This is a genomic window from Actinoplanes teichomyceticus ATCC 31121, from assembly GCF_003711105.1.
In the GTDB taxonomy this organism is placed as follows: domain Bacteria; phylum Actinomycetota; class Actinomycetes; order Mycobacteriales; family Micromonosporaceae; genus Actinoplanes; species Actinoplanes teichomyceticus.
The window spans coordinates 3596022-3653692 of sequence record NZ_CP023865.1; the positions used below are offsets into that span (position 1 = coordinate 3596022).

The 57671-nt window shown below is 73.6% G+C and carries 47 protein-coding genes (2 of these 47 cut by a window edge); 27 read left to right on the plus strand and 20 right to left on the minus strand.

Annotated elements, in window-relative coordinates:
* Together ACTEI_RS15860 and ACTEI_RS15865 are read right to left on the minus strand one after the other, a co-directional pair.
* Positions 1-740, minus strand: partial view of an ATP-binding protein gene (locus ACTEI_RS15860; RefSeq protein ID WP_122978375.1) — the start only. The gene continues 2953 nt to the left of window position 1, outside the view; only the first 740 of its 3693 coding nucleotides appear in the window; it begins with the start codon at positions 738-740; its stop codon lies beyond the left edge, outside the window.
* 158 nt (positions 741-898) lie between these two features.
* Complete coding sequence (locus ACTEI_RS15865) at positions 899-3013, minus strand: sensor histidine kinase (RefSeq protein WP_122978376.1); 2115 nt, start codon at positions 3011-3013, stop codon at positions 899-901.
* A gap of 926 nt (positions 3014-3939) precedes the next feature.
* Between ACTEI_RS15865 and ACTEI_RS15875 the strand changes: the two genes are divergently transcribed.
* The 5 genes from ACTEI_RS15875 to ACTEI_RS15895 all read left to right on the plus strand — a co-directional run bounded on the left by ACTEI_RS15875 (position 3940) and on the right by ACTEI_RS15895 (position 7616).
* Positions 3940-4521 (plus strand): SRPBCC family protein, encoded by a 582-nt coding sequence (locus ACTEI_RS15875; protein WP_239082746.1) that lies wholly within the window; start codon positions 3940-3942, stop codon positions 4519-4521.
* 406 nt (positions 4522-4927) lie between these two features.
* Positions 4928-5692 (plus strand): glycosyltransferase family 2 protein, encoded by a 765-nt coding sequence (locus ACTEI_RS15880; protein ID WP_164465977.1) that lies wholly within the window; start codon positions 4928-4930, stop codon positions 5690-5692.
* A gap of 111 nt (positions 5693-5803) precedes the next feature.
* Entirely contained in the window at positions 5804-6580 is a 777-nt protein-coding gene (locus ACTEI_RS15885) for a hypothetical protein (RefSeq protein WP_122978380.1), read from the plus strand.
* Positions 6577-6993 carry a phage holin family protein gene (locus ACTEI_RS15890; RefSeq protein WP_122978381.1) on the plus strand — a complete coding sequence of 139 codons (417 nt, stop codon included), beginning with the start codon at positions 6577-6579 and terminating at the stop codon, positions 6991-6993. Before ACTEI_RS15885 ends, ACTEI_RS15890 begins: the two co-directional genes overlap by 4 nt.
* Positions 6969-7616, plus strand: a complete 648-nt coding sequence (locus ACTEI_RS15895) for a DUF3618 domain-containing protein (protein WP_122978382.1) — start codon at positions 6969-6971, stop codon at positions 7614-7616. The genes ACTEI_RS15890 and ACTEI_RS15895 overlap by 25 nt, the downstream gene beginning before the upstream one ends.
* 53 nt (positions 7617-7669) lie before the next feature.
* Here ACTEI_RS15895 and ACTEI_RS15900 read toward each other — a convergent pair whose 3' ends face one another.
* Positions 7670-8659 (minus strand): sensor histidine kinase, encoded by a 990-nt coding sequence (locus ACTEI_RS15900; RefSeq protein ID WP_164465978.1) that lies wholly within the window; start codon positions 8657-8659, stop codon positions 7670-7672.
* 650 nt (positions 8660-9309) lie between these two features.
* Here ACTEI_RS15900 and ACTEI_RS15905 point away from each other — a divergent pair.
* The gene (locus ACTEI_RS15905) at positions 9310-10902 is read left to right on the plus strand and encodes a sensor histidine kinase (RefSeq protein ID WP_164465979.1); all 1593 of its coding nucleotides are present in this window, start codon (positions 9310-9312) and stop codon (positions 10900-10902) included.
* A 65-nt stretch (positions 10903-10967) separates the two neighbouring features.
* Positions 10968-11633 carry a VOC family protein gene (locus ACTEI_RS15910; protein WP_122978385.1) on the plus strand — a complete coding sequence of 222 codons (666 nt, stop codon included), beginning with the start codon at positions 10968-10970 and terminating at the stop codon, positions 11631-11633.
* Positions 11634-11702: 69 nt separating this feature from the next.
* Here ACTEI_RS15910 and ACTEI_RS15915 read toward each other — a convergent pair whose 3' ends face one another.
* A complete protein-coding gene (locus ACTEI_RS15915) occupies positions 11703-12326 on the minus strand; it encodes a hypothetical protein (RefSeq protein WP_122978386.1) in 624 nt (207 codons plus the stop codon).
* 146 nt (positions 12327-12472) lie between these two features.
* Here ACTEI_RS15915 and ACTEI_RS15920 point away from each other — a divergent pair, with 146 nt between their 5' ends.
* From ACTEI_RS15920 to ACTEI_RS15930, 3 genes are all read left to right on the plus strand, one after another.
* Positions 12473-13621, plus strand: a complete 1149-nt coding sequence (locus ACTEI_RS15920) for a zinc-dependent alcohol dehydrogenase (protein ID WP_122978387.1) — start codon at positions 12473-12475, stop codon at positions 13619-13621.
* Positions 13622-13632: 11 nt separating this feature from the next.
* On the plus strand, positions 13633-14208 hold the full coding sequence (locus ACTEI_RS15925) for a hypothetical protein (protein WP_122978388.1): 576 nt from the start codon (positions 13633-13635) through the stop codon (positions 14206-14208).
* Positions 14209-14432: 224 nt separating this feature from the next.
* A complete protein-coding gene (locus tag ACTEI_RS15930) occupies positions 14433-15989 on the plus strand; it encodes a ricin-type beta-trefoil lectin domain protein (protein WP_239082736.1) in 1557 nt (518 codons plus the stop codon).
* A 69-nt stretch (positions 15990-16058) separates the two neighbouring features.
* Here the strand turns inward: ACTEI_RS15930 and ACTEI_RS15935 are convergent, their stop codons facing one another.
* The 4 genes from ACTEI_RS15935 to ACTEI_RS15950 form a co-directional block, all read right to left on the minus strand.
* Positions 16059-18140: a M14 family zinc carboxypeptidase gene (locus ACTEI_RS15935; protein ID WP_122978389.1), complete on the minus strand. Its 2082-nt coding sequence runs from the start codon at positions 18138-18140 to the stop codon at positions 16059-16061.
* A gap of 108 nt (positions 18141-18248) precedes the next feature.
* Complete coding sequence (locus ACTEI_RS15940) at positions 18249-19076, minus strand: carbohydrate ABC transporter permease (RefSeq protein WP_203723852.1); 828 nt, start codon at positions 19074-19076, stop codon at positions 18249-18251.
* Positions 19073-19951 carry a carbohydrate ABC transporter permease gene (locus ACTEI_RS15945; protein WP_122978390.1) on the minus strand — a complete coding sequence of 293 codons (879 nt, stop codon included), beginning with the start codon at positions 19949-19951 and terminating at the stop codon, positions 19073-19075. The genes ACTEI_RS15940 and ACTEI_RS15945 overlap by 4 nt, the downstream gene beginning before the upstream one ends.
* Positions 19948-21222, minus strand: a complete 1275-nt coding sequence (locus tag ACTEI_RS15950; RefSeq protein WP_122978391.1) for an extracellular solute-binding protein — start codon at positions 21220-21222, stop codon at positions 19948-19950. The genes ACTEI_RS15945 and ACTEI_RS15950 overlap by 4 nt, the downstream gene beginning before the upstream one ends.
* Positions 21223-21583: 361 nt before the next feature.
* Here ACTEI_RS15950 and ACTEI_RS15955 point away from each other — a divergent pair, with 361 nt between their 5' ends.
* The 4 genes from ACTEI_RS15955 to ACTEI_RS37780 all read left to right on the plus strand — a co-directional run bounded on the left by ACTEI_RS15955 (position 21584) and on the right by ACTEI_RS37780 (position 27013).
* Positions 21584-22741 (plus strand): acyl-CoA dehydrogenase family protein, encoded by a 1158-nt coding sequence (locus tag ACTEI_RS15955; protein ID WP_122978392.1) that lies wholly within the window; start codon positions 21584-21586, stop codon positions 22739-22741.
* Positions 22742-22939: 198 nt separating this feature from the next.
* The gene (locus ACTEI_RS15960) at positions 22940-24388 is read left to right on the plus strand and encodes a nitronate monooxygenase (RefSeq protein WP_122978393.1); all 1449 of its coding nucleotides are present in this window, start codon (positions 22940-22942) and stop codon (positions 24386-24388) included.
* 310 nt (positions 24389-24698) lie between these two features.
* Positions 24699-26165 (plus strand): cryptochrome/photolyase family protein, encoded by a 1467-nt coding sequence (locus tag ACTEI_RS15965; protein ID WP_307837899.1) that lies wholly within the window; start codon positions 24699-24701, stop codon positions 26163-26165.
* A 176-nt stretch (positions 26166-26341) separates the two neighbouring features.
* Entirely contained in the window at positions 26342-27013 is a 672-nt protein-coding gene (locus tag ACTEI_RS37780; RefSeq protein ID WP_187645999.1) for a hypothetical protein, read from the plus strand.
* A 118-nt stretch (positions 27014-27131) separates the two neighbouring features.
* Here the strand turns inward: ACTEI_RS37780 and ACTEI_RS15975 are convergent, their stop codons facing one another.
* On the minus strand, positions 27132-28709 hold the full coding sequence (locus ACTEI_RS15975; protein WP_239082737.1) for an FG-GAP repeat domain-containing protein: 1578 nt from the start codon (positions 28707-28709) through the stop codon (positions 27132-27134).
* A gap of 525 nt (positions 28710-29234) precedes the next feature.
* On the opposite strand from ACTEI_RS15975, the gene ACTEI_RS15980 reads away from it, so the two are divergent.
* Positions 29235-30215, plus strand: coding sequence for a polysaccharide deacetylase family protein (locus ACTEI_RS15980; RefSeq protein ID WP_122978396.1), 981 nt, complete (start codon positions 29235-29237; stop codon positions 30213-30215).
* 44 nt (positions 30216-30259) lie between these two features.
* On the opposite strand, the gene ACTEI_RS15985 is transcribed toward ACTEI_RS15980, so the two are convergent.
* Complete coding sequence (locus ACTEI_RS15985; protein WP_122982180.1) at positions 30260-30910, minus strand: response regulator; 651 nt, start codon at positions 30908-30910, stop codon at positions 30260-30262.
* Entirely contained in the window at positions 30907-32040 is a 1134-nt protein-coding gene (locus ACTEI_RS37000) for a sensor histidine kinase (protein WP_145831129.1), read from the minus strand. Before ACTEI_RS37000 ends, ACTEI_RS15985 begins: the two co-directional genes overlap by 4 nt.
* A gap of 150 nt (positions 32041-32190) precedes the next feature.
* Between ACTEI_RS37000 and ACTEI_RS15995 the strand changes: the two genes are divergently transcribed.
* The gene (locus ACTEI_RS15995; protein ID WP_239082738.1) at positions 32191-33402 is read left to right on the plus strand and encodes a DUF418 domain-containing protein; all 1212 of its coding nucleotides are present in this window, start codon (positions 32191-32193) and stop codon (positions 33400-33402) included.
* Here ACTEI_RS15995 and ACTEI_RS16000 read toward each other — a convergent pair.
* Complete coding sequence (locus ACTEI_RS16000) at positions 33392-34282, minus strand: alpha/beta hydrolase (protein ID WP_122978397.1); 891 nt, start codon at positions 34280-34282, stop codon at positions 33392-33394. The two genes, ACTEI_RS15995 and ACTEI_RS16000, sit on opposite strands and share 11 nt — an antisense overlap.
* 53 nt (positions 34283-34335) lie before the next feature.
* Between ACTEI_RS16000 and ACTEI_RS16005 the strand changes: the two genes are divergently transcribed.
* The 3 genes from ACTEI_RS16005 to ACTEI_RS16015 all read left to right on the plus strand — a co-directional run bounded on the left by ACTEI_RS16005 (position 34336) and on the right by ACTEI_RS16015 (position 39009).
* A complete protein-coding gene (locus ACTEI_RS16005) occupies positions 34336-34947 on the plus strand; it encodes a TetR/AcrR family transcriptional regulator (protein WP_239082739.1) in 612 nt (203 codons plus the stop codon).
* A gap of 444 nt (positions 34948-35391) precedes the next feature.
* Complete coding sequence (locus tag ACTEI_RS16010) at positions 35392-37116, plus strand: multicopper oxidase family protein (protein WP_122978399.1); 1725 nt, start codon at positions 35392-35394, stop codon at positions 37114-37116.
* A 93-nt stretch (positions 37117-37209) separates the two neighbouring features.
* Positions 37210-39009, plus strand: coding sequence for a Xaa-Pro dipeptidyl-peptidase (locus tag ACTEI_RS16015; protein WP_122978400.1), 1800 nt, complete (start codon positions 37210-37212; stop codon positions 39007-39009).
* 65 nt (positions 39010-39074) lie between these two features.
* Here ACTEI_RS16015 and ACTEI_RS37005 read toward each other — a convergent pair whose 3' ends face one another.
* On the minus strand, positions 39075-39236 hold the full coding sequence (locus ACTEI_RS37005; protein ID WP_164465981.1) for a hypothetical protein: 162 nt from the start codon (positions 39234-39236) through the stop codon (positions 39075-39077).
* A 225-nt stretch (positions 39237-39461) separates the two neighbouring features.
* On the opposite strand from ACTEI_RS37005, the gene ACTEI_RS16020 reads away from it, so the two are divergent.
* The 3 genes from ACTEI_RS16020 to ACTEI_RS16030 all read left to right on the plus strand — a co-directional run bounded on the left by ACTEI_RS16020 (position 39462) and on the right by ACTEI_RS16030 (position 42344).
* Entirely contained in the window at positions 39462-40412 is a 951-nt protein-coding gene (locus ACTEI_RS16020; protein WP_122978401.1) for a FadR/GntR family transcriptional regulator, read from the plus strand.
* 116 nt (positions 40413-40528) lie between these two features.
* Positions 40529-41140 carry an HAD family acid phosphatase gene (locus ACTEI_RS16025; protein WP_122978402.1) on the plus strand — a complete coding sequence of 204 codons (612 nt, stop codon included), beginning with the start codon at positions 40529-40531 and terminating at the stop codon, positions 41138-41140.
* A 160-nt stretch (positions 41141-41300) separates the two neighbouring features.
* Positions 41301-42344, plus strand: coding sequence for an NAD(P)-dependent alcohol dehydrogenase (locus ACTEI_RS16030; RefSeq protein WP_122978403.1), 1044 nt, complete (start codon positions 41301-41303; stop codon positions 42342-42344).
* On the opposite strand, the gene ACTEI_RS16035 is transcribed toward ACTEI_RS16030, so the two are convergent.
* From ACTEI_RS16035 to ACTEI_RS16045, 3 genes are all read right to left on the minus strand, one after another.
* Positions 42308-43204, minus strand: a complete 897-nt coding sequence (locus ACTEI_RS16035) for a helix-turn-helix transcriptional regulator (RefSeq protein ID WP_122978404.1) — start codon at positions 43202-43204, stop codon at positions 42308-42310. The genes ACTEI_RS16030 and ACTEI_RS16035 overlap by 37 nt on opposite strands.
* 100 nt (positions 43205-43304) lie before the next feature.
* The gene (locus ACTEI_RS16040; RefSeq protein ID WP_122978405.1) at positions 43305-43640 is read right to left on the minus strand and encodes an STAS domain-containing protein; all 336 of its coding nucleotides are present in this window, start codon (positions 43638-43640) and stop codon (positions 43305-43307) included.
* Positions 43641-43784: 144 nt separating this feature from the next.
* Complete coding sequence (locus tag ACTEI_RS16045; protein WP_145831128.1) at positions 43785-46094, minus strand: putative bifunctional diguanylate cyclase/phosphodiesterase; 2310 nt, start codon at positions 46092-46094, stop codon at positions 43785-43787.
* Between the two features lie 161 nt (positions 46095-46255).
* Between ACTEI_RS16045 and ACTEI_RS16050 the strand changes: the two genes are divergently transcribed.
* Entirely contained in the window at positions 46256-47698 is a 1443-nt protein-coding gene (locus tag ACTEI_RS16050) for a GGDEF domain-containing protein (protein ID WP_239082740.1), read from the plus strand.
* 12 nt (positions 47699-47710) lie between these two features.
* Here the strand turns inward: ACTEI_RS16050 and ACTEI_RS16055 are convergent, their stop codons facing one another.
* From ACTEI_RS16055 to ACTEI_RS16065, 3 genes are read right to left on the minus strand one after another with little or no spacing between them, the layout of a single operon-like run.
* Positions 47711-48637, minus strand: a complete 927-nt coding sequence (locus ACTEI_RS16055) for a carbohydrate ABC transporter permease (RefSeq protein WP_122978408.1) — start codon at positions 48635-48637, stop codon at positions 47711-47713.
* Positions 48637-49554, minus strand: a complete 918-nt coding sequence (locus tag ACTEI_RS16060; protein WP_122978409.1) for a carbohydrate ABC transporter permease — start codon at positions 49552-49554, stop codon at positions 48637-48639. The genes ACTEI_RS16055 and ACTEI_RS16060 overlap by 1 nt, the downstream gene beginning before the upstream one ends.
* 40 nt (positions 49555-49594) lie before the next feature.
* Complete coding sequence (locus ACTEI_RS16065) at positions 49595-50968, minus strand: ABC transporter substrate-binding protein (protein WP_122978410.1); 1374 nt, start codon at positions 50966-50968, stop codon at positions 49595-49597.
* A gap of 354 nt (positions 50969-51322) precedes the next feature.
* On the opposite strand from ACTEI_RS16065, the gene ACTEI_RS16070 reads away from it, so the two are divergent.
* Genes ACTEI_RS16070 through ACTEI_RS16080 form a run of 3 tightly spaced genes read left to right on the plus strand, consistent with a single transcriptional unit; the run spans position 51323 to position 53782 of the window.
* The gene (locus tag ACTEI_RS16070) at positions 51323-52063 is read left to right on the plus strand and encodes a GAF domain-containing protein (protein ID WP_122978411.1); all 741 of its coding nucleotides are present in this window, start codon (positions 51323-51325) and stop codon (positions 52061-52063) included.
* Between the two features lie 57 nt (positions 52064-52120).
* Entirely contained in the window at positions 52121-53440 is a 1320-nt protein-coding gene (locus tag ACTEI_RS16075) for a protein O-GlcNAcase (RefSeq protein ID WP_164465982.1), read from the plus strand.
* Positions 53441-53488: 48 nt separating this feature from the next.
* Complete coding sequence (locus tag ACTEI_RS16080; protein WP_122978413.1) at positions 53489-53782, plus strand: hypothetical protein; 294 nt, start codon at positions 53489-53491, stop codon at positions 53780-53782.
* Between the two features lie 129 nt (positions 53783-53911).
* Here the strand turns inward: ACTEI_RS16080 and glgX are convergent, their stop codons facing one another.
* Complete coding sequence (gene glgX / locus ACTEI_RS16085) at positions 53912-56023, minus strand: glycogen debranching protein GlgX (RefSeq protein WP_122978414.1); 2112 nt, start codon at positions 56021-56023, stop codon at positions 53912-53914.
* Positions 56024-56366: 343 nt separating this feature from the next.
* Here glgX and ACTEI_RS16090 point away from each other — a divergent pair, with 343 nt between their 5' ends.
* On the plus strand, positions 56367-57671 hold the 5' portion of the coding sequence (locus ACTEI_RS16090) for a sensor histidine kinase (RefSeq protein ID WP_164465983.1). 819 nt of this gene lie beyond the right edge of the window; only the first 1305 of its 2124 coding nucleotides appear in the window; its start codon is at positions 56367-56369; its stop codon lies off the right edge, out of view.

The window sequence follows — 57671 nt, forward strand, 5'->3', positions numbered from 1 at the left end:
CTGCCACCGGCCGCCGCCCGCAGGTGCCACGGGTCGTCACCGGTCGCGCCGAGCACGACCTCCGGCGGCAGCGCGGACGCGTCGGCGCCGACCACCGCGCAGCGCCGCAGGACCGGCCCGTCGCGCAGGTAGACCGCGGCGAACGGCACGTCCAGCGGATGCTCCCCGATCACCTGGCACAGCCGGGCGCAGGTCTGCCGCACCCCGGCGGGACCGTCCCCGGCGGGGACCGCCAGGTCGCGCAGCAGCCGCAGCCGACGCTCCCCGACCACCTGCTCGGTGACCTCGCTGCACACGGTCAGCACGCCGACCGTGGCGCCCCGGTCGTCGCGGGCGGGCGCGTGCGAGACGCTGAAGTACGCCTCCTCGCGGTACCCGGCCCGGTCGAGCAGCAGCTGCAACGCCGGCACCCAGCTGGCCACGCCGGTGGCCATCGCCTCGGCGATCAGCGGGCGCAGCACGTCCCAGCCCTCGGCCAGGGTGATCCGCACGTCCAGGCCGAGCGCGGCCGGGTGCTTGGCGCCGATCAGCGCGGAGTACGCGTCGTTGTAGAGCTGGGTCAGGTCCGGGCCCCACAGCAGCAGCATCGGGTACCGGGAGGACAGCACGATCCGTACCGCGCTGCGCAGGCTGTGCGGCCAGTCCCGCACCGGGCCCAGTTTCGTGGCGGCCCAGTCCAGGCCGGCCATCAGACGTCCGGTCTCGCCCCCCGCGGCGAAGACGTCATCCGGTGATGTCATGAAGTTCGTTCACTGCTCGATCCACCCGCCCGTCCCGACCGGGTCCATGCTCCCCGGTCCCCGAGGAGCCGTACCCAGAAGAGGGACTCTTGCACATCACCGCCCCACCCTGGCGCGTCAGGGGGCCGATGCACCACCGTGGTGGGACCGCCCGCGGGTCAGCGGCGGGTGTCGCGCAGCGCCGGGGTCGTCGCGGCCCGGACGGTGGCGCCGCCGGGGTGCGGCTGCCGGAGGGCGGGCAGGCGCACGGTGAAGGTGGTGGTGCGGTCGCCGGCCGAGCTGAACCCGATGGTGCCGCCGTGCTGCTCGACGATCGCCCGGGCCAGGCTCAGGCCCAGCCCGGAGCCCGGGACGCCGCGACGGCGGGCCTCCTCGCCGCGGTAGAACATGTCGAACAGGCGGTCGTGTTCGTCGGCACGGATCTCCGGGCCGGTGTCGCACACCGACAGTGCGGCGACGCCGTGTTCCACGCGCAGCTCGACGCGCACCGGCGAGTCGTCGTCGGCCCAGGTCAGGGCGTTGGCGAGGAGTTCGTCGAGGACCTGGCGCAGCCGTGCGGGGTCGCCGGCGATACGGGCCGAGCCGGGGATGTCGGTGCGGATGGGGTGGGCGTCCTCGCGGTCGCGGGCGTGTTCGACGGCCTCGCGGGCCACGGCGGCCAGGTCCATGGGTTGCGGGCGTACGTCGAGGTGTCCGGCGCGCAGGGCGGCCACGTCCAGGAGTTTGAGGATGACCGCGCGCAGGCTGGCGGCGTTGCGCTGCATGACGGTGAGCATGTCGCGCTGGTCCCCGCTGAGGTCCGGTTCGTCGAGCAGCAGGTCGGTGTAGGCCTGGATGCTGGTCAGCGGGGTGCGGATCTCGTGCCCGGCCAGGGCGATGTACTGCTCGTGGGCGCGGTCCAGGTCGGCGGCGAGGCGTTCGGCGCGGCGGCGTACCAGGAACTCGCTCAGCAACGGCGCGATCCCGGTGACCACCTCGCTGCGGACGTCGTCCGGCAGCTCGATCGTCTCGCTGTAGCAGACCAGCACGCCGAGCACATGCGGGCCGGTCGGCACCGGCACCGCCAGCGCGGTGTGCAGCGAACCCCAGTCACCGCTGTCGCGGGTGACCTCGTCGGTGTGCAGATCGGCGACCCACACCGACTGGCTGTGCCGCCACGCCCGGCCGGGCAGGTCCTGACCGCAGCCGAGCACGTCGGGGAGCCGCAGCGGCGCCTGCTGTGCCGGGTCGGCCCACCGGCTGACGCGGCGCAGCACCTGCCCCCGCTCGTCGCAGCTCCAGAACTCGACCACGTCCCAGCCGATCAGCGAGCCGATCAGCTCCACGGCGTGGCCGAGAACCTCCGCTTCGGCGTCCGCTTCGGCGATCACCCGGACGATCGCCAGCTCGCACTCCTGGAAACGGGCGACCCGGCGCGTCACCGTGAGGTCGTGGACGGCCACCACCGCGGCCACCCCGGGCGCGCCGACGACCGGCCGGCTGTGCACCCGGAAGAACCGTTGCGGCTGGCCGGGGAAGCGGCGCACGACCTCGGCGTCGCGGACCCGTTCGCCGCGCAGGGCCCGCAGCAGCGGCAGCTCCGTGTCGATCGGCCGGCCGTCGGCGTGGTACAGGTGCAGCCGCTGCCCCCACTCGCTGGCGGGCATCTCGGCGATCCTGGGGCCGATCAGCTCCCGGGCGGTGTCGTTGAAGACCACCGGGTGCCCCTCGTCGTCGCTGCCGACGACCGCCACCTCCAGGCTGTCCACCACCGCCTGCAGCGCCTCGTGCTCGCGTTGCAGGCTGCGCCGGGCGAAGACCTCGGCCTCCATCTGCTCGGTGCGCACCCGCAGCTCGCTGGCCAGCTGCGCCAGCTCGGTGCCGCCCTGGCGGGCCCGTACGTAGGCGGTGACGTCCTCGGTGCGGTGCACGATCCAGCGCAGCCGCCCGTCCGGGTCGAAGACCGGCGCGTTCACCGGCGCCCAGTAGCGGACGTCGAAGCCGCCGCCGGGCAGCGGGATGTCGTACTTCTGGATCTCCATCACGTCGACGACCCGCTCGCGCAGCACCCGGCGCAGCGAGGCGCCCCACCGGGTCACGCCGCTGGCGCCCGGGTCCTCCGGGTTGTCCGGGAAGGCCTCGAACACCGGTCGGCCGACCAGCTCCTGCCGGGTCCGTGCGGTGGCCGCGAGGTACGCGTCGTTCGCCTCGGCGATCACCAGGTCCGGGTCGAGGACCACGAACGCGGTCGGGGCGCTGCGGAACAACGCCTGGTAGTCGATCGACTCGGACATATCGTCCACCCGTTCACCCTATCCGTGCCCGGCCGGGAGCAGCGGGGTTACCGGCAACGCTCCGGCCTCGCCGGATCGATCGTCCGCCGAGCGGTACCGGAGCGGATCGGCCTGGTCGTGCTCGAGCGCCGCGGGGCAGGCGCCCCCCATCCCACACACCCGGCCGAGGGCGATCCCGGTCTCGGCCTGCCCGCGGACGTCGGGCGCCTGCCGGGGTGAGAGGCCGTGCAGGTCGACGAAGAGCCGGCCGTCCGGGAGGTGGCCCGCGACGTGGTGGGCGAGCCGGATGCCCCAGGCTCGTCCTGCCGACCCCGGCGGTGCCGGTGACCAGCACCGTCGTCGAGCCGCGGCCGGGTGTGGCGCTCAGGCACGCACCGGGTGCTGCTCAGTTCCGTGTCGCGGCCGACGAACCGGCCGGGTCCGGTGGGAGCATCCGGGGCCGGGTCGTCGCGCACCGCGCGCCGGCGGCGGGACTGCCTCGGCCGGGCCGGCCGGCGCCGAGCAGCTTCTCGGCGTAGTTGCGGACACCGGTCCGGGGGTGGTCAGGTCCCGGTGCCGGTCACCGGGGGGGCGGCGCGCCGTGGCCGGGCGCGGATCGTCCGGCGAGCCGGTGTCGTGCGGCCCGGCCGGGACTCGCCGCGGGCGCCGTCAGCGCGGCGAGCTGTCCGCCGCCACGTGTGTCCGGACCGGACAGGTCCGATGAGGAGCGGCGCCGGCGTCACCTGACGAAGCTGCCCCCGCGGTCTCGTGGCACGCTCGGCCGGACCGGGCCGGCCTCGGTCAACCCGGTCCTGGACCGGCTGCCATCACGGGAATCGAGGTAGCCGTAGAGCCCGCGGAGCCGATCGGCTCCCGGCGGACAGGCGGCTGCCTCATCGGGAACACCGATGTCGTCGGGACCCAACACCCCGGGGCACGAACTCGGCATGACGGTACTGCCCGGAGGAGCCCCGCAAGCTCCGATGACGTCAGAGGGCAGGGGAGAAGGCGACGTCGCTGAGGGCGACGGCTCGGACCCGACGCTGATCGACCTCTATGATCACCTCGTGGCTCGGACAGACTCGGCTTCCCGGGTGATCGCGGCTCCGCTCGACCGCGTCTACGCGGCCCTCGTCGACCCCGAGGCGCTGACCACCTGGTTGCCGCCCGACGGCATGAGCGGCCGATTCGAGCGGTTCGACGCGTCGCCGGGCGGGTCCTACCGGCTGGTGCTGACCTATGCCGACGCCTCGGCCGCGCCGGGCAAGACCTCCGCGGACACAGACGTCGTCGAGGCCCGGTTCGTCGACATCGTTCCTCAGGTACGCGTGGTACAAGCCGTCGATTTCGTCTCCGACGACCCGGCCCAGGCCGGCACCATGACGATGACCTGGGAGGTCACGGCGGTGGAGCACGGCACACGCGTGGAGTTGCGGGCGGAGAACGTTCCGGCCGGCATCTCCGCCGCCGACCACGCTGCCGGTCTGAGCTCCTCGCTCGCCAACCTCGCGAGGCATCTCGAGGTGTGACCTCCCGCCGGGCACGGCTTGATCGATCTCACCGGCAGGAGAGCCGTCCCCGGCAGATCACCTCTGCAGACCCGTGCTGGAGCAGCCATCCGGCCAGCGGTGACGCGTCGAGCGGTCGGGCCGGGCGGCGCGGTGATCGTGTCCTCGTGCGACCGCGAGGTCGTCGACGCCGGGCACCCGCGTCGCGCCCAGGGACGGGTCGAAGAGTCCGCCGGCCTGTCGTGTCCGGCCCCACCCCGGACGCTGCGCCGGCCGGCCGGCGCGCTGTCCGACGATCACGCCGACCGGGTTGCACCACTGTCGGGGGACTCCACTGCGGAGGCTCGCGTACCGCGCCGGTGATTGGCGGTGGGACGTGCCCGGGTATAGGGAGCGCACCCGTCGGGCGACAGTGAGGACACCGCAGGTGAGCGAGCACCACCCGTACCCGCAGGCAGTGGTCCTGCTGCCGGTCTTCCGTCCCGGGCCGTCGCTGCGCGACCTGGTCGCCGCGCTGTGCGCCGACGGCTGCGACCGGATCGTGGTCGTCGCCGACGGCGGCGGCCCGGCCGCCGAGCCGGTGCTGGCCGGGCTCGGCCCGTTCGGGTGCACGGTGCTGCGGCACCCGGTCAATCTCGGCAAGGGCGCCGCCCTCAAGACCGGCTTCCGGCACGCGATGACCGCGCATCCGGGCCTGGACGTGGTCGCCGCCGACTCCGACGGCCAGCACCGGGCCGCCGACATCCGCCGGGTCGCCGAGCGGACCGGCCGCGGACGTATCGTCCTCGGCGTCCGCGCGTTCGACCGGATGCCGCCGCGCAGCCGGTTCGGCAACACCGTGACCCGGACGCTGTTCCGGACCGTCACCGGCCGCGACGTCTCCGACACCCAGACCGGTTTGCGTGGCTATCCGGCCGCGCTGCTGGAAAGTCTCTGCGCGGTGCCCGGAGACCGTTTCGAGTACGAGATGAATGTGCTGCTCGAGGCGGCCCGCAGCGGGGCGGAGATCGAGGAGGTGGAAATCCCGGCGACCTATCTCGACGGAAACGCCTCGTCGCATTTCGGGGCCGTGGCCGACTCGGTGCGCGTCTACCGTCCGCTGGTGCGTTACGCGGCCACGTCGCTGCTCAACCGCCGCGCTGCCGACGAATCGCTTTCCCGGAAAAGCCATTCCCACCCGCCCGCGCAGTGAAACACCACACGTGGCCGATGCGATCGATTCGTCATTTCCGGAAAAGCGGGATTGAGCGCCGCCGGTGAGGGAATGCTGCTCGCCGGAACGGACATCTGATGAGGAGGCAACGTGAGCGAGCTATCGACTGGCGCCTACCCGCCGGGCGGCGTCTCCGGTGACGGTGCGTCGAAGGCCCGGCAGGTGGCGGAGCAGGGTAAGCAGGTTGCGGCTCAGGCGGCCTCGGAGGTTACCGGGACCGTGGCCGAGCAGGCGCACCGGGTGGGTGCGCAGGCGCGGACGCAGGCTCGTGACCTGGCCGGTGAGGTGCGCGACAAGCTGGGCGAGCAGGCTCGGTCGCAGCATGAGCGGTTGGTCGGTGGGATCCGGCAGACCGCGGATTCTCTGGATGAGATGCGGGGGGATCGGCCGGACAGTCCGGCGGCGCTGGTGGTGTCGCGGGTGGCCGACGGTGGCCGGCAGTTGGCGGATTATCTGGATCGTCATGGTCCGGAGGGTGTGCTGGCGGAGGTGCAGGATTTCGCGCGGCGGCGGCCGGGCGCGTTCCTGGCGACCGCGTTGGCGGCGGGTTTCGTGGTGGGGCGTCTCGGCAAGAGCGTCGCCAAGGCGGAGCCGGCCCCGGGTGCGGGCAAGCCTGCCTCGGACAGTTTCACCTCGGGTCACGCCCCGGCGGCGCGGCCGGAGCCGCTCCACACCCCGCCGGTGCGCAGCGCCGACTACCCGGCCGCGACCGGAGCGGAGACGACCGTCCCGCTCGGCGGCTACCCCGGTGCCGATCATCCGGCCGCGACCGGAGCGGAGACGACCGTCCCGCTCGGCGGCTACCCCGGTGCCGCGACCGGCGTCGGCGACGACTACTCGATCACCGGGCGGGAGCCGCGGCCATGACCACCTCGTATCAGGACCACCGATCCGGGCAGGTCGAGCAGACCTCGATCGGTGAGTTGATCGGCAATATCAGTGATGATCTGTCGCAGTTGTTCCGCCAGGAGGTGGAGCTGGCCAAGGCGGAGATCAAGCAGGAGGCGGCCAAGGCCGGCAAGGCCGCCGGGATGCTCGGCGGGGCCGGGTTCGCCGGCTACCTGGCCGTGGTGCTGCTCAGCTTCGCCGCGGTCTTCGGCCTGGACGCGATCATGCCGCTGGGTTGGGCCGCGTTGATCGTCGCGGTCGTGTGGGCGGTCATCGGCGCGGTGTTGTACGCCAGCGGCAGGAAGAAGTTGAAGACCGTGGACCCGATGCCGCGGCGGACCGTCGACACGCTCAAGGAGGATGCGCGATGGCTGAAGAACCCGACCAGCTGAGGCGGCGGATCGAGCAGACCCGGGCGTCGCTGACCCGGGATGTGGATCTGCTCGCTGAGAAGACGAGCCCGGGCAGGGTGGCGAAGCGGCGGTGGACGGCGGTGAAGGAGAAGGTCATGGGCAGCACCGAGCATGCGCGGTACGTCGCGGCGGACACCACCTCCTCGGCGGTGAGCGCCGTGCAGGACAGGGCCTCCTCGGCCGCGGGGACCGTGCAGGAGAAGGCGGGCCGGTTCGGCGACGCGGCGAGCGCGAAGGCCCACGACGCGGTCGGGGCGGTGCGCGGTGCGCCGCAGGCGGTGGCCACGCAGACGCAGGGCAACCCGCTCGCGGCCGGCATCATCGCGTTCGGCGTGGGGCTGCTGGCCTCCTCGCTGCTGCCGGTCACCGAGGCCGAGCGGCGGGCCGGGGCGCAGCTCAAGGAGCACAGCGGTGACCTGGTCGACGGGGTCAAGGACGTCGCCGGTGAGCTCAAGGACGAGCTGTCCGGCAGCGTCGAGCACGCCGTCACGCAGGTCAAGGAGACCGCCCGGGACGCCGCGCAGACCGCCAAGGACCAGGCGAAGACCTCCGCGCACGAGGCCACCGACCAGACCCGCAACGCCGCGCACCACGCGTCCTGACCGTTCCTCTGGCCCCGGCGCCGCCGGCTCGGCGCCGGGCGGGGGAGCGGCGGCTACGGCTGCATGATGTGCCGGGGGAAGTACAACCGGACCGAGGTGCAGCCGGGCCGGGCGGACACCGTCACCACGTCGGCCAGCTGGCGGGCCAGCCACAGCCCGCGCCCGCCGGCGACCGACGCCAGCGGATCCGGCCGGTGGTACCCGGCGGCGGCGGGGATCGCACCGCTTCCGGCGTCGTCGCACTGCGCGACCAGGGTGTCGGCGTGCGCCCAGGCGCGGAGCCGGACCGGGGCGCCGCCGTGGCGCAGCCCGTTGGTCGCCACCTCGATCACCGCCACCAGGATGTCCTCGGTGGCCTCCGTGCCGAAACCGTGCGTGCCGGCCCAGACGCCCAGAACCGACCGCACCGCGCTCAGGTCGGCGACGTCGTGCAGCGTGATGTCGTGCGCGACCTGAGCGGGCGGTGGCGGCATCGGCGGCTCCGGGCGCTCGGCCAGGTATCGCTCCGGGGGCAGATAATGCGGCCAGGGCGCCGGGCCGGACGCGGTCAGCACGTGCGGATGCGCGTCCCGGACACTGTCGATGACGCTGTCCCGATGCCGGCGGCTGTCCCACACGCACGTCACCGCGGACGGGCCGAAGGCGTACGTCTCGTTGCAGACCGACTCGTACGCCAGGTACGCGGCGGCCCGGTCGGCGCCCGAGCCGGGGCACACGTCACCGGCCACCGCCGGCTCGGCGATCACGTGCACCCGCTGGCCGGCGCGGTGCCGGTCGGCGAGATAGCGGCGGAACCGGTCGTACGCCGACCCGAGCCGTTGGTAGAACGCGCCCGGATCGGCCCAGCTCACCGCCGTGGCCACGCCGGGGTCCCGCTCGGTCAGCAGCGCCCGGGTGCGGTCGCCGACGACCAGCAGCACCTCGTCGTAGGCCGCCGCCGAGCGGCGCAGCTCCGGCGCCAGCACGGCGCGCAGGTCAGCGTCGTCGCTGACCACCAGCGCGGCGTGGATGAAGCCCGTGGTGTCCGGAACGGTGGTCACCACGGGGGCGTCCCGACCGTCGCGCGCGGTGCGCCAATTGACATGATCAACAACTTCCGAGCTTCGTGAACACACATCCGGCGGTTCATGGACATCGGTACCCCGGTGACCGGGTGATACACCGGATGGGCTGCACCGACCTCATCGGTCCCGGCGCCCGGCGCGCTGCTCGGCCTTCCGTCCCCGGCCGTGATGGCCCCGCGCGCGCCGCCGCGCCGTGGTGTCCGGGCCGGGCGCGCCCGGCGACGTGGAGCCGATCCTCGACCACCACCGGCTGTTCCGCGGTGTCGCGCATCGTCGCGGCGGTGCGCTCATGCGGTGCTCCTCGTCGTCGGCACCCGGCCGGCGGGTGAGTGGTCTGGGGCTCCGCTGGCCGCACCGGCCGGAACCCTGAGTACCTGCCCGGCCCGGCGATGAGCGCAAACCACCCGAACGGCCGACATCTGGCGTCCGAAAGGCTGAGTCGTGTCGCCGGGGCTCTTTCCGGCCGTCCCTGCCGGCCGGGCCGCGGAAGCCGCGATGTGCGGGTTTGCCGGGAGCGCCCCCGCCCCGCGGCGATACGGTGGGGAGGACAGCCCCCTCGTCGGGCGGGAACCCCCCGGGCACGACACGCCGAGCGCATCGGGGGTTCCATGCCGTCACCAACCGTAAGGGTGACCTGCGGCGAAGCGGGCCTGCACGAGGTGCCCGCCGTGCTGACCGCGGCCCTGGAGGCGTACTTCGCCTTCGATCGCCACGGCCGGGTGCTGGCGTGGAACCCGGCCGCCGAGACCACGTTCGGTTACACCCACGCGCAGGCCTGCGGGCGGCAGATCGAGGACCTGATCGTCCGGCCGCAGTCCCGGCCGGCCGGACGCGCCGAACTGGCCGCCCTGGCCGCCGGGCAGAGCGGGCACAGCCTGGGGCGGCGCCTGCAGTGGTTCGTCCGGCACGCCGACGGCCACGAGTTCCCGGTGGAGATGACGCTGACCTCGACCGACGAGCCCACCGGGCGCATCTTCCACGCCTTCGCGCACGACGTCACCAGCGCCCACCGCGCCAGCCGGTTCGCCGCGGTGGAGACGGCGGTGGCCCGGGGCCTGGCCGAGGCAGCCTCCAGCGACACCGCCGGCGCGCACGTCGTCACCGCACTCGGCGCGCACCTGGACTGGCCGGTGGTCGAGCTGTGGCTCGTCGACGAGCAACGGCAGCTGCTGACCTGTGCCGCCCGCTACGCGAGGAGCGGCCTGCGGCTGGGCGACTTCGTCCTCGACGAGCTCGAATGCGGCACCGGCCTGCCCGGCCGGGTCTGCGCCGAGGCCACCACGTGCTGGGTTTCCGACCTGCAGACCAGCCCCGGGTACCTGCGCGCCCGCGCCGCCGGCCGGATCGGCCTGCATGTGGCCATCGGGGTGCCGCTGTGCAACGGCGTACACACCCTCGGCGCGCTGTGCGTCTTCGGTGACCGGGTCGAGGAACCCGAGGAGACGCTGCTGAGCCTGCTCGGCGGGCTGGCCGCCCAGCTCGGGCAGTACCTGGAACGGCGCCGTGCCGAGGAGCTCGCCATCGAACTGGCCCGCACCAAGGACGAGTTCCTGGCCATGGTGACCCACGAGCTGCGCAACCCGGTGGCCACCATCGCGGCGGCCGCCACGCTGCTGCAGGAGGAGCTCGCCGAACTGAACCTGGAGCAGCCGCTGCGGTCGCTGCAGGCGATCACCCGGAACGCCGAACGCCTGTCGGTGATGGCCGAGGACCTGCTCGACCTGGCCCGCCTGGAGTCCGGGCACCTGGCCATCCAGCCCACCGACACCGACCTGGCCGCCATCATCGGCCAGGCGGTGGAGAACGCCGGGCCGGCCGCCCAGGCCAAGCAGCTGACCCTCACCGTGCGCCTGCCCCGGCGGCTGGACCTGCACGGCGACCCGGTCCGGCTGCGCCAGGTCGCCGACAACCTGCTCGGCAACGCCATCAAGTACACCCCGGCGGGCGGCGCGGTCACCGTCACCGCCGGCCTGGACGACACCGGGCAGACGGTCACCTGGACCGTGGCCGACACCGGCATCGGCATCCCGGCCGCCGAACGTCCGCGCCTGTTCCGCCGGTTCTACCGGGCCTCCACCGCGCTGCAGCAACGCATCCCCGGCACCGGCCTGGGCCTGGTCATCAGCCGCACGATCATCGAACGCCACCGGGGAACCATCGCGCTGGCCGACCACACCGGGCCCGGCACGACGTTCCTCGTCCGGCTGCCCGCCACGACGTAGACACACGGTCAGGTGACGGAGTGTCATCGATCCCGGGACGACAAGATCCGGTATCTTCGCCGCCCATGAGACCTCAGGTGACCGCTGCCGTACCGGTGTGTTACGTCGTGAACCTCGAGTCGAGCCGGCGTTTCTACGGGTTCTTCGGCTACACCGAGGCGCGTTCCGGCGGCGAGGGCGACGCCCGCTGGTCGTACCTGCAGTGCGCCGCGCACGCCCTGCTGCTGGCGTGCGTGCAGCCGCCGCTGATCCGGGCCGAGCTGCCCCTGCTGATCTACCTCTACGTCGACGACCTGGCCGCGGTGCGGGCCGTGCTGGACGCGGCGGGCCACCCGTACGAGCCGGCCGGGCGTCCGGAGCACGCGCCCGGCGGCGAGCTGCGGCTCACCGATCCGGACGGCAACGTCGTGCTCGTGGGCCAGCGGGGCGCGGGAGCGTCCGGGGCGGGCGTGCAGCCGGCCGGGCCGGACGCCCGGTTCTCGCTGTTGCGGCAGGCGGCGGAGGCGGTCAGGCGGCGCGGCGGGGCGCCCGCGACGTGCCAGATCGGCGCCCCGGACGGCAGCGGCTGCACCCGCGCCGCGGAGCTGAAACTCGCCGACACCTGGGGCGACACGGTCTGGGGGTGCACCCTGCACGCGGAGGAGGCGCTGATCAGCGCCCCCAGTTCGTTCATCGCCGCGGAGGAGGACGACGGGCTCGGCCGATGGCTGCGGGACCGGCGCCGGGCGTGAGGCCACGCCGGCCGGTTCACCACCCGGATGAAGGCCGCCGGGCCGCAGGCGCTGATCGCCGCGGGCTGATCAGGCGGCCAGCTCCAGCACGTACGACTCACCGGCACGCTGGAAGCCGAGCCGGTCGTAGTACGGCGACCGCATGCCGGGCGGGGTGATCACGGTGCGGCACCCGCGGTCGATGAAGTAGCGGCTGCGCCGGAAGACGAACTCGCCGGGCGTGAAGTCCCGGTACCGCTCGGTGACGTAGTCCAGCTCGACCTGCGCCACCCCGTTGCCGGCCATGTGGAACACCACCACGCCGGTCACCTCGTCGGCGTTCACCACCAGGAACGCCGCGGCGTCGTGGCGGCTCAGCCCGTCGGCGGTGAAGTTCGGGTTGAACCGGACGATGTCATCGTGGTGGGTGCGCAGGATGTGCCCGAGGAACTCGTCGTCGGTGCGCACCTCCACGACCTGGTACGCCTTGTCGTCGTGCCGGGTCGACAGCATCCGCGCCAGGTACCAGATGTTGATGACCGCCAGCACGACGTTGAGCCCCACCATCGGCCAGACGCCGAGGGCCGCGTTGAAGCCGATGAGCACCAGACAGCCGACCAGGTTGAGCGCGCGCAGGCGCAGCAGCCGGTTTTGCAAAAGGGACCAGACGAGCAGGGCCGAGCCGGCCCATCCGATCAGATCGAGCAGTTCCACGCGGTCAGCCTAGATCGTCGCCGGAACGGGCCGGCAGGCAACGCCGCAGGTAGGGCGTTCCCCACCGGGGTGTCCGGTTTGCCGCCGGCGCCGGCGGGTAGCCACTGACCCGGCGGGCGCGCGCCGGCCGGTGTGGGAGGGCGCTGATGCGAGCGATGGTGTACCGCGGTCCGTACCGCGTGCGGGTCGAGGAGAAGGACCGTCCGGCGATCGAACATCCCAACGACGCGATCGTACGGGTGACCCGGGCCGCCATCTGCGGTTCGGATCTGCACCTGTACCACGGGATGATGCCGGACACCCGGGTCGGCACGACCTTCGGTCACGAGTTCGTCGGCGTGGTCGACGAGGTCGGGTCCTCGGTGGAGCGGCTCAAGCCGGGCGACCGGGTGATGGTCCCGTTCAACATCTTCTGCGGCACCTGTTTCTTCTGCGCCCGCGGCATGTACGCCAACTGCCACAACGTCAACCCGAACGCCACCGCGGTCGGCGGCATCTACGGTTACTCGCACACCACCGGCGGCTACGACGGCGGTCAGGCCGAGTTCGTGCGGGTGCCGTTCGCCGACGTCGGGCCGACCGTGATCCCGGACTGGCTGGACGAGGACGACGCGGTGCTGCTCACCGACGCCCTGGCGACCGGCTACTTCGGGGCGCAGCTGGGCGACATCGCCGAGGGGGACGTGGTGGTGGTCTTCGGCGCCGGTCCGGTGGGTCTGTACGCCGCCAAGTCGGCCTGGCTGATGGGCGCCGGCCGGGTGATCGTCATCGACCACCTGGAGTACCGGCTGGCCAAGGCGCGCTCGTTCGCGCACGCCGAGACGTACGACTTCACCGAGTACGACGACATCGTCGTGCACCTGAAGAAGATCACCGACCATCTGGGCGCGGACGTGGCGATCGACGCGGTCGGCGCGGAGGCGGACGGCAACCTGCTGCAGCACGTGACGTCCGCGAAGCTCAAGTTGCAGGGCGGCTCCCCGGTCGCGTTGAACTGGGCCATCGACGCGGTCCGCAAGGGCGGCACGGTCTCGGTGATGGGCGCCTACGGGCCGATGTTCAGCGCGGTCAAGTTCGGCGACGCGGTGAACAAGGGGCTGACCCTGCGGATGAACCAGTGCCCGGTCAAACGGCAGTGGCCGCGGCTGTTCGAGCACATCCGCAACGGCTACCTCAAGCCCAGCGAGATCGTCACGCACCGGATCCCGCTGGAGCACATCGCCGAGGCGTACCACCTGTTCTCGGCGAAGCTCGACGGCTGCATCAAGCCGCTCATCGTCCCGAACGCCGCGTAGGGAAGGACACCATGGCGTACACGCCGGACAAGCCCAAGCTGACCGAGACCGTCGAGGAACTGCGCGCCCGCATCCCGGGCTGGGGCGCCGACCTGGACCCGAAGGACCGGCCGTCGGTGCCCCGGGAGGTCTTCGACCCGGAGTTCAGCGGCGCGCACTGGGAGTTTCCCGAACGGCAGCCGGAGAAGTGGCCGCGCGAACGGTCGATCGAGCACAAGTTCCTCACCCCGGTCTTCGGCACCTCCTGCCCGCCGCGCGGCCTGTCCGGCGCGATCCGCCGGCACTCGTACGCCCGGTACAGCGAGGGCCGGGCCGCGCACTGGCTGCTGCTGCTCGCCGCCGACCGGGTGGACGTGGTGGAGAGCCGGATGCGTGCGCTGCTGAGCGGGCGCCCGGACCGCCTGATCGCGGAGACCGGGGTGCGCGCCGAGCTGCCCGGCCGCGGGTTGCGGTCACGGGTCGGCCGCACCCGCGCGGACATGGCGCACCACCCGCTGGACCCGGTGGTGGTGGCCGCGCCGTGGATCGTCGGGGCGGGGATCGCGTACGCCGTCGTGCGCCGCCTCGCCGGGCGCGGCACGCGCTGACGGCCGCCCGGTGACCGCCGGACCGGGCGGTCACCGGGCCCGGCCGCGGCCGCGCGTATCCGCCCCCGGCCACGATGCCGCTCGATGCGGGGCGGCCGTGACGTCGATCCCTTAAGTTTCTTGACAGATGTGACGGTATCGATAACGCTGACCGGTGAGAGCGCTCTCCCGTCCCCCCTTCCCCCCGGACAGCGCGCACACCCTGCGTGCGGAGTAGGACGTCGATGCCACGCCCGTTCCGCTATGCGCCCCTGCTCGGCGCGATCACCCTCGCCGCGCTCGGCGCCACCCCGTCGCCCGCCCCGGCGGCGGCTCCGGCCGCCCCGGCGCAGCCCGGCACGAGCCCGGCGGCCGGCGCCGCCGCGCCCGGCCTGCCGCCCGGCATGGTCGCCGCGATGCGGCGCGACCTGAAACTCACCGACACCCAGATCGCCGAACGGCTGGCCGTCGAGGCCGCCGCCCCGGTCGTCGAGAAACGACTGCGTCAGCGCCTCGGCGCCCGGTTCGCCGGCGCGTGGATCCCCACCGGCGCCACCCGGCTCAGCGTCGCCGTGACCAGCGCCGCGGACGCCGCCGCGGTGCGCCGTGAGGGCGCCGTCCCGGTCGTCGTCGAACGTTCCGAGAGCGCGCTGGCCGCGGACCGGGCGAGACTCGACCGCAACGGCGCGCGGGCCGGCCGGGACATCCGCGCCTGGTACGTCGACGCGGCGGCCAACCGTCTGGTGATCGAGGCCGCCCCCGGCGCGGAGGCCGCGGCGCGGCGGTTCGCGCAGCGCAGCGGCGTCGGCGCGGTCACCGTCCGGACCGAGGCCGAGGCGCCCCGCCCGATGTACGACACCCGCGGCGGCGACCAGTACGTCATCAACGGCAACACGCTGTGCTCGGTCGGCTTCGCGGTGGCCGGCGGCTTCGTCACGGCCGGCCACTGCGGTGGCGCCGGCAGCACCACGCTCGGCGTCAACAACCAGCCGCAGGGCACGTTCGCCGGCTCGTCGTTCCCGGGCAACGACTACGCCTGGGTCCGTACCAACGGCAACTGGGTCTCCCAGCCCTGGGTGAACAACCACGCCGGCGGCAACGTGCTGGTGGCCGGGTCGCAGGAGGCCGCCGTCGGCAGCTCGATCTGCCGCTCCGGGCGGACCACCGGCTGGCGGTGCGGCACCCTGCTCGGCAAGAACGAGACGATCAACTACGCGCAGGGCGCGGTCTCCGGGCTCAGCCGCAGCAACGCCTGCGCCCAGCCGGGCGACTCCGGCGGCTCCTGGATCTCCGGCAACCAGGCGCAGGGCGTCACCTCGGGCGGCACCGGCGACTGCACCTCCGGCGGGACCATGTGGTTCCAGCCGGTCAACGAGATCCTCCAGGTGTACGGCCTGTCGCTGACCACCACCGGGTCATCCGGCTCGGCGATCGTCAGCAACTGGAACAACAGGTGCCTGGACGTGCCCGACGGCAATTTCTCCGACGGTGTCCCGGTGCAGATGTGGACGTGCAACGGCTCCGCCGCGCAGCGGTGGAACGCGGTCAACGGCGCCCTGCAGACCGGCAACAACAAGTGCCTGGACGTGCCGTGGGGCTCCACCGCCAGCGGCGTGATCATCCAGATCGCCAACTGCAGCGGCAACCCGGCCCAGCAGTGGGTGCTCAGCGCCGCCGGTGACCTGGTCAACCCGCAGGCGAACAAGTGCCTGGACATCAAGGACTGGAACGGCGAGGACCGCGCCCAGCTGCAGCTGTGGGACTGCGCGGGCACCCTGAACCAGAAGTGGCGCCGCGGCTGAGGCGCGGCGTGCCCCGTGGCCGGGACCGGGGACACGTTCCCCGGTTCCCGGCCGGCGCGCCGGGGCCGCTCAGCGGACCGCGGCCACGCCCGCGTCCTGCGCCTGCTCGGCGATCCGGACCAGCTCCACGAGCCCGCCGGCGTACTCCTGGGCCTCGGCGTGCGCCTCCTCGTACGGTGGCTGGAAGCCGACGCCCTCCCACTGCCGCGTGGCCTCGTTCCAGCGGTCGTTGCCCACCTCGAAGTCCCACGCGTTGATGCCGAGCTCGTAGTAGAGCTGGTCGGCGGAGTTGCCGGCGGCCGAGTAGAGCACGTCGGCGACCGGGCCGGTGTAGGACGGCCAGGTCACGGTGCCCCGCTCGGACGCGATCGCCGCGACGATGCGGCGGGCGTTGTCCAGGAAGTACTTCGCCTCGTCGATCGGCGGGCGGGGCAGCGTGACCCGGCCCTGCGCGCGGTACGCCCCGGGCGGCCACATGAAGTACCCGCCGTAGGAGTGCACGTTCAGCGCGAATCGGATGTTCGGGTGGCCGGTGGCCAGCGCGACGACGTTGCGGCTCTCCGCCTCGGACAGCTCCCCGGTGCCGGCGTACGTGCCGGACAGGCAGTTGGCGCTGCCGCCCACGTAGCCGTCGAAGAAGGAGCCCACCGTGTAGTTGCGGTTCACGTCGACGCCCCACGAGTCGCGGTGGCGTGGGTCCCGGCTGCTCCCGGTGCAGTGGTCGACCAGGTTCTTGCGCTGGAAGTTGTAGTCGTGGAACGAGTAGTTCGCGCCGTCCGGGTTGACCGTCGGGATGACGAACACGTCCACGTTGTCGACGAGCTCCCGGGTGCCCGGGTCGGTGGCGTAGTTGGCCAGCAGGCGTTCGGCGAACTCCAGCGTGACCAGCGGCGTGGCCCACTCCCGGGCGTGCTCCTGGGAGTACGCGAGCACGCCGATCCGGGAGCCGTCGCGGACCTTGCCGATCCGCAGCGCCTGCACCGTCCACGGCCGCTTCGGCACCTCGGTGCCCGCCAGGCCGTCGTCGAGCCGTACCGGGGCGACCACCGGCATCGGCAGCCCGGCCGACCCGTCCTCGACGAAGGCCCGGAACCGCTGCGGGAACCGCGCCGTGATCAGGGCGGCCACCTCGTCGGTGGTGCTGGTCGGCGCGCCGGCGCCGTCGGTGGCCAGCTCGACGGTCAGCACCCGGTCGGCGTAGCGGGCGGTCAGCGGGCGGTGCGGCGCGCCCGGGTCGACGGCGCGTGCCTGGACGCCGTTCATGTTCTGGTCGCCGAACCGGACCGACTCCACCACGACGGCGGCCGTGGCCGGGTCGCCGAGGTACGCCGACGCGGTGCGCCGGTAGCCCTGCGTCCGGTACGGCAGGTCGATCACGTCGACCAGCTGCGGGTACTGCCGGGCGAGCCGCCTGATCCGGGCGGCGATGTCGACCGGCGTCAGGTACGCCGTGATGAAGTCCTTCTGATAGCCGGCCGGGGTGGGCGGCGGCGTCGCGCCCGGCCAGGCCGACGCGGTGACCGGGCGGGACCGGCCGCCGAGACTCGACGACGCGGTGAGCTGCACCGGCTTGCCCGGCAGCGACTGCGGCAGCGCGTAGTGGTACTGGTATTCGCCGGAGTCCTCGAAGCGCACCAGCGGGTATGTCCCGGTGGCGCCGTCGGCGGTGCGCCAGGTGACGGTGATCTCGACGTCCGGGTCGTCGGTGGCGGTGGTGGCGATCTGCGTCTGCAGGAACGTTCGGCCGCCGGTGGTCCACCAGTAGGCCTGCAGGAACTGCAGCGTGTCGGGCGAGGCGGTGAAGCGGGTGGCGGGCCGCCGGGTCGCCGCGTCGGATTCGCGTCCGATCAGCTGGACCGCGGTGGCCCCGTCGGCGGTCAGGGCGGCGAGCTGGGCGTCGTCGACCACCACGTCGGCGAGGACGGCGCCGCCGTCGGTCCTCGGGCGGGCCGCCAGGTCGGCGCCGGACATGATCAGCCGGTCCAGCGCCGCCGGGTCGGCGAGACGGAACCGGATCAGGGCGTGCTCACCGGCGCCGAGCGAGATCGCCGGGGGCGGGGCGGCGGGCCGCGCGTGCGCCGGGGGTGCGGCGAGCGAGGCGCCCAGGACGAGGAGGGCGGCGACAACCGCCCCACGGGCTCGGGATGACATCAAGCCTCCTGTGCAGAGAAGGACGTGAGATCATCCCAACGCTTCCATCGAAGCCGGTCAACATCCCAGAATGTCGCTATCATCCGCCCGATCAGCGCGGCGCACGGATCAGCCCTTCACCCCGGAACCCAGGTCGGACGAGACGAAGTGCCGCTGGAACGCGACGAACAGCAGCACCGCGGGGGCGGCCAGGACGCAGGCGCCGGCCAGGACCGCACCGTACGGATTGGTGGCGGCCGACGCGACCGTGCTCAGGTAGTTCGCCAGCGACACGGCCAGCGGCTGCATGTCGGCCTCTTTGGTGATCAGGAACGGCCAGAGGAACTCGTTCCACGGCCCGATGAACGTCACCAGCGTCGCGGTGAGCAGGGCCGGCCGGACCAGGGGCAGCGCGATCGAGCGCAGCACCCGCAGCTCGCCGGCCCCGTCGATGCGGGCCGCCTCGAACAGCTCGGCCGGCAGCTGCAGGAAGAACTGCCGGAAGACGAACACCGCGACCGAGTTGATCGCGAACGGCAGGATCATGCCGAGGTACGAGTCGGCGAGCCCGTACCCGCGCACGACCTGCACGTACAGGGGGATGACCAGCAGCTGGAACGGGACGACCTGCACCAGCAGCAGCGCGGCGAACAGGGCGCCGCGGCCGCGGTAGCGCAACCGCGCCAGCGCGTAACCGGCCAGGACCCCGAAGACCAGGGTGCCGGCGACCACGCCCGCGGTGAAGACGACCGAGTTGAGCAGTGACCGCCCCAGCTGGACGGCGGCGTCGATCTCCCGGTAGTTGCCGGCGCCGAGGTTGCCCGGCATCGGCAGCGCGCCGGCCGGCGACGGGTCCGGGCGCCGCTGCAACGAGCCGACGACCATGTAGTAGAAGGGGAACAGGAACACGATCGCGGCCGCCGTCAGGGCCGGCACCCGCCACCACGAGCGGGTCATCCCGGCGGCCTCACCAGCAGCCGCTGTGCCGCGGCGACGAGCAGGACCCCGGCGACCAGCAGCACACCGATCGCCGCGGCCAGGTCGGGGTGGCCCTGCTCGATCCCGCGCTGGTACATCAGCAGCACCGGCGACGCCGACCGGCCGCTCGGCCCTCCGCCGCCGGTCAGCAGGTAGGGCTCGGTGAACAGGTTGGCGCCGGTGACCAGCGCCAGCAGCGTGACGAGGGCGGTGGCCGGCCGCACGCCCGGGACCGTGACGGCTCGGAAGCTGCGCCACCGGCCGGCGCCGTCGACCGCCGCCGACTCGTAGAGCTCCCGCGGCACGTTCTGCAGCGCGGCCAGGTACAGCAGGATGAAGAAGCCGAGCTGCTTCCAGGTCACGAAGACGGCGATCGAGGGCATCGCCCAGACGTCGTTGACCAGCCACGACGGGTCCGGCGCCGCGTCACCGAGCACCCGGTTGACCAGGCCGTCGGAGCCGAACAGGAACAGCCACACGCCCACCACGGCGACGCTCGCGGTCACGTACGGCAGGTAGAAACTGATCCGGAAGAACGTCCGGAACGGGATCGCCGCGTTGAGCGCGGTGGCCAGCAGCAGCGACAGCGCCACGGTCAGGGGCACGTTGACCGCCAGGAAGATCCCGATGTTCACGAACGCCCGCCGCACGTGCGGGTCGGCCAGCACCGCGGCGTAGTTGTCCAGGCCCACGAACGGCCGGGGGACGCTCACTCCCGGCGCGGTGAAGAGGTAGTCGTGGCAGGAGATCCACACGGCGAAGCCGAACGGGTACGCGAAGACGACGGCGACGAAGACCGCGTACGGCGCGCTCAGCAGTACCCCGATCGGCTGCCGGCCGGACAGGCGCCTCATCGCAGCAGTTCATCGATCTGGGTGGAGGCGTCGGTGAGCGCCTTCGCCGGATCCGCCCTGCCGAAGATCACCGAGTTGGTCCACGCGTCGCGGAACGCCTGCCACACCTCGACCGAGTCCGGCACGTTGGGCACCTCCACCACGTGCGCCACCTTGGCCGCGAACACCCGGTACTGCGGGTGGGCGGTGAAGAAGGCCGGGTACTCCCGCGTCAGGTCCCGCCGCAGCGGCATCTGCCCGGTCATCTCCAGCAGCTTGCCGTCCTGCTCGCGGCTGGTGGAGAACCTCAGGAAGTCCCAGGCGGTGCCGCGGTTGGCGCACGCGGTGTGCAGGGTGACGTTCTTCGCGTCGCTGAACGTGGCCTGCTCCGGCGCGGAGCCGGCCCGGGTCGGCACCGAGGTGACGCCCCAGTCGACCCGGCCCCGGTACGCGGCGACCGCCCAGGGTCCGGCGCTGGCCATGGCGGCGGTGCCGTCGGCGAACGCGTCACCGGCGTACGCCTCCCGACCGGCCAGGTGCTCGGCGTACAACCGCCGCCAGAACCCGGCGACCGCGCGACCGGCGTCGGAGTCGAACGTGGCCTTCGAGCCCGCGACGAGCGGCCGGCCGGTCTCCGCGGCGTACATCGGATAGAAGTCGAACCAGGACTGGAAGAACTGGCTGGACGGGGACGGCAGGACGGCGTACCTGGCGGCGCCGCTGGACACCAGCTTCTCGGCGGTGGCCAGGAAGCCGGTGTGGGTGCCGAGCGGGGGAGCGGTGGTGCTGATCCCGGCCGCCGCGAACGCCTTCCTGTTGTAGAACAGCATCACCGGGTTCGACTTCCACGGCAGCTGGTAGAACCTGCCGTCCGGCGACCGGTACTGGCCGGCCGGCGCCCCGGAACGCGCGGTCACGTACCGCTCGCCGCCGGGGAAGCCGTCCAGCGCGACCAGGCCGCCCTGCGCCTGGAACTGCGGCACGGCGGCCGGCGACGTGTTGTAGATCAGGCACGGGGCGTTCCCGGCGATGATGCTGGCCGAGATGACCGCCTCGGACGTCTGCCCGGCCGGGATCCGCTGCGCCGTCACCGGCTCCCCGGGGTGGGCGGTGTTCCACGCCTCGACCACCTGCCGGCCCCAGGCGACCTCCTGCGCGTTGGTGGAGAGCCACACCCTGATCGGTCCGCGGGCCGTCGCGGCGCCGGGATGGGGGCCGTCGGTGCCGCACCCCGCGGCGGCCGGCAGCAGGCACAGCGCCGCCGCCCCGGCGAGCGCCGTGCGTGGCTTCATCGTCTTCTCCTGGGGAGGGTGAGCGCCGGGAGCAAACCGCCACCGACGGGGCGATAACCGCACAATACGCCGGTTCGCGGGGCGTATCGCCGGGTTCGCCGCTGCGGCCCGAACCCGAGCGGGTACGTGCGGCGACGCGGACGGCAGGTGTCCGAACACCGACCGCGGCGCCCGGGCCGCCGCCCGGTCCCCCCTTGGGCTGACCCGGGTTCCGCACCGCGGTGGACGACAACGCGGGCGCCGGACTCCTACCCTCGGATCCGGGCGGGCCGGGCCGCCCGCGGAACCGGCCACTGGGGGGCCGGGGCACCCGTCCACTGTGCTGACCGGCGTGCCACCATCGACCCGGTAGGAGAAGAACATGCATGACCTGGTGAGCCGCGCCCGCGATCTCGCGCCGTCGCTGCGGGCGCGGGCGGCCGACCTGGACCGGGCCCGCCGGCTGCCCGCCGATCTGGTCGATGAGCTGAAGGCGGCCGGCTTCTTCCGGATGTTCGTGCCGCGTTCGCACGGTGGCCTGCAGGTCGATCTGCGTACCGGGATGGCGGTCCTGGAGGCGCTGGCCACCGCCGACCCGGCGGTCGGCTGGACCGTGATGATCGGCTCCGAGACGCCGCAGCTGTTCGCCTTCCTGGCCCGCGAGACCTTCGACAAGATGTACGCCCCCGGCCCCGATGTGATCGTCGCCGGCGGATTCAACGCGCAGGGCAGGGCGGTTCCGGCGGGCGACGGATACCTCGTCGACGGCCGGTGGTCCTTCGGCAGTGGCAGCACCCACGCCGACTGGATCTTCGGCAACTGTGTGGTCACCCCGGCCGGGACCGCGACGGACGCCGCGTCCCCGGACGGCCCGCCACCGATGCGCTCGGTGCTGGTCCCCGCGTCGGAGGCCCGGATCGTGGACACCTGGCACGTGCTGGGTCTGCGCGGCACCGGCTCGCACGACGTGGAGATCCGCGGCGTGCAGGTGCCGGACGAGCATACCTTCGACCTGTTCGCCGGCACCCCGTCGGTCCCCGGACCCGGCTTCGTCGCCCCGCTCATGCATTTCGTGCTGCACCTCGGGGCGGTCGCGGTCGGCATCGCGCAGGGCGCGCTGGACGCGACGGTCACCCTGGCCGCCGGGGGCAAGCAGCGGCTGTACGCCCGAGCACGCCTGGCCGACAGCCAGCTGTTCCAGGTGAACCTGGGCCGGGCCGATCTCACGCTGCGCGCCGCCCGCGCCCTGCTGGAGTCCACCGCCGACGAGGTGTGGCAGCTGTGCGCCACGAACCCGCCCGGCCTGGCCGCGGTCGGTCCGCGCGTGTCCGGGGTCCTCACCTGGGTCACCGACGCGGCCCTGTCGGTGGTGGACTCGTGCTACCGCGCCGGTGGCGGCCAGGCGGCCCGCGACGACTCCCCGATCCAGCGCCGCTTCCGCGACATGCACACCTTCAGCCAGCACGCCGCCGCGGCCGAGGGCTGGCTCGGCGGTCACGGCAGCGCCCTGCTCGGCGAGGTGGGCGGCCTGGCCTACTGATCCGGGCGGCGCCGCCCGGGCGGTCCGTGCCGGCCCCCGCCCGGGCGAGACGGATCGCCCGGCTCCGCCCGGCCGAAAGGGATCGCCCGGCCGGGCGGGGCCGGGACCTCTGCCCCTGGTGGCCCCGGTCGGGAGCCCCGAATGATCTCCCTGGGCCCATCGGGTCCGGACGGCGTCACGGTGCCAGGAAGGGCGAACATGGTTGACGGCAACCCGGAGATCATCCAGGGCGGGATGGGTGTCGGTGTCTCCAGCTGGGGGCTGGCCCGGGCGGTGAGCCGCACCGGGCAACTCGGAGTGGTCTCCGGGGTGGCCCTGGACGTGCTGCTCGCGCGGCGGCTGCAGCTGGGCGACCCGGACGGGCACATGCGGCGCGCGCTGGCCCACTTCCCGGTCCCGGCGGTGGCCCGGGCGGTGCTGGAGCGCTACTACGTCGAGGGCGGGCTGCCCGCGGGCCGCCCGTTCCGGCCGGTGCCGCGGCTCGGGGTGCTGCCGCGCCGGATCGGCCAGCAGCTGACCGTGGTCGCCAACTTCGTCGAGGTGTTTCTGGCCAAGGACGGCCACGACGGTCCGGTCGGGATCAACTACCTGGAGAAGATCCAGATGGCGACCGCGCCGGCGGTCTACGGCGCGATGCTCGCCGGGGTGGACTACGTGCTGATGGGCGCCGGGCTGCCCACCGAGATCCCCGGCCTGCTCGACGCGCTGGCGCTGCACCGCCCGGCCCGGCTGTCGGTCAGCGTGCACGGCGCCCTGCCCGGCGAGGGCCACCACCTCGCCCTGGACCCCGGCGAACTGCTGGGCGAGGTGCCCGGCCCGCTGCGGCGGCCGCGGTTGCTGGCCATCGTCTCCTCCGCCACGCTCGCGCTCTACCTCGCCCGGGACGAGGCCACCCGCCCGGACGGCTTCGTCGTGGAGACCCGGGTAGCCGGTGGGCACAGCGCCCGGCCGCGCGGGAAACTGGTGCTCGACTCCGGCGGCGAGCCGGTGTACGGCCCCCGCGACCGGCTCGACCTGCCCAAGATCGCCGCCCTGGGCCTGCCGTTCTGGCTGGCCGGCGGGCAGGCCGACCCGCGGCGGCTGGCCGAGGCGCGCTCGGCCGGGGCGGCCGGGATCCAGGTCGGCACGGCGTTCGCCCTGTGCCGCGAGTCCGGGATGGAGGAGGGGGTGCGGCGGCAACTGGTGCGCGAGGCCCGCAGCGGCGCGCTGGTGGTGCACAACGACGTCCGCGCGTCCCCGACCGGCTTCCCGTTCAAGGTCGCGCCGCTGCCCGGCACCACCGGGGCGGAGGACGTCTACGCCGAGCGGCCGCGGAGGTGCGACCTGAGCTACCTGCGGACGCCGTACCGCCGCCCGGACGGCGCGGTCGGGTACCGGTGCCCGGCCGAGCCGGTCGACGAGTACGTACGCAAGGGCGGCGCCGTCGAGGACACCGTGGGCAGCCGGTGCCTGTGCAACGGTCTGGTCGCGACGATCGGCCTGGGTCAGCGCCGCGACGGCGACTACACCGAGCCGCCGCTGGTGACCCTCGGCCAGGACGTCGCCTTCCTGGCGCACCTGACCCGCGACGGGGACGACTACCGCGCCGCCGACGTCATCGGCCACCTGCTCGGCGACGCCCGGCGAACGGCACCGGTCCCCGGGTGAGGCGACCGGCCCGCCCGCCGTGGTGCGGCCGTGCCGTGCGGGCGGGCGCGGCCTCCCGAATCGCCGCCGAGACGGCGCCGGGCGCGCGCCTCGGGCTCACCCGGGCCGTCCCGCGGCACCACCGCGGCGTATGCCGACGAGGGCCGGTCGAGCTGACGTGCCGCCGCACCCGGTGGACGCCCTGCCGGCCGTCGACCCGGCGGCTGCGGAACCCGGCCGGCCCGCGGACCGCCGACCGGGATGACCGGGGCGCCCGCTTCCGGCGGATCGTCCCGGATTCGCGGGAGGAAAGCCGATGTCGTGCGGCAGCATGGCACGGGTGAGACGTCGCTGGCTGTTCGCCGACCAGTTGGGCCCGCACTTCCTGGACACGCCCGAGCACCCGGTGCTGCTGGTGGAGTCCAAGGCGGTGTTCCGGCGGCGGGCCTTCCACCGGCAGAAGGCGCACCTGGTGCTGTCCGCGCTGCGGCACCGGGCGGCGGAGGGTGACGTGCGGCTGGTGCGCGCCGAGACGTACGCCGAAGCGGTGACCGAACCGCTGACCGTCTGCCATCCCACCTCCCGGGCGGCCCGCGGCCTGGTCCGGCGCCTGCCGGGCGTCGAGATGCTGCCGCCGCGTGGCTTCGTCACCGCCCCGCAGGACTTCGTCAGCTGGGCGGACGGGCGCGACCACCTGCGACTGGAGGACTTCTACCGGTACGCCCGGCGCCGCCACGACGTGCTGATGGACGGCGCCGAGCCGGCCGGCGGCCGGTGGAACCTGGACGCCGACAACCGGGAGCCGCCGCCGCGCGGCGCCGACCACCTGGACGTGCCACCGCCCCCGCCGGTCGTCGAGGACGAGATCGACGACCGGGTGCGCGCCGACCTGGACCGCTGGCAGCGCGAGGACGGCATCGCCTTCGTCGGCAACGACGGCCCGCGCCTGTTCCCGGCGACCCGCGAGGAGGCGCTCGCCCGGCTGCGCCACTTCGTCACCGAGCGGCTGCCATCTTTCGGCCCGCAGGAGGACGCGATGCTGTCCGGTGACCCGTGGATGGCGCACAGCCTGCTCAGCCCGGCGATCAACCTGGGCCTGCTCGACCCGCTCGAGGTGATCGAGGGCGCCGAGAGCGCGTACCGGGCCGGGTCGGCGCCGCTGGCCGGCGCCGAGGGCTTCATCCGGCAGATCCTCGGCTGGCGGGACTTCATTTGGCACCTGTACTGGTACTTCGAGCCGGAGTACCGGGCCGTCAACGAGCTGGCCGCCCACCGGCAGCTGCCGAGGTGGTTCGCCGAGCTGGACGCCCGCGCCGTCGGGGCGCGCTGCCTGGCCGATGTGCTCGCCGGGGTCCGCGACCGGGGCTGGGTGCACCACATCCCGCGGCTGATGGTGCTCGGCAACTACGCGCTGCAGCGTGGCTGGCGGCCGGACGCGGTCTCCGACTGGTTCCACCGCAGCTTCGTCGACGGGTACGAATGGGTGATGACGGCGAACGTGGTCGGCATGAGCCAGTTCGCCGACGGCGGCCGGATGAGCAGCAAGCCGTACGCGGCGGGCGGCGCCTACATCAACCGGATGAGCGACTACTGCGGCGGCTGCCGCTACGACCCGAAGGTGCGGCTCGGCGCGGACGCGTGCCCGTACACCGCGGGGTACTGGAGCTTCCTGGCCCGCCACGAACACGCGCTGGCCGGCAATCACCGGCTGCGCCGGCCGCTGCAGGGCCTGCACCGCCTCACCGACCTGGACGCCGTGCTCGCACAGGAGAAGGCCCGCGGCTCCCGCGCCCCCTGACCGTTCCCGGCGATCGCGGCGCCACCTTCGCGGCCGGAGCGTCCGGCCGCCTGCCGTCGTTCCGGGCGACGTCCCGCTCGCATCCGCGGCGCCCGCGTCGGTGGTGCAGGCATTCGGGTGGCCGGACTTCCCGGGAGCGGTGGCGCACGCCGACCGGCGGGCGGTAGCTTGACCGTGTGACAGGGGACGGCGCCGAGGGGTATCCGAGCAGGGAGGATCGCATCGTCGCCGAGTTCGGCGACGGGCTCGATGTGGAGGGGATCGCCCACCGCTACGGCCTGACCGTCGCGCAGGTCTATGCCGTGATCGAGCGGGAGGTCGGCCCGGCCGGTCACACCCACCCGGGCCTGTCCGGTCATCCCGCGCCGCCGTACCCCGCCACGGGCCACCACCCGCCGCCGACGTACCCCGCGCCGGGTCATCAGCCACCGGGTTACCACGTCGCGCCCCCGTCCGGCTATCAACCGCCGCCGGTGTACCCGCCGCCCGGGCCCGGCTATCAACCGCCGCCGGTGTACCCGCCGCCGGCTCATCAGCCACCGGGGTACCCGGCGCCGGGTTATCAAGCGCCCCCGCCCACCCCGGAGCACTACGCGCCACCGGCCCCCTATGCCCCACCCGGCTACGCCGGTCCGGTGCCCGGCTACGCCGGTCCGGTGCCCGGCTACGCCGGTCCGGTGCCGGCCTTCCCGGACGTCGATGCCATCGTCGCGGAGTACGGCGAGGGGCACGACGTCGAGTCGATCGCCCGCCGGCACGGCCTCGACGTCCGGCAGGTCTACGAGGTGGTGCAGCGGGCGGTGACCGACGACCCGGCGCCGCCCACCGCCCCGCCCCCGTCCTGGTAGGAGCTCTCCCGCGCTGCCACGGCGCGTCGTTCCCGCAAGGTCGGACGTCTGGATCGTCCGGGGATCGCTTGAACGGCGGCGCGACCCGGGCACCGGCGAGGGGGTCAACCAGGCGCGGTCAGCCGCCCAGCACGTGCGCCTCGGTCCAGCCGCTGGTGGTGCCGGACTTGCGGGCCACCAGCAGGTCCAGGCGGCCGTCGCCGTTCCAGTCGGCCACGGACAGGTCGTCACGGGCACCGGTCGTGCCGTGCGGGGTGCTGGCCTGGAGCAGGTCGCTGCGGAAGGTGGTGGCGCCGTCGAGGATGCGCACCTCGGTCAGCCCGCTGGTGGTCCCGGATTTCTGCACGATGACCGCGTCCGGGCGCCGGTCGGCGTTCCAGTCGGCGACGAAGATGTCGTGCCGGTCGTCGGTCGGCGGCAGGGTGACCGGGGCCTGCAGGAGGTCGCGCTGGAAGTTCGCGGCGCCGTCGAGGACGCCCACCTCGGTCCGCCGGCCGCCCGGACCGGATTTGCGGGTCACCACCACGTCGTTGTGGCCGTCGCTGTTCCAGTCGGCCACGGCGAAGGAGTGCCGCTCGTCGGTGGGGGCGAGCATCGTGGTGGTGTCCACCAGGAGACGCTGGAAACTGGACGCGCCGTCGACCACCCGCAGCTCGGTGCGGCCGCTGGCGGTGCCGGAGCGCTGCACCGCCACCAGGTCCGGCCGGCCGTCGCCGTTCCAGTCGGCCACCGAGAACGCGTAGCGCTGGTCGGCCGGGCCGAGAGCGGTGGCGGTGTTCAGCACCAGCGCCTGGAAGTTGGTCGCCCCGTTGAGGACGCGTACCTCGGTGCGGCCGGTGGTGGTGCCGGCGCCCTGGACCACCACCATGTCGGCGCGCCGGTCGCCGTTCCAGTCGGCCATCGAGATGTGGTGGCGCTCGTCGGCCGGGGCCAGCCCGGTGGGGGTGACCGCGAGCGAGCGCTGGAACGGGCCGTTCGCCTGTTTCAGCGGTGTCGGGGTGGTGGTCGGCGTGGCGGGCGTGGTGGCCGGGCTCGCGGCCGGGGCGCCGGCGCCGGCCCACACCCGGTCGACGATGAGCTGCGCGTCGTGCACCTCGGGTGAGTACGCGGCGGGCTTGCCGGAAATCTGCACCCGTTGGCAGATCTGTCCGATGTCGCCGGTGCGCCAGCTGCCGCCCGGGTGCTTGCGGATCATCGCGTCGAGGAACGCGTTCGTCGCGTAGTCCGGGTCGGTCAGCTCGCCGGGCAGCCCCCAGCCCATCGACGGGCGCTGCTGGAACAGGCCCAGGCTGTCGTGGTCCACCGCGATCGTGTAGTTGTGCAGGGTGCTCTCGGCGATCGCGGTGGTGACCGCGATGACCGCCGCCCGCCGGGGAAGGCCGCGGGCCTGCACGTTGCGCACGATCACGCGGGCGCACGCGATGCTGCCGGCGTTCACCGACGAGCCCAGGCGCCGGCCGTTCATCAGCGGCCGCAGCTGATCCGCGACGGCCCGGTCGGCGTTCGCGGCCGTGCCCGGCCGGCATGCCGCCGCCGGGACCGCCGCGGCGCGGGTCGTGGGCGTGGCGGCGTGGGCGGCGTCCGGCAGGCCCAGTGGTCCGGCGGCCAGCGTCACGGACAGCAGCAGCGGCGGCGCGGCCCAGCTGCGGGCGGTGGTCCGGCGGCGGTGGTGCGGCCCTACCTGAAACGCTGACACTTCACGACCTTCCCCGATCACGGCCATCGTGCTGCACCAATCTTCCATACCGGCGGGCGGTGGCGGAAGGGCGCGAATCACCTTGATCATTTCGGCCTGCGGGTCGTGCCCGGCCCTCCGGAACGGCCCGCAAAGCCCCCGAAAGTTTCGGGATGCCTCTCCGCAACTTCTGAGGCAGTTTGTTCGTCCATTGCGGACAGCTTCCCGGATACCCCTGTTCAACCTGCGAAAAGTTGGCCGCGGGTCACTCGTCGATCCCATCTTGTTTCCGGTATGTATCCGAAAGTTGTTGACACTGCGGCATTGACGGGCCAATACTTCCGCTGTCGACAGCCATCAGTTGCTGTCGATTCAGGTCAGCCTCTGTGATGTGCCACTCCGCCGGCTCGCGGTGCCGGGCACCGCCACCGCCGGCTGTACCGCGCTGCCTGACATCCCCCACCAGGCGTACCGGGAGGACGAACCGCAATGCCCGACATCTTCGCTCGACCCAGATCAGGCGCACGCACCCGGGGCGGACGGCCGATGAGAGTGGCAGCATCCCTGGCCGCGATCGTGGCGGCCGCCGGCATCGTCACCGTCACCGTCGACGCCACCCCGTCGCAGGCCGCCACCTGCAACGGCTACGTCGGGCTCACCTTCGACGACGGGCCGACCGCCGGCAACACCCAGAATCTGCTGACCGCGCTGCGCAACAACGGCCTGCGCGCCACGATGTTCAACCAGGGTCAGAACGCCGCGGCCAACCCCGCGCTGGTGCGGGCCCAGGTCGACGCGGGCATGTGGGTCGCCAACCACAGCTACACCCACCCGCACATGACCCAGCTGAGCCAGGCGAGCATGGATTCGGAGATCTCCCGGACCCAGACCGCCATCGCCAACGCCGGCGGCGGCACGCCGAAGCTGTTCCGGCCGCCGTACGGCGAGACCAACGCGACGCTGCGGGCGGTCGAGCAGAGGTACGGCCTCACCGAGATCATCTGGGACGTCGACTCGCAGGACTGGAACAACGCCAGCACCGACGCGATCGTGGCGGCCGCGGCCCGGCTCACCAACGGGCAGGTCATCCTGATGCACGACTGGCCGGCCAACACGGTCGCCGCCATCCCGCGCATCGCCCAGGGCCTGGCCGCCCGGAACCTGTGCGCCGGCATGATCTCGCCGACCACCGGCCGGGCGGTCGCGCCCACCGGCACCGGCACCCCGCCGACCAGCGGGCCGACCACCCCGCCGCCGACCGGGGGCTGCACCGCGACGCTCTCGGCGGGTCAGCAGTGGAGCGACCGGTACAACCTCAACGTCGCGGTCTCCGGATCGACCAACTGGACCGTGACGCTGAACCTCCCCTCGCCGGCGAAGGTGATCGCCACCTGGAACACCAGCGCCAGCTGGCCGAACGCGCAGCAGATGGTCGCCAGGCCGAACGGCAGCGGCAACACGTTCGGCGTCACCATCCAGGCCAACGGCGCCTGGAGCTGGCCGACGGCCTCCTGCACCGCGACCTGACCGGCCCCCCGTGGCGCGGCGGCCGGACCCCGGCCGCCGCGCCGTCATGACCGGCGCCCGGTCAGGCCGTGCCGGTGCGCCAGGACGATGGCCTGCGCGCGGCTGCGCACCCCCAGCTTGGCCAGCACCCGGGTGACGTGCGTCTTCACCGTCGCCAGCGAGATGAACAGCGCGGCGGCGATCTCGGCGTTGCTGCGGCCGTCCGCCACCAGGTCGAGGATCTCCCGTTCCCGCTCGGTCAGGTCGGTGAGCACGGCCGGCGCCGCCGCCCGGCCGGTGTAGCGGTCCACCACGTGCCGGGCCACCTCGGGGGAGAGCACCACCTGACCGCGGGCGGCGGCCCGGACCGCCTGCTGCACCGTCTCCGCCGGAGCGTCCTTGAGCAGGAACCCGTCCGCGCCGCCGTGCAGCGCCCGCTCGATGTGGTCGTCGAGCCCGAACGTCGTCACCATCACCACCCGCGGCGCGTCGGCGAGCAGGCGCAGGTCCCCGGCCACCTCGATGCCGTCGCGGTCGGGCAGGCGGATGTCGAGCAGCACCACGTCCGGGCGCAGCCGCCGCGTCTCGGTGAGCGCCTGCGCGCCGGTGCCCGCCACGCCCGCCACGCACAGGTCCGGCGCGGCGTCGACGACCAGGCTCAGACCGGTCCGGATCAGCGGCTCGTCGTCGACGACGAGCACCCGCACCGGCCTCACCGGTACTCCGCACAGGGCAGGACGGCCTCCACCAGGAACCCGCCGTCGTCGGCCGGCCCGCTGCTGAGCTGCCCCTGGTGGACCGCGACCCGCTCGCGCAGACCGGCCAGCCCGCGCCCGGCGCCGGTGACCGGGGCGGTCGCGCCGGGCGCGGGCGGTCCGTTGTGGACGCGTACGGTCAGGCGGGGCCCGCCGCCGCCGACCGTGACGCTGACCGGCGCGCCCGGCGCGTGCCGCAACGCGTTGGTGACCGCCTCCTGGACGATCCGGTAGGCAGCCGCGGCGATGGCCCGTGGCGCCGCGCGGGCCGCCGGCTCCACCGTCAGCTCCACCCGGGCGCCGGCCGCGCGCGCCCGCTGCACCAGCCGGTCCAGCTCGGGCAGGCCGCCGGCGGCGTCGGTGGCCGGGCCGCGCAGCACCCCGAGCATCCGGCGCAGCTCGTCGAGCGCCTCCCGGCCGGTGCTCTCGATCTCGGCGAGCGCCCGCACGGCCAGCTCCGGCCGCTCCCGGGCCACCAGCCGGGTGCCGGTGGCCTGCACCACCATCACGGTGACCGCGTGCGCGACGACGTCGTGCAGGTCGCGGGCGATGCGCTCGCGCTCGGCGGCGCCGGCCGCCGCCGCGACCGCGTCGCGTTCCCGCTCGGCGGCGTGCAGCAGCGCCCGTGCCCGCCGGGCGCGGCCGGCCAGCCAGGCGACGACCAGCAGCGCGGTCACGAAGATCGCGTCGTCGACCGGGTCGCGGTTGACCGCGATCGGGCCGAGCCACTCCCCGGCGACCGCGCCGGTCAGCAGCCCCAGCGCCGCAGCGCGGCCGGCGGCGTGCCGGCCCGCGACGTACGCCACCGCGAGCGCGGCGGCCAGCGGCATGGCCAGATGCGTGGACGGGGTCAGCCACACCGTCTGCGCCAGCAGCGCGGCCAGGGCGATCACGCCGGTGAGCACCGGGCGGGCGGCGCCGAACAGCAGCGGCGCGGTGGTCAGCACCGTGGTCGCCACGTTCGCCGCGACCGGCCCACGCAGGGTGTCGCCGGTGAACAGTTCGGTGAGCGCCAGCGCCGCGAAACCCAGCGAGGCGAGTGCGGCGGCGGCGCCCACCCGGGCGCGGGAAGCGGCGTCGGCGGCGGACATCCCGCCAGCTTAGTGATCACCCGGGGCCCGGTCGCCGGTCGCGGCGCGAGATCAGACCTTGGTCGTACGCACGGTCCGACCGGCGCCGGACGTGCCGGACCCGGTTTCCTCCGTACGGTCGGGGCTGCCCGACACCTGCAGGAGGTTTCCTTGACCGCCGCCCCACCACTGCCACGGACCGCACCGGAGCCGGCCACGTCCCGGATCGGCCTGGTCGACGCCCTGCGCGGCTTCGCGCTGTTCGGCATCCTGGCCGTCAACATCACCTACTTCGGATCGCCGTTCCAGGGCACCGGGATCGCCGACCCGGCGCACCACGGCGCCCTGGACACGGCGGTCCACCTGGCCGTCACGGCCCTGTTCGAGACGAAGTTCTTCCTGCTCTTCTCGTTCCTGTTCGGATACAGCTTCACGCTGCAGATGGACTCGGCGGCCCGTCGCGGCGCCCGGATCACCCGGCGGTTCCCGCGCCGGCTCGCCGGGCTGTTCGTGATCGGGGCCGCGCACGCGGTGCTGCTGTTCCCCGGTGACATCCTCACCACCTACGCGCTGCTCGGGGTGGTGCTGCTGGTGCTGCGCCGGCTGCGCCCGCGGCGGGCCCTGTGGGTCGCCGCGGGGCTGCTGGTGCTGGCCGCCGCGGCGTACGCGCTGCTGGCGATCGCGCTGCACGCCTCCGGCGGGGCCGGCGGGCCGGATCCGGCGGCGGCCGGGCGGGCGTTGGCGACCGGCGCCGCCTACCGCGGCGGTCCCGGCGAGGTGATCGCCCAGCACCTGCGGGACCTGCCGGACACCGCGGCGCTGCTGCTGCTGTTCCAGGCCCCTGCGGCGCTGGCGATGTTCCTGGCCGGGCTGGCCGCCGGCACCCGGCGGGCGCTGGCCGACGCCGGCCGCCACCGCCGCAGGCTGCGCTGGATCATGGTGGCCGGGCTGTCCGTCGGGCTGCCCGCCGGCGCGCTGTACGCCTACGTCGAGACGTACCGCGCCGGCACCCCGGCCGAGCTGGCCGTGCTCGCGCTGGACCTGCTCGCCGCACCCGCCCTGGCCGCCGCGTACGGCGCCGCGGTGCTGCTTGCCGGCACGGCCCGGCCGCGGCTGGCGGCCGCGCTCGCCCCGGCGGGCCGGATGGCGCTGAGCAACTACCTGTTCCAGTCGCTGGTCTGCTCGCTGCTGTTCACCGGGTACGGCGCCGCCCTGACCGGGCGGCTCGGACCCCCGGCGGTGTTCGCCGTCGCCGTGGCGCTGTTCGCCGTGCAGCTGCCGTTGAGCGCGTGGTGGCTGCGGCGGCACCGGTACGGCCCGGTCGAGTGGCTGCTGCGGATGGTGACCAACGCCGAGGTGCCGCCCTGGCGGATCACCCGCTGACCACCCGCGCGGCGATGTCCCGGATGACCGCCGCCACCGCACCGGGACGGGTCATCACCACGTTGTGACCGCCCGGGAGCGCGACCAGCTCACGCCCCGCGGCGGCGGCCACCACGGCGGCGACCTCGGCGCGCCGGTGCGCGTAGAAGCCGTCGTCGGGCAGCACGATCGTGAGTGGACAGGTGATCCTGTCGTACACGTCGACGCTGGGATGGACCGGCGCGTCCACCGGCGCGCCGGTCGTCGCCACGATCTCCGGCACGTCCGGCCGGCGCAGGTAGCACCCGGTCCGGTCGGCGACCAGGCTGCGCGTGGACACCGCCCGGACCAGGGCCGGGTCGGCGCCGGCGTCGAGCCAGTCGGTGGGCGCGCGGGCGACCCGCTCCTCGATCCACTCGTCGCGCCGGCGGGGGTCGAGGCGCAGTCCGTACCCGAAGGTGCGCCGCAGGTCCTCGGCGGCCTCCGCGCTGCGGAACGCGGCGAGGGTGCGCTGGGCGGTGGGCCGGTCGTCGAGGACCAGCCCGTCGACGACGCAGAGCGCGGCCGGGCGCACCAGGCCGGCGGCGGTGACCGCGGTGACCGCGTAGCCGCCGGTGGAGTGGCCGACCAGCAGCGGGCGGTCCCAGCCGAGCGCGGCGACGACCGTGGCCAGGTCCCGCCAGTACTGCTCGGCGGTGCTCGACGTGGCGCTGCTGTGGCCGTGCCCGCGCAGGTCCACCGCGACCACCCGGTGCCCGGGCAGCAGGCCGGGCACGATGCCGTCCCACGCGGCGGCGTTGTGCCCGCTGCCGTGCACGAGCAGCACCGGCTGCCCGGCGCCGCCGTGGTCGACGGCGGCCAGGTGGCCGCCGTCGACCTCGAAGTGGATCTCCCGACTCATGACGCCTCCCGCTCCCGATGATCGGTAAATGCAACTGGTGTAGCATTAACGATGTGGAGTCCGATGCGCAACCCGTTCCCGGCACGGCCCGTCCCGGCGGCCGCACCGCGCGCACCCGGGAGCGGGTGCTGACCGCCGTCGCGGCGATCCTGCGCGAGCACGGATACGACGCCGTGACCGTCGACGCCGTCGCCGAGCGGTCCGGCGTGCACCGCACCACCGTGTACCGGCGGTGGCGCGACCCGGGCGGCCTGCTCGCCGACACCCTGGACGCCGCCCGCGAGCAGCCGTGGGAGCCGCCGGACACCGGCACGCTGCTCGGCGACCTCACCGAGATCAACCACCAGGTGGTCGCGGCCCTGGCCGACCCGGCCTCGATCACCCAGGCGCTGATCGCCGCGTCGTTCCGGTCCCCGGCGGCGGCCCGGGCGCTGCGGTCGTTCTGGGCGGACCGGTACGCGCGGGCGGCCGTGGTGGTCGAGCGTGCGGTGGCGCGCGGCGAGGCCACCGCTCGCGTCGACGCTCGCACGGTCGTGGTCGCCGCCTGTGCGCCGGTGTTCCACGAGCTGGCGCTCATGCGCGGCCCGGCGGTGCCCGGCCTGGCCGAGAGCTCGGCACGGATCGCGGCCGCGGCGGTCGCGCCCGGACCCTCCGTCGAGGACTGAATCCTGCCGCCCGGACGGTCCTTTCATGACGCCGGACACGGCGGCGGAATGGAATGCGAACCGGCGCCCGCGATTTCCCGGCTCCCATTCACTTTTGCATCGGGCCGATGTTCATGGTGGAACGCCGCCGGCGAGTGGCGCCCGCGGCCGGATCGTGGCCGCTCGTCACGCCGGAAACGCCGGCCGCGCGAATCGTGGCAGATCAACGTATCCCGAAGCCGGCCGATTTCTTCGCGGCGTACCCGCCGCGGCACCCGAACAGGCGGATGAACGACTCTTTCGAGATAAAAGACTGGTTATGCGGGATGCGGCGTGCTGCCATCTGTGCATCAGCCGGCTTCGCCCCCCGCGGGGTTCACGGCCTAGCGGTCCACTGTGCATTTTCCGGCGCCCGGACCCCTTCGACGGCATGGCCGACATCAGCACTGGCGAAAGGGGACATCGATGACATCCACGCTACCCGTGTCCGCCGTCACCGATCTGGTGCCGTTCACGGATCCGCTGCGCATCCCGCCGTTGTTGCGGGCGCCCGCCGACGGCGCTCTGGTGACCGTCTCGGCCCGGCCGGTCTGGGTGCGCCTGCACTCGTCGTTGCCCCGTACGCTGGTGTGGGCCTACGAGGGCAGCTTCCCGGGACCCACCATCGAGGTCCGCCGCGGCCAGCGGCTGCGGGTGGCCTGGCGCAGCGATCTCAGCGGCAACTACCCGCTGGTCGCGGTGCGGGTGCCCAACTCCACGCCGCCGCCGACCGACCGCCCCGGACGCGAGGGCGCCGAGCCGATCCCGGAGGTCGCCGCCCTGCCACCGTGGACGGTGGTGCACCTGCACGGCGCGCGTACCGACGGCGGCAGCGACGGCTGGCCGGAGGACGGGATCTCCCGCGGCGGGTCCCAGCTGGCCGAGTACCCGAACGACCAGGCGGCCACCGCGCTGTGGTACCACGACCACGCCATGGACATCACCGCGTTCAACGTGATGACCGGGCTGGCCGGCATGTACCTGATCCGCGACGCGGAGGAGGACGCGCTGCGCCTGCCCAGCGGCGCCAACGAGGTGCCGCTGGTGATCGCCGATCGCAATCTGGACACCGACCCGACCGGCGGGCTGACCGGGCAGCTGCTGCACAAGGTGGTGCAGGTGAGCGCGGACCCGCCGGCGACGCTGCCGTTCACCGGCCCGTTCACCCTGGTCAACGGCGTGATCTGGCCGTACCTGGAGGTGGAGCCGCGCTGGTACCGCTTCCGCGTGCTCAACGCGTCCAACTCGCGCGTCTTCCGGCTGGCCCTGGTGGACCGCAACGGCGCGCCCGTCACCGGCGCGGCGTACCAGATCGGCACCGACAGCGGGCTGCTGCCCGCGCCGGTGCCGGTCAACCAGCTGACCCTGGCGCCGGCGGAACGGGCCGATCTGCTGATCGACTTCAGCGCGCAGCGCGGCAAGGCGCTGCGCCTGGTGAACACGCTGGACCCGGCGCCGGTGCCCGACGTCATGCAGTTCCGGGTGGGCGCCTTCCCGGTGTGGGACTTCTTCACGCTGCCGTCGCGGACGTCCCCGTCGTTCACCCGGATCACCCACGACAACCTGCCCGCACACGGGCACCGGTGGGTGGCGCTGACCGCGCCGGGACCGCAGTCGCCGCACCCGCAGATGTGGGAGCTGCGCGAGATCGAGGACGCCTCGGCCACCACCGAGCCGACGGTCACGGTCACCGACTCCGGCGGTGTCACCCGGGTGTTCGAGCGGGTGTCGACCAGCTTCGACGGCACCCTCAACTTCCACGTCGACGCCGGGGCCTGGGAGGTGTGGAACTTCCTCAACCTGGGCGGGCCGGTGCACCCGATGCACATCCACCTGATCCGGTTCCAGGCGTTGCACCGGCACGCGTACACGGTGAACACGACCACCGACTCCGGCGGGGTCACCCGGGTGACCGCCACCTACAGCGGGGCCGGCACGCTGGATCCCAACGAGCAGGGGTGGAAGGACACCATCCGGGTCGCCGCCGGTGAGCTGGTCTCCGTCGCCGGGCAGTTCAGCGGCGGCACGGGGCGCTACGTCTACCACTGCCACCTGCTGGAGCACGAGGACGAGGGGATGATGCGGCCGTTCGTGGTGATGCCGGCGCAGGTGATGGCGGTCCACCCGCACGAGGAGGACCACGACCACTGACCGCTCCCGGGTCCGGCCGGCGCCCCGCTGGGCCGGCCGGACGCCGGTGTGTCCCGGACCCGCGGGATCGAGGATCGGCGATATGGTGGCGCGATGCGAATCGCTGTATCGATCGCCGCCCTCGCCGTTCTTCTCGCACCGTCGGCCGGGGTCGCCGCGCCCGCGGCCGGCGCCACTTCGCCCGGCACCCAGCCGGTGCACGACTACGCCCGGGCCATCCGGGAGCAGGTCTGGGTGCAGACCGGTGTCGACAGTGACACCGACGGCCGGCCCGACCGGGTGGCCGTGCGGATCATCCGGCCCGCTGCCAGCGCGGACGGGCTGCGGGTGCCGGTGATCTTCCAGGCCAGCCCGTACTACGCCGGGCTCAACGACGTACCCAACCATGACGACATCGACCGCGGCGGGGCCGCCGGTCTCGCGCCCACCGCGACCGCCGACCGGGCGCAGAGCATCACCTTCGCCGGATACCTGGACAACTACTTCGTCCCGCGCGGCTACGCGGTGGCCTTCGCCGACAGCCTCGGCACCGGCGGGTCGGACGGCTGCCCCACCTCCGGCGGGCGCAACGAGACGCTCGGCATGAAAGCCGTCGTCGACTGGCTCAACGGGCGGGCCCGGGCCGTCGACGCGGACGGCACGGCGGTCCGGGCCGACTGGTCCACCGGCCGCACCGGCATGATCGGCGTCTCCTACAACGGCACGCTGCCCAACGCGGTCGCCGCGACCGGCGTCGAGGGCCTGGAGACGATCGTGCCGATCGCCGGCATCTCCAGCTGGTACGACTACTACCGCGCCGGCGGCGGCGTGGTCGCGCCCGGCGGGTTCCAGGGCGAGGACACCGACGTGCTGGCCCGGGCGGTGCTCACCCGGGCGAGCCCGGAGGTCTGCGCCGGGGTGATGGACGCGCTGGAGCGCGCGCAGGACCGGGAGACCGGCGACTACAGCGCCTACTGGGCCGAGCGCGACTACCTGCGCGACGTGCGCCGGGTCCGGGCCAGCGTCTTCCTGGTGCACGGCCTGCACGACGACAACGTGCGCACCCGGCAGGCGGGGCAGTGGTGGGACGCGCTCGCCGCGCGCCACGTGCCGCGCAAGATCTGGTGGCACCAGGCCGGGCACACCGACCCCTTCAACGTCCGGCGTGACGTCTGGCTGTCCACCCTGCACCGGTGGTTCGACCAGTGGCTGTACCGGATCGACACCGGGATCATGCGCGAGCCGATGGCCGACGTGGAGGTGGCGCCGAACCAGTGGCGCACCTCGGCCACCTGGCCGGTCCCGGGCAGCCGGGCGGTCTCGCTGCGACTCGGCTCCGGCCCCCGGCAGACCTTCGTCGACGATCCGGCACGCACCGCCGACGACCTCGCCGCCGACGTGACCGGGGCCGATCCGAACCGGTACGCCTACGTCAGCGCGCCGCTGCGGCGGGCGACGCGGGTGAGCGGGACGCCGCGGATCACCGTCCGCGCCGATCTGCGCGGCGACTCGCCGTACCTGACCGCGCTGCTGGTCGACCACGGCCCCGCCGACCGGTACGCCGGGTTGCGCACGCTGACCGTGCAGGACTGTGTCGGCCCCGGCATCGAGGGCGATCCGGGCTGCTTCAACCGCCGCGAGTACGTCACCGCGACCACCGAGCACGAGATCGTCACCCGAGGGTGGCTGGACGTCCGCAACCGGCTCTCCCCGGCGCGGACCACGCCGATCCGGGCCGGTCGCCCGTACACCTTCCGGTGGGACTTGCAGAGCACCGACCACGTCTTCGCGCCCGGCCACCGGATCGCGGTGGTGCTGATCTCCACCGACCGGGACCACACGCTGCGCTATCCGGCGGGCACCGTGGTCGGCGTGCGTCCCGCGCTGTCCCGGCTGGAGCTGCGCCTGTCCTAGCCGGCGGCTCCCGTCGCGCGAGCCGCTGCCGGCGCCCGGGGTCACCCCGGGCGCCGGCGACCGCGCTACCGCCGGTGTTCCGGCCCGCCGGCCGGGCCGAGCGCGATGCCGATGAGGCGCCACGCCCGGCGACGCCGGCACGCGTCGGCGGAGAACAGGTACACGCCGGCGAGAAAGACCGGCGGGAAGACCATCAGGAGTGCCGTGCTGATCGGTTCGATCGTCATGGGTGTTCCTTTCCTGCGTCGGAATGCTCCCAGTGTCGGTCCCGGCGGTGCGCGCAGTCACCGGCGCGAGACGATTCTTACCGATTTCTGCATCAGCTTTTCCGCCCCTTTCCATTCCTTTCCACAGCGTCTCAAGTGGATTCTTCCGGGCGACATACGGTGGTCGTGCGGTGTGCTACCAAGGAAGGCGATCCTCTCGGTCGGGCGTCGGTGTGGACGGTTCGGATGAGCGATGAATTGATCAGACTGCGGGCGGAGCTCGACGCCTTGCGCCTGCGGGCGTTCGAGCCGTCGCTGCGCAAGATCGCCCGCAACTCCGGCGGCAGGATCTCCCACCCCACCGTGAAAATCGTGCTGAGCTGCGCGAAGCTGCCCGGCTGGGAGCTGGTCAAGGCGGTGGTGGAGGCACTGGGCGGCGACACCGACCATTTCGGTGCACTGTGGACGGCGGCGTTCCAGGCCGAGCGGCTGGCGTCCGGCTCGCCGGCCGGGCTGCCCGCCGGCCGGCCCGGGGATGCCGGGGAGCCGGCCGGCTGGGACGTCTTCGACCTGGCCGCCGTCCGGCGGCAGCTCACCTCGTCGCCGCGCTTTCTCATGCGGTCGCTGACCGAGCTGCGCTCGGCGATCGAGCCGGTGGCGTCGTTCCTGGCCGCGGAGCGGTTCTCCGAGGCGGAGTCCGCCGAGCTCGTCCGGTTGGCACGCCGGTTGCAGGAGCTCGGCCGCGACGAGACGTTCTCCGCGGAGACGGCGGCGGGCGCGGCGCACCGGGAGGCCTACCGGTCCGTCGACGTCCGCTTCCACGCCACCCTGCTGCGCGGCTGCCGCAACGAGTTCTTCCGTGACCTCACCGGTCACGTGGCGGTCGCGCTGGACTACCGGATCCTGCGCGACCGGGTCGGCACCGGCGGCAACAAGCCGTTCCCGGACGCGCCGACCGCGCTGTCGCTGTGGCTGCACCGCGGGCTGGCCGCGGCCGTGCGGCAGGGCCGCTGCTCGGCCGCCGAGGGGTTCTCCCGGGCGCTGCTCGCCGAGATCCGCCAGGGCCCGCTGCCGGAGTCGGTGGCGCTGGCGCTGGAGGCGGCGCTGGCGCACCTGGACACCGACGGCCCCGGCTGGACGGGGTTCGTCCCGGAGATCCGGCGGCTGCTCGACAGTCAGACGTGGCCCGGCCGCTGAGCCGTGTCGACCCACCGTCATCTCATCTGCGGTCGTCGATAACCTGCGGGTCGCCGGCCGGACATCCGCGGCCGATGGACTACCGCGGCCACGTCCGAGACGATCGAGGAGAACATATGCGCAACGCCGTGCTGCGGGGTGTGCTGCTCACCGCCGCCTGCTCCAGCGCGCTCACCGCGGGCCTGGTGGCCACCGCGACCGGCGCGTCGGCGGCCCCGGCCCCGGTGCACGCCGCGGTCAGCGCGCAGGCGCTGCCGTCGTACGAGAACTGGCTCGCCGACGTGCGGACGGTGACCGACCAGGCCGCCACCTACCTGAGCGGGCGCCTGCCGGCCTCCGGCGTCCGGGCCGCCATCGTGCTCGACATCGACAACACCGCGCTGCAGAGCAAATACAAGCCGTACGCCGCGACGCCCGGCGTGCTGGCCCTCGCGCAGCAGGCCCGCCGGGCCGGGGCCGCGGTCTTCTTCGTCACCGCCCGGCCGGAGATCATCGAAGCGCCGACCGCGGTGAACCTCAAGGCGGTCGGTTACGCGTGGACGGACCTCTACACCCGTCCGACGCTCGACTTCTCCAGCAACCAGACACTGAAGACCAACGCCCGCATCGACATCGAGCGCCGTGGCTACACGATCGTCGCCAACGTCGGCAACAGCGCCTCCGACCTGGCCGGCGGGCACGCCGAGCGGACGTTCAAGCTGCCGGACTACGACGGCCAGCTGGACTGAGCCGCGGCGGCCGCGGCGCGGGTGGCGCCGGGCCGCGGCCGCCGCCCGCGCCTGAGGGGTGCCCTGCCGGTACACCTATCGAAAGGGAGTCCCCGGGTGGATCACACCGCGGTTTCCTGAGTAATGATCGGGAGAGACCCGTCATGATCGGAGAACCGCCATTCTTACCGTCAACGCCATCGCCGCGCCGTCCGCCACCGAACCGCTCGTGCGTACCACGATCGAGCGGCGTGACCTCGGACCGCGCGACGTCCTGATCGAGATCCGGTACGCCGGGATCTGCCACTCCGACATCCACACCGTGCGCGGCGACTGGGGCCAGGTGCCCTACCCGCTCACCGTCGGGCACGAGATCGTCGGGCACGTCACCGAGGTCGGGGCCGAGGTCACCAAGCACGCGGTCGGTGACCGGGTCGGCGTCGGCTGCATGGTCAACTCCTGCCGGGAGTGCGAGAACTGCCGCGCCGGGCTGGAGCAGTACTGCCTGAAGGGCAACGTCGGCACGTACGCCGGCATCGACCGCGACGGCACCGTCACCCAGGGTGGCTACTCGACGCACGTGGTCGTCGACGAGGACTTCGTGCTGCGGGTCCCGCAGGCCATCCCGGTCGAGGCGGCCGCCCCGCTGCTGTGCGCCGGGATCACCACGTACTCGCCGCTGGCGCACTGGAACGCCGGGCCGGGCAAGAAGGTCGCCGTCGTCGGGATGGGCGGCCTGGGCCACATGGCCGTCAAGATCGCCGTCGCGATGGGCGCCGAGGTGACCGTGCTGTCGCAGACGCTGAGCAAGAAGGACGACGGCCTCGCCTTCGGCGCCGAGCACTACCACGCCACCAGCGACCCGGCCACCTTCGAGGCGCTCGCCAACACGTTCGACCTGATCGTCAACACGGTCAGCGCGCCGATCGACATCAACGCGTACCTGCGCCTGCTGCGCCTCGACGGCACCCTGGTCAGCGTGGGCGCCCCGCCGCAGCCGCTGCCGGTGCAGGCGTTCGCGCTGTTCGGCAACCGGCGCTCGTTCGCCGGGTCCAGCATCGGCGGCATCGCCGAGACCCAGCAGATGCTGGACTTCTGCGCCGAGCGCGGGATCGCCCCGGAGGTCGAGGTGATCGACGCCGACGCGGTGAACGAGGCCTACGAGCGGGTGCTCAAGTCGGACGTGCGTTACCGGTTCGTCATCGACATCGACTCCCTGCGCTGATCCGGCTCGTCGCCACCGGCCGCCGCCCACGAGGCGAGCAGCGTCAGCGCGTGCGCGGACGCCGACCCGGGCTCGGCCGCATAGATCTTCATGGCCACGTCCGGGTCGGCGCGCAGATCCATGCTCTCGTACGAGAGGGCCAGCTCACCCACCACGTGGTGCCGGAAGGTCTGCACCCCGGTGCCGTGGATGCGCACGTTGTGCGCGCCCCAGCGGCGGCGGAACTCGTCGCTGCGCGTGGAGAGCTCGCCGACCAGGTCGTGCAGCCCCTTGTCGTGCGGGTCCTTGCCGGCCGAGGTGCGCAGGTCGGCCACGATCGAGTCGGCGGCCAGGTTCCAGTCCGGGAAGAAGCGGCGGGCCGCGCTGTCGAGGAACGTGAACCGGCCGAAGTTCGGCTGGTGGGTCGGGTCGGCGTAGAGGTCGGCGTACATCGCCCGGCCGAGCAGGTTGGCCGCCACGATGTCCAGCCGGTTGTTGACCAGGATCGCCGGGCTGGTGACGGAGTCCAGCGCCCACCGCAGGCTGGGCCGGACCGTCCACGGCCGCGGCCGGCGGCTGGGCCGCAGCAGCGCGCTGCTGCCGTTCGCCTCGTGGGCCAGGCGCACCAGATGGGCGCGCTCGGCGTCGTCGAGCCGCAGCGCGCGGGCGATCGCGTCGAGCACGCCGGCGGACACCCCGGCCAGCGAGCCGCGTTCCAGCTTGGCGTAGTACTCGACGCTGACTCCGGCCAGCGAGGCGACCTCGCTGCGCCGCAGCCCGGCGACGCGGCGGTTGCCGGTGACGGGCAGCCCGGCCTGCTGCGGGGTGATCTTGGCGCGTCGGGTGATCAGGAAGTCCCGCACCTCGGCTCGGTTGTCCATGCCTCGACGGTACGACGGGGCCCGGCCGGCCTGGGACGCCCTGGCAGTACACCCCTGTCCGGCGCGCCGCTGACGCCGCGGCGCCGGCCGGGCGCACCCGTCAACGCGCGTCCAGCAGCAGGTCGGTGACGCCGAGCAGGTTCACCAGCCAGCTCAGGTGCGCCGGCGGATGGCGCAGCGTCACCGCGATGCCGCGCCCGGTCACCGCGTGCCGGGCCTGCTGCAGCGCGCGCAGCCCGGCGATGTCGATGAAGTCCAGCGCGGCGAGGTCGACCACGACGCGCTCGGTGGAGGCGTCGCCCAGGCCGCTGACCAGTTCCCGCAGCGGGGCGCTGACCAGCAGGTCCAGATCACCGGAGACGGTCACCGTGACGATCCGCGCGGTGCGGTGCACGCTGATCCGGCAGATCCCGCGCTCCAGGAAGTCGCCGCTCATGGCAGTGGGCCGGTTCTCATCGTGCTGACCTCCGGACCGAGATCGTCGCGCGTGCCGCGCGCTATCCACAGTCTTCGTCGTGCGGCGGTCCGGGTACAGCCTTCGACAGGTTACGGACCACCGCCGATCGCCCGATCCGATGGCTCAGGCCGCCTCGGCCGCCTCGGCCGGTCGCTGCCGCGCGGCGAAGTCGGCCGCGGGCATCGGGCGGGCGTAGTGGTAGCCCTGCCCCCGGTCGCAGCCCAGCTCGTGCAGCAGGGCGGCGTGGAACGGCGTCTCGATGCCCTCGGCCACCGTCGTCAGCCGCAGACTCCGGGCCAGGTCCACCACCGTACGGACCAGGGCGATCTGCCGGGTGTCGTCGCTGTCGGCGGGCATCAGCGACCGGTCGATCTTCAGGACGTCGATCGGCAGGTCGCGCAGGTACGCCAGCGACGAGTACCCGGTGCCGAAGTCGTCCACGGCGATCCGGACGCCGTCCCCGCGCAGCGCCTCCAGGTGCGCCCGGGCCTGCGCGCTCGGCACGCCCTCCCGGACCAGGATCCCCTCGGTGATCTCCAGGGTGAGCGCGGCGGCGGGCAGGCCGGTGTCGGCCAGGCTGCGGCGCACCTTCGCGGTGAACTCGTCGTCGGCCAGCTGGCGCGGTGACACGTTGACGGTCAGCGTGACCCCGTGCGCGCGGTGCCAGGCGGCCGCCTCGGCGCAGGCCCGGCGCAGCACCCACTCGCCCAGGGCGACGATCAGGCCGCTGTCCTCGGCGGCCGGGATGAACAGGTCGGGCCGGACCGGCGCCTCGCCGGGCGGCAGCCAGCGCACCAGCGCCTCGACCGCCACCGTCCGGGCGCCGGCCAGGTCGACGATCGGCTGGTAGTGGACGACGAACTCCTCGCGCTCCAGGGAGTGCCGCAGCCGCTCGACCACCCGGATGCGCTCGGTCTGCCGCTGGCGCAGCTCGGGTTCGTACCAGACGGCACAGTCCTTGCCGGCTGCCTTGGCGGCGTACAGGGCGAGGTCCGCGTCGCCGAGGGTGTGCGCCACGTCGGCGCCGTCCGCCGGGCGCACCCCGACGCTGGCCGTGACGTGCAGCGTGTACCCGGACACCGTGACCGGCGCCTGCAACGCCGTCAGCACGGCGCCGGCCCGGATGCCCAGCAGCTCCCGGTCGGTGCCCGGCACCAGGACGGCGAACTCGTCCCCGCCGGTACGCGACAGCAGGTCCGCCGGGCCCAGGGCGGCCCGCAGCCGGGCGGCGATCTCGACCAGCAGGTTGTCGCCGGCCTGGTGGCCGAGCCGGTCGTTGACGTCCTGGAAGCCGTCGAGGTCCAGCAGCAGCAACCCGTGTGCCGGGCCGGCGGCGATCCGGCTCTCCAGCAGACGCCGGTTGGGCAGTCCGGTCAGCGCGTCGTGCTCGGCCAGGTGCCGCAGCGACGCCTGCAGTACCGCGTGCTCGTCGAGCGCCGCGGCCAGCGACTCGGCGTGCCGCCCCAGCTGCCGCTGCGCGTTGGTCATCCGGATCACCAGCAGCAGGCTGATCAGCGCGGTGGCGGCCAGCGGCAGCAGGAAGTCCAGGTGGTCCAGGTCGTCCGCGTGGTAGTCGTTGAGCAGCGCGTACGCGGTCGCGGCCGGGCCGATGAGGACCAGCACGCCGTGCAGCAGCGCCGTCCGCCGGCCGCCGGTGGTCGTGTCCGGGGCGGCGGGCCGCGCCGCGGTGGCCGGGTGCAGCGCGGCGACCCCGGGCAGCGTGAAGGCGAGCAGCCACGCGGTGACGCTCAGGTCCGGACCGGACCAGGAGCCGCCCTCGGTGACCGAGAGGAAGTACCGCATGTCGGCCACGGTCAGCAGCACGGCCATGAGCAGCAGGCCGACGTGCGTGTTCCGCAGCCGCCGCTGCACCACCAGCAGCCGCACCGCCATGGCCACCAGCAGCAGGTCCAGCAGCGGGTAGGCGATGGCGCCGCTGTCCGGCGGGACCCGATCGACGTCGACCACGTACGGGTCGTACAGCAGGATCCAGGCCAGCGTCACGCCGGTGCAGGTGACGATGCCCGCCTCGGCCGTGCCGGCCCATCGGGAGCCGCCCGGCGGGCGCTCGGGCAGCATCGCCATCCCGGCCGCCAGCAGCGGGTACATGGCGAAGTAGAGCAGGTCGACCACGGAGAACGTCGGGGCCACGGTCAGGTCCAGGCTGAGCTGCGCGCCCCACACCGTGTTGGCCACCGCGCCGCAGCTCAGGGCGGCGGCCAGCAGCAGCCAGGCGCGCGGGTGGGCCGGGCGGTGCCGCCGTACCCCGGCCACGACGCACGCCGCCGAGCCGAAGCCGACCAGGGCGTAGGCGTACTCCTGCACGGCCACGCCGGCCAGCGGCGCGGTGACCGCGGTGAGCACGCCGGGAACCGCCGCCCAGGCGGGCCATCGCCAACCGCGCACCGTGCCCCCGTCCCGTCGTCCAGTCACGCCGCGATGTTCATCGGCGTGATCCCGGCCGACCTGAGATCACGACCCGCCGTCGTGGACGGGGGACGCGCGCTACCGGATCGCACCCCGGATCGCACCCGTCCGGCAACCGTCGCCCGATGCCATGGCCTTCTGTCGGCACAGCGGAGGTGGCCCCGGGCATGGCGAGTCGGTTGATGCGTTTCCACATGGTCGTCGCCGCCGTCGCGGTGCTCGGGTTCCTGGCCGTGCCGGACGGCAGCACGCTGCAGCTGGTGTGGCAGGTCGCGGTCGGGTGGCTCACCGCCGCGATCATCGTCGCCGCGGTCCGCAGCCGCCGCCCGGAGCTGTCGGCGACTTGGTGGCTCATCGCGCTCGGCGTGGCCGGCAACGCCAGCGGCATCCTGGTGGAGTACGTGCTGACCCGCACCCAGGCCGACCCCGGCTTCCCGTCCTGGGCCGACGCCGCCTACCTGTCGCTGTATCCCGCGTGCGCCACCGGCCTGCTGCTGCTCATCCGGCGCCGGACCGCCCAGCGCGACTGGTCCGGGCTGGTCGACGCCACCACGCTGACCACCGGCATGGGGCTGCTCGCCTGGGTCTTCATGGTCAAACCGGCCGCCGCCGACCCGACCATCGGCCTGCTCGGCCACATCGTCAGCGTCGCGTACCCGGTCGGCGACGTCGTGCTGCTGGCCATGACCGTCCGGCTGATGATCAGCGGCGGCGCCCGGAACACCTCCTTCCGCCTGGTGTGCGCGGCGCTGGGCTGCTTCCTCGCCGGTGACGGCGCCTGGGCGGTGATCAACCAGATGGTCTGGGAGCCGGGCCCGATGGCGCACAAGGTCCTCGCCGACGTGTTCCTCGCCGGCTACCTGCTCTTCGGCGCCGCCGCGGCGCACCCCGACGTGCGCTCGCTGGCCCGGGCGGTGGCGCCGCGCACCGGCCGGATCAGCCGGACGCTGCTGCTCGCGCTGACCGTCGCCTCGCTGATCGGGCCCACCCTGCTGATCCTGCAGGCGGTCCGCGACCGGGTGACCGACGCGCTGGCCATCGCGCTCGGCTGCATCGCGCTGTTCCTGCTGGTGCTGGTCCGGATGTCGCAGCTGATCACGCAGCTGGACAGGCAGACCGAGCGGGTGCGCGAGCTGGCCGTCACCGACGAGCTGACCGGCCTGCCGAACCGGCGGGCGTGGAACACCGAGCTGCCACGCGCGGTGGAACGGGCCCGGCGTACCGGCGTCCCGCTCACCGTCGCGGTCGTCGACATCGACCACTTCAAGCGGTTCAACGACGCGTACGGGCACCCGGCCGGGGACCGGCTGCTGAAGGAGGCGGCCGCCGCCTGGCAGGAGCAGCTGCGCTCGGTGGACCACCTGGCCCGGTACGGCGGCGAGGAGTTCGTGCTGATGCTGCCGGACGCGGCCGTCGAGCAGGGCGGGGCGATCCTGGACCGGATGCGCCGGGCCACCCCGCTGGGCCAGACCTTCTCGGCCGGCATCGCCACCTGGAACGGCACGGAGACCTCCGACGAGCTCACCGCCCGCGCCGACGCCGCCCTGTACGAGGCCAAGAACGCCGGCCGTGACCGGATCGTGGCCGCCCGGGAGAGCGCCCTGGCCTGACGCCGGCCGGGGTCAGCCCTGACGGCCCTGGGTGGCCACGCCCTCGATGAAGTAGCGCTGGCCGAAACTGAACAGCACCAGCATGGGCAGCGTGACCAGCAGCGCGGCCACCATCACGTACTGGTAGTCGGCGTGCCCGCCGGCGGTCGGGCTGTACTTGGTCATCGAGTACGCCACCCCGAGCGGCGCGGTGAACCCCTCGACGGAGCCGGCGTTGAGGTAGATCAGCGCGCCCTGGAAGTTGTTCCACGAGGCCTGGAACTCGAAGAGGAAGACGATGACGAACGACGGCAGCGACAGCGGCATCGCGATGCGCCAGAACATCTGCCAGTAACTGGAGCCGTCGATGCGCGCCGCCTCGAACAGCTCCCGGGGCAGACCCAGGTAGAACTGCCGCTGCAGGAAGATGTAGAAGGCCGAGCCGAACAGGTTGGCGCCGAACAGCGGGACCCAGGTGCCGAGCAGCCCGGTCAGCTTCCAGATCAGGTAGGTCGGGATCATCGTCACCGAGGCGGGCAGCATCATCGTGGCCAGCACCAGGCCGAAGAGGACGCCGCGGCCGGGGAAGCGGAAGTACGCGAAGCCGAACGCCACGATCGAGCTGGAGACCGCGACCAGGGCCGCGGCGAGCAGCGCGATGCACACGCTGTTGCCCACCCAGTGCAGCAGCGGCAGCTCGCGCCACACGTCCACGTAGTTGTCGAAGCGCCAGGTGCGCGGGATCAGCGCGTTGTCGAAGACCTGCCCGGCCGGTTTCAGGCTGGCCGCTACCAGCCACACCAGCGGGTACAGGAACAGCGCGGCGAACCCGATCAGCAGCACGGTGAGCAGGAGCTGCCCGGCCGAGAAGCGGCGCGGGGCCCGGGCCCGCCGCCGGCCGCCCGCCGCCCGCCCGGCCGGCACGGCGGGGGACGAGGCGCCGGGATCGGTGGTCGCCATCACCGCTCTCCCTCGTAGTGAACGTACCGGTTGCCGATCCTGACCTGCGCGAACGTCAGGATCAGCAGGATGACGAAGAGCAGCCACGCCATGGCGGCCGCGAAACCGAAGTTGAACTGGCGGAACGCCTGCTGGAACAGGTAGACCGCGTAGAACAGCGAGGACTCCGGGGCGACGTTGGTCTGATCCCGCCAGAACAGCAGGAACGCCTGGTCGAACACCTGGAAGGCGTTGATCGTCAGGATGATCACGGCGAAGAACACGGCGCCGGAGATCATCGGCAGGGTGATCGCGAAGAACCGGCGGACCGGGCCGGCGCCGTCCAGGGACGCCACCTCGTACAGCTCGCGGGGCACGTTCTTGAGCGCGGCCAGGAAGATCACCATGGTGCCGCTGACGCCCCACAGCGCCATGAGCACGATCGAGGGCCGTACCCACGCCGGGTCCACCAGCCACTGCGGGCCCTGCACGCCGACCGCTCGCAGCGCCTGGTTGATCGCGCCGGTGTTGCCGTTGAGCAGTAGCAGGAACACCGCGGCGGTGGCCACCGCCGGCGTCATCTTGGGCAGGTAGTAGACCGTCCGGAAGAAGCCGGCGCCGCGCCGGACCCGGTCGAGCAGGACCGCCAGCAGCAGCGCGAAGCAGACCTCGGCCGGCACCGCGAGCACCGCGAAGAACAGCGTGTTGGTCAGCGACATGGCGACCCGCGGGTCCTCCAGCAGCGCCCGGTAGTTGTCCAGCCCGGCCGGTCGCATCCGGTTGGTCGCCAGGTTGAAGTGGCTGAACGAGATGGCCAGGCTGTAGATCATCGTGCCCAGCGTGAAGATCAGGAAGCCGACGATCCACGGCAGGACGAACAGGTAGCCGGCCACGGCCTCGCGGCGGTGGTACCGGCGCGGCTTGAGATCCGACGGCATTTCCGACACGCCTCCTCGCGTACCGTCCGGGCCCGCGGCGTCAGCCGGCGATCGTCCGGTACGCGGCCACGGCCGCCGTCTGCGCGTCGGCGAGCGCCGCCCGCGGGCTCTTCTGTCCCAGCAGCGCCGCGGTGACAGCGCTGGTCAGCTCCTGCTTGAGCGGCTGCCCGGCGGGTGAGGCGCCGGCGCTGCGACCGGCGGCGAGCACGTCGTAGTAGGTGCGGACCACCTGGTCGAAGCCGGCGTTGCCGCTGGGCTTGACGTACTGCTCGCGGATCGACCGGTCCGGGCCGGGCGATCCGGTGAACAGGCCGGTGTAGACGGCCCGGTCCTTCGCCCGGGTGGCGGCCCGGGCCCGGGCCGCCGCCTGCCACGCGCCGTCCTCGGTCAGCGCCAGCGCCCACCGGCAGGCGGCGCTCGGGTTCTTCGACTTCGCCGGGATCACGAACGAGCCGCCGAAGGCCACGGCGACCGGCCGGCCGTCGCGGCCCCGGAACGGCGCCGCGGCCAGCCGTACCCGGTCCTTGGCCGGGGACAGCACGTTCGCGTACCACTGCGCGTCGATCTCGGCGCCCACCTGGTTGCGGACGAACTGGTTGTGCTCACCGAACACGTCGAACGAGTCGGTGAAGCTCTTGTACCGGGCGAAGCCGCCCTGCGCGTCGACGATCCGCTTGAGCAGCTCCAGCGGGTAGACGTTGGCCGGGTCGTCCAGCGTCGGCACGCCGCCGTCGCCGACCAGCCGCCCGCCCTGCCCGACGAACCACAGGTAGAGCTGCCCGGTGGCCTGCGGGTTGAAGCCGAGCGTGCTGGGCACGCCGTCGCTGGCACGGTACATCCTGGCGATGGCGGCCAGCAGCGTGTCCGGCTTCGACGTGTCGATCTCCTCGGCCCGCACGCCGGCCGCGTCCAGCACCGTCCGGTTCAGGATGATCGCCGGTGGCTGGTAGAACTGCGGCACCGCCCAGATCCGGTCCCGGTACGTCACGTCGGCCACGACGTTGGGATACCAGCGTTGCCGGGGGTCCACCCGGTGTGCCGCGAAGCACCGGTCCACCGGCATGATCAGGCCCTGGGCGGCGTACGTGCCCACGTACTCGCGGTCCATCTGCACCACGTCGGGCACGTCGCCACCGGCCAGCCGGGTGGTGAACTTCTGCGCGTCGAACCCGGTCCGGTCGGTCTCGACGGTCAGCCCGGGCAGCCGGGCGGCGGCGTAGTCCAGGCGGGCCGTGCCGACGTCGTCCGCGTTGTCGAACGCCCAGGCGCGCAGTGTGCCGCCGGCCGCGGCGCTGAAGTCGGCGGCCGGGGCGCCGGGGCCGTCGGCGCCGGACTCACAGGCCGCCGTGCCGCCGGTGACGGCGACGGCGAGGGCGACGCCGGCGGCCAGCCCGGCCGCTCGTGCCTTTCCCATGATGGCCTCCCTTCGGCGGCGGGAGCGCTCGCCGCACCGGTGCTGTCCGGGCCGTCCCGCCGGCCGGAGGCGGCGAGGGGATCCGGACATCGAAAGTTATCGAAGTCTGTGGTGGCGCACAAGGCGAGCGTGCCGGCGGGCGGTCGGCGCGGCCGCGGGCGCCGTCCCCGGGGGATCAACGAGGGGTCCGGTGGCGGGGAAACGATGCCCCTCGTGGCCGGACCGGTCCGGGGACCCGGCCCGCGCGGCGCCCGCGCTCACCCACCCGGATGCTCTGCGCCCGCCCGGCATGAATCCGGGCGGCGGCGGGTATCCCGGCAGACTCGGCATGACGACCAGGCGGGAGGCCCGGCAATGGCGCAGCATCGGCCGACACCACGCCTCCCGCAGCACCGCGGCGAACTGAGCGCCGCGCTGGCCACCCTCGCCGGCACCCCGGACGACCACTCCGGCGTCGACGACCAGCTGATCGCGATCGGCCGGCTGTGCGCCCAGCGGATCGCCGCGGTGCGCTACGCGTCGGTGACCGTCCGGCACGACGGCGCCTACACCACCGTCGCGGCCAGCAACGACATCGCGGTCGCCGTCGACGAGGCGCAGTACGCCGAGCGGGCCGGCCCGTGCCTGGAGGCCATCGACTCGGCCACCCCGCTGGGCGTGCCGGACATCGCCGCGACGATGCGCTGGCCCGGCTTCCGCGAGACCGCCTACCGCCTCGGGCTGCACACGTCGTTGTCCGTCCCACTGTTCGCCGGGCGCGGGGAGCCGATCGCCGCGCTCAACCTCTACGGCCACGACTCCGCCATGATGTCCGCCCTGACCGCCGCGGTGTGGGCGGCCTACGACCCGGCCGTGCCCGCCGGCCCCGACCTGCCGCGGCTGGACGCGGGCGGGGCCGAACTGGCCACCGGGCTGACCGAGGCGTTCGCCGTCCGGGCCGTCATCCAGCGCGCGCTGGGCGTCATCGCCCGGCGGGAGGGGCTGCCCGACCGCGCCTACGCCACGCTGCGGTTGCGTGCCGCCGACGCCGGGACCTCGCTGTTCGACGCGGCGACCACGGTCATCCGGGAGAGCGATCCCGATCCCCGGCGGTGACCGGCCGGGCGGGCTCCGCGATGGACGGCGGCGCCGGTGCGCGATGAGAATCGCGGGGTGACCGGACGAGAGCTGCCGCGCGCCGCGCTGGCGATCCGGGGAACCGTCGAGGGCTTCTACGGCCCGCCGTGGTCACCCGCCCAGCGGCTGGCCCACCTGGAGTTCTCCGCCCGGGTCGGACTCGACACCTACGTCTACGCGCCCAAGGGCGACGCGCACCACCGGCTGCGCTGGCGCGAGCCGTACCCGGCGGCCGAGCTCGCCCAGCTGCGCGAACTGGCCACCGCCGCGCGCCGGCTCGGCGTCCGGTTCGTGTACGCGATCAGTCCCGGCCTGGACATGGGTTTCGCCGGCGAGGCCGATCACCGCGCGCTGGCGGGCAAGGCCGGTCAGCTCGCCGGCGCCGGCGTCGAGCAGTTCGCGCTCTTCTTCGACGACGTGCCGGCCGAGCTGACCCGGCCGGAGGACGTCGCCCGCTGGCCGGGCGCGGGTGGCGCCGGGGCCGCGCACGGCGTGGCCTGCACCCGGTTCGTCACCGGCTTCCTCGCCGCCCGCGGGCTGCGCCGGTCGCTGCTGGTCTGCCCCACCGACTACGCGGGCACGCGGGAGACGCCGTACCGCCGCGAGTTCGCCCGCACCGCCCCGCCCGACGCGCTGATCGCCTGGACCGGCCGGGACGTGGTGGTCGGCTCGGTCACCCGCGACGAGATCGACCGGGCGGCCGCCGCGTACCGGCGCCGCCTCGTGCTGTGGGACAACTTCCCGGTCAACGACTTCGCGCCGCGGCGACTGTTCCTCGGCCCGCTCACCGGCCGCACCCCGGACGTGGGTGGCTCCGCGCTGGTCGGGGTGCTGGCGAACCCGATGCCGCTGGCCGTACCGTCCCGGATCCCGCTGGTGTCGGTCGCCGACTGGGCCGCCGACCCGGCCGGATACGACCCGGCCCGCTCGGCAGCCCGCGCGCTGCCGCTGGTGGCCGGGGCCGGCGCGGACGACCTGGCGCCGCTGGTGCGGGTCAGCAGCTCATGGCCGCCGAGCGCCGTGCCGGACGCGCAGCTCGCGCGCACGGCCGACGCCGCGCTCGCCGGCGATCCGGGCGCCCGCGCCGCGCTGAGCGCCCGGCTGGCGGAGCTGGCCCGCGGCTGCCGTGCCGCCACCCGGCCGGCCGACCTGATCGCACCGCTGCGGCCGTGGCTGGCCGCCGGCGCGGCGATGGCCGACGCCGGTCTCGCGGCGGCGCGGCTGCTGACCGGCACGTCGCGCGACCCCGGCGCCGCCCGCGCGGCACTGGCCGCCGCCGAGGAGCACTGGGCCGACGTGCTGCGGCCGGTCGTCCCGCCGTTCGTCCGGGAGGTGCTGCGCCGGTGCGCGGGCTGAGGCGCGTACCGGTGGTGTATCCCGGGCCGGACGGGGAACGCCCCGGTCATGGCGAAGGCACGCGCCGCCTCGGTGGCGGCATCCAGTGAGTGGGTCGGCGAGGACGGCATCCGGCAGCCGGGCGGCGAGGTGCACGCATGGACCCCGGGTCTCAACCAGACACTGTGCGGCCTGGCGTTGAGCCGCACCCGGTTGCGACGGTTCCCGCACGTGCCGTTCGACTTCCGGGCGACCGACACGATCACCGCCGAGGATCAGGTCCGGTACGTCTGTCCCCGCTGTGTCGCGGCGACCAGCCGGCGCGGCGAGCGCTCGTGGACCCGGACGTCGCCGCGACCCTGACCGGCCGAGCGGGCCGGGCCGCTACCGCCACCCGCGCCGGGCGGCCCGCGGTCCGGCCGCGAACCGGCTGCGGGCGGCCCCTCAGGGGACGGCCCTCGGAGAACCGGCCGGCGGAAACGGTGAGGAATCTCAGTAGCGCCGGCGCAGGACCGTCACGCTGTGACCGATCGCGGTCAGGCTCTCGCGCGCTTTGAGCGCCGCCTCACCGGTCGCCGCGAGCAGCGGGTCGGCGGTGTCCACCACGATCTCCCACGCCTGCCCGTACGCCGGATCCGGCAGGGCGAACTCCACCGGCTGCGCCGACCCGTTGAAGAGCAGCAGGAACGAGTCGTCGGTGATCCGCTCGCCGAGCGCGTCGGACTCCCGGATGCCGTCGCCGTTGAGGAACACCACGAGCGTACGAGCGTTCTCCGCGACCCAGTCGGCTTCGGTCATCGACTCGCCGTCGTGGCGCAGCCAGGCGATCCCGGGCAGCCCCGCCTCGCCGGCCGGCTCGCTGGTGAAGAACCGGCGGCGCCGGAAGATCGGGTGCTCGGCCCGCAGCCGGGTCAGGTTCCCGGTGAACATGGTCAGGACGTCGTGCTGGCGGGCGTCCTTCCAGTCCATCCAGCTCAGCTCGTTGTCCTGCGCGTACACGTTGTTGTTGCCGCCCTGGGTGCGGCCCAGCTCGTCGCCGTGCGCGATCATCGGCACGCCCTGGCTGAGCAGCAGCGTGGCCAGGAAGTTGCGCTTCTGCCGCTCGCGCAGTTTGAGGATCTCGGGATCGTCGGTGGGCCCCTCGACGCCGCAGTTCCACGAGCGGTTGTGGCTCTCCCCGTCGCGGTTGTCCTCGCCGTTGGCCTCGTTGTGCTTGTCGTTGTACGACACCAGGTCGTGCAGGGTGAACCCGTCGTGCGCGGTGACGAAGTTGATCGACGCGATCGGCCGGCGCCCGTCGTCCTGGTACAGGTCGGAGCTGCCGGTGAACCGGGACGCGAACTCGCCCAGCCCGGAGTGGTCGCCGCGCCAGAAGTCCCGCACGCAGTCGCGGTACTTGCCGTTCCACTCCGTCCAGTTCGGCGGGAAGCCGCCCACCTGGTACCCGCCGTCGCCGACGTCCCACGGCTCGGCGATCAGCTTCACCTGCGACACCACCGGATCCTGATTCACCAGGTCGAAGAACGCGGCCAGCCGGTCCACCTCGTGGAACTCCCGGGCCAGCGCCGCGGCCAGGTCGAACCGGAACCCGTCGACGTGCATCTCGGTCACCCAGTACCGCAACGAGTCCATGATCAGCCGCAGCGACTCGTGGTGGCGCACGTTCAGGCTGTTACCGGTGCCGGTGGTGTCGTAGTAGTACTGCCGGTCCTCCTCGACCAGCCGGTAGTAGGCCGGATTGTCGATGCCCCGGAACGACAGCGTCGGCCCGAGGTGGTTGCCCTCGGCGGTGTGGTTGTAGACCACGTCCAGGATGACCTCGATACCGGCCTGGTGCAGGGCCTTGACCATCGACTTGAACTCCTGCACCTGCCCGCCCGCGCCGCCGAACGACGAGTAGTCGTTGTGCGGGGCGAAGAAACCGATCGTGTTGTAACCCCAGTAGTTGCGCAGCCCCCGCTCGACCAGACCGCTGTCGTGCACGAACTGGTGCACCGGCATGAGCTCCACGGCCGTGACGCCGAGCCGCCGCAGATACCGGATCATCACCGGGTGGGCCAGCCCGGAGTAGGTGCCACGGACGTCCTCCGGGACATCCGGATGGGTGGCCGTCATGCCCTTGACGTGCGCCTCGTAGATCACCGTCCGGTGGAACGGGATCCGCAACGGCCGGTCGTTGCCCCAGTCGAAGAACGGGTTGATCACCACGGACCTCGGCGCGAACGGCGCCGAGTCCGTGTCGTTGAAGACGTCCGGATCGTCGAAGTGGTACGAGAACAGCGCCTCGTCCCACCGGATGCGCCCGTCGACCGCACCCGCGTACGGATCCAGCAGCAGCTTGCCCGGGTTGCAGCGCAGCCCCCGCGCCGGGTCGTACGGGCCGTGCACGCGGAAGCCGTACCGCTGGCCCGGGACGATCCGCGGCAGGTAGCCGTGCCAGACCAGCGCCTCGCGCTCCGGCAGATCGACCCGGGTCTCGTTGCCCTCGTCGTCGAACAGGCACAGCTCCACCCGCTCGGCGACCTCCGAGAAGATCGCGAAGTTGGTGCCGCCGCCGTCGTAGGTCGCGCCCAGCGGGTACGGATTCCCCGGCCAGATCCTCATGTCACATTCCGTTCCTCGAGCTCGCGGGCGGGGGTCCGCCGGTTACCCCGATCCTCGGCGATCACACCGGCGAGTACCGGCGAACCCGGTGAATCCCCCGGCGGCTCGGCTCACCCGGCGTTGGACCAGGCGGCCGGACAGCCGTCGACGGAGAAGCGCTCGGCCGCGGCCAGGTCACGGCCGGGCCGGGTGAGGCGGACGGCGATGTCGGGTCGATCATCGGGTGGGCTCCGTCTCTTCAGGGGCGACCACCATTTCGGGCCTGCCGGCGGCGGCCTCGCCCGATCGCGGCAAAGCCGGGAAAACCGCGGCTGGACGCGGTCGGCGGTGGTCCACTCAAGGGGTGGAAGTCAGGGGGCTGCCCGCCCCGGTTCCGGACGCGGCCGGACCCGGCGACGCGGGGTACCGCGCCCCGTTCGCGCCGGACGGCCCGGCGGAGCGGACCGCCAGCAGCTTCGCGGCGGTGCTGGCCCGGGTGGCGGGCGCGCCCACCGCGCTGGTCCACCGCACCGAGGACGGCGAGCGGCTGACGCTGACCGGCGCGGCCGGGGTGCCGGCCGGCTGGGCGCGGGTCGGGCACCCGCCGGCCAGGTCCACGCTCGCCGGGCTCGTCCTGATGCACCAGCACCCGATCATCAGCGCGGACATCGCCGAGGACCCGCGGGTGCCGCGTTACGCCCCGGCCCTGGAACTCGGCGTCCGCGCGTACGTCGGCTTCCCGATCCGCGGCGACCGGCAGCAGATCGCCGGGGTGTGCACCGTGGTGGACTACCGGCCGCGGCAGTGGTCCCCACGCGAGCTGGCCGCGGTGGACGAGGCCGCGCGGGCGTACGCCGTGTTCGTCGCCGAGCAGCAGCGCGCCGACACCCAGCGCCGCTACCTCGACACGTTGCTGCAGAGCATGCGGATCGGGGTGGCCGCCTGCGACGAACACGGCCGGCTGGTGTTCGACAACGAGTCGATCCGGCGGCTGATGGGCACCACCCTCGTCGGCACCTCGGTGCGGGAGTGGGCCCGGCGCGGCGGCCCGCTGACCGACGTCGCGGGCCGGCCGCTGGAACCCGACGACCTGCCGCTGCTGCGCGCGCTGCGCGGCGAGAGCGTGCGCGACGCCGGCATCCTGATCACCACCCCGGGGCGACCGACCCGTACGACCAGCTCGGACGCCGAGCCGATCCTGGGCGCCGACGGCCGGCGGCTGGGCGCGGTGCTCACCGTGCACGACGTCACCGAGCGTCGGCGCGCCGAGCGGTTCCGGGACGTGGACCGCGCCGTCACCGAGGTGCTCGCGCACGCCGACAGTGTGCGGCAGGCCGGCCCCCAGGTGCTCGCCGCGGTCTGCGAGGGCTTCGGGTGGCCGTACGCGGAACTCTGGTTGGTCGACCAGGACGCCGACACGCTCGTGCCGGCGGCCCGCTACCGGGCCCCCGGGACGGCCGGCGATCCGCCCGGCGAGCCCGGCCCGCACGACGCCGTCACCGGCGCCGCCTGGCGGACCGGCCGGCCGGTGTGGGCCGGTGAGACACCCGGGTCCCCGGCCACGCCGCTACGCACCAGCCTGGCCGTCCCCGCCACCTCGGGCGACCGGGTCCTCGCGGTGCTGTCGTTCGGCGCCGGCGCGGTCGACGACCCCGCCGACCCGCTGATC

Excerpts from the sequence above, each read along its gene's own strand:
- ACTEI_RS15865 (WP_122978376.1), bottom strand. The coding sequence starts at position 3,013 with ATGTCCGAGTCGATCGACTACCAGGCGTTGTTCCGCAGCGCCCCGACC.
- ACTEI_RS15875 (WP_239082746.1), top strand. The coding sequence starts at position 3,940 with ATGACGGTACTGCCCGGAGGAGCCCCGCAAGCTCCGATGACGTCAGAG.
- ACTEI_RS15890 (WP_122978381.1), top strand. The coding sequence starts at position 6,577 with ATGACCACCTCGTATCAGGACCACCGATCCGGGCAGGTCGAGCAGACC.
- ACTEI_RS15895 (WP_122978382.1), top strand. The coding sequence starts at position 6,969 with ATGGCTGAAGAACCCGACCAGCTGAGGCGGCGGATCGAGCAGACCCGG.
- ACTEI_RS15910 (WP_122978385.1), top strand. The coding sequence starts at position 10,968 with ATGAGACCTCAGGTGACCGCTGCCGTACCGGTGTGTTACGTCGTGAAC.
- ACTEI_RS15920 (WP_122978387.1), top strand. The coding sequence starts at position 12,473 with ATGCGAGCGATGGTGTACCGCGGTCCGTACCGCGTGCGGGTCGAGGAG.
- ACTEI_RS15925 (WP_122978388.1), top strand. The coding sequence starts at position 13,633 with ATGGCGTACACGCCGGACAAGCCCAAGCTGACCGAGACCGTCGAGGAA.
- ACTEI_RS15930 (WP_239082736.1), top strand. The coding sequence starts at position 14,433 with ATGCCACGCCCGTTCCGCTATGCGCCCCTGCTCGGCGCGATCACCCTC.
- ACTEI_RS15935 (WP_122978389.1), bottom strand. The coding sequence starts at position 18,140 with ATGTCATCCCGAGCCCGTGGGGCGGTTGTCGCCGCCCTCCTCGTCCTG.
- ACTEI_RS15940 (WP_203723852.1), bottom strand. The coding sequence starts at position 19,076 with ATGACCCGCTCGTGGTGGCGGGTGCCGGCCCTGACGGCGGCCGCGATC.
- ACTEI_RS15945 (WP_122978390.1), bottom strand. The coding sequence starts at position 19,951 with ATGAGGCGCCTGTCCGGCCGGCAGCCGATCGGGGTACTGCTGAGCGCG.
- ACTEI_RS15950 (WP_122978391.1), bottom strand. The coding sequence starts at position 21,222 with ATGAAGCCACGCACGGCGCTCGCCGGGGCGGCGGCGCTGTGCCTGCTG.
- ACTEI_RS15955 (WP_122978392.1), top strand. The coding sequence starts at position 21,584 with ATGCATGACCTGGTGAGCCGCGCCCGCGATCTCGCGCCGTCGCTGCGG.
- ACTEI_RS15960 (WP_122978393.1), top strand. The coding sequence starts at position 22,940 with ATGGTTGACGGCAACCCGGAGATCATCCAGGGCGGGATGGGTGTCGGT.
- ACTEI_RS15965 (WP_307837899.1), top strand. The coding sequence starts at position 24,699 with ATGGCACGGGTGAGACGTCGCTGGCTGTTCGCCGACCAGTTGGGCCCG.
- ACTEI_RS15980 (WP_122978396.1), top strand. The coding sequence starts at position 29,235 with ATGAGAGTGGCAGCATCCCTGGCCGCGATCGTGGCGGCCGCCGGCATC.
- ACTEI_RS37000 (WP_145831129.1), bottom strand. The coding sequence starts at position 32,040 with ATGTCCGCCGCCGACGCCGCTTCCCGCGCCCGGGTGGGCGCCGCCGCC.
- ACTEI_RS16000 (WP_122978397.1), bottom strand. The coding sequence starts at position 34,282 with ATGAGTCGGGAGATCCACTTCGAGGTCGACGGCGGCCACCTGGCCGCC.
- ACTEI_RS16010 (WP_122978399.1), top strand. The coding sequence starts at position 35,392 with ATGACATCCACGCTACCCGTGTCCGCCGTCACCGATCTGGTGCCGTTC.
- ACTEI_RS16015 (WP_122978400.1), top strand. The coding sequence starts at position 37,210 with ATGCGAATCGCTGTATCGATCGCCGCCCTCGCCGTTCTTCTCGCACCG.
- ACTEI_RS37005 (WP_164465981.1), bottom strand. The coding sequence starts at position 39,236 with ATGACGATCGAACCGATCAGCACGGCACTCCTGATGGTCTTCCCGCCG.
- ACTEI_RS16020 (WP_122978401.1), top strand. The coding sequence starts at position 39,462 with ATGAGCGATGAATTGATCAGACTGCGGGCGGAGCTCGACGCCTTGCGC.
- ACTEI_RS16025 (WP_122978402.1), top strand. The coding sequence starts at position 40,529 with ATGCGCAACGCCGTGCTGCGGGGTGTGCTGCTCACCGCCGCCTGCTCC.
- ACTEI_RS16035 (WP_122978404.1), bottom strand. The coding sequence starts at position 43,204 with ATGGACAACCGAGCCGAGGTGCGGGACTTCCTGATCACCCGACGCGCC.
- ACTEI_RS16040 (WP_122978405.1), bottom strand. The coding sequence starts at position 43,640 with ATGAGCGGCGACTTCCTGGAGCGCGGGATCTGCCGGATCAGCGTGCAC.
- ACTEI_RS16050 (WP_239082740.1), top strand. The coding sequence starts at position 46,256 with ATGGCGAGTCGGTTGATGCGTTTCCACATGGTCGTCGCCGCCGTCGCG.
- ACTEI_RS16055 (WP_122978408.1), bottom strand. The coding sequence starts at position 48,637 with ATGGCGACCACCGATCCCGGCGCCTCGTCCCCCGCCGTGCCGGCCGGG.
- ACTEI_RS16060 (WP_122978409.1), bottom strand. The coding sequence starts at position 49,554 with ATGCCGTCGGATCTCAAGCCGCGCCGGTACCACCGCCGCGAGGCCGTG.
- ACTEI_RS16065 (WP_122978410.1), bottom strand. The coding sequence starts at position 50,968 with ATGGGAAAGGCACGAGCGGCCGGGCTGGCCGCCGGCGTCGCCCTCGCC.
- ACTEI_RS16070 (WP_122978411.1), top strand. The coding sequence starts at position 51,323 with ATGGCGCAGCATCGGCCGACACCACGCCTCCCGCAGCACCGCGGCGAA.
- ACTEI_RS16080 (WP_122978413.1), top strand. The coding sequence starts at position 53,489 with ATGGCGAAGGCACGCGCCGCCTCGGTGGCGGCATCCAGTGAGTGGGTC.
- glgX (WP_122978414.1), bottom strand. The coding sequence starts at position 56,023 with ATGAGGATCTGGCCGGGGAATCCGTACCCGCTGGGCGCGACCTACGAC.